This is a genomic window from Microvirga arabica (assembly GCF_016811235.1).
GTDB classification, from domain to species: domain Bacteria; phylum Pseudomonadota; class Alphaproteobacteria; order Rhizobiales; family Beijerinckiaceae; genus Microvirga; species Microvirga arabica.
The window spans coordinates 1-55,918 of the sequence record NZ_JAFBID010000025.1; the positions used below are offsets into that span (position 1 = coordinate 1).

Here is a 55,918-nt window from a genome sequence, read left to right on the forward strand (position 1 = left end):
GGCCGCGGGTCGCGAAGAACACGACCACGGCCGCGCCGGCCATGATGGCGGCCGTCGCCCGCAGCACCGCCTTCTGCGACCAGTCGGGCGGGAACAGGCCTGTGAGCGCCTGCGGGAAGACCGGAATCGGCAGGTTGAGCAGATCGCCGAACAGGATCATGCAGAATGGAGTCAGACTGAGCGCCAGGACCACGAGATCGCGCAGGCGCGCCTCGGGCGTGGCATAGCCGCCAATGATGATGGCGAGCGGGCCGGCGAACAGCAGACCGAGACCTGGGGTCGAGAGAGCTCCGAACGAGAAGGGGCGGATGGTCAGCGCGAAGGCCACGATTCCGCCGATCACGAAAACCGGCCCGCGCAGGTTCCAGCGCTCCAGGACATCGCCCTTCTTGGTGAAGGCGGACACCAGGAGGGCCAGTCCGGACAGGCCGACCGCGACGGCAAGCCAGCGGGGCAGCATGGCCGGGCCCATGGAATTGAGGCTGCCCTGGTCGAGATCCCTGGTCAGCCACAAAGCCAAGGCTGCCAGGGCCACCAGAACCAAGCCGCCCGCCATGTTCTGGGGCGCGCGGACCGGCCCGCTGGGCCTTGCAGGCCCCGAGCCTTCGTGAAGAGTGGACATGAACGACCTCCCGCCGGACGCCCGAGCGCCCAATGTTCTTTCCAGTCGATATGGCCTGAGGCACCAACCCGGATCAAGCTTCTGTTTCCCCTGAAGCAGGCCTTCTCAACAATAGGTCTTGGGAACTAGGGGACAGACGGGGAACCGCCTATCATCCTTAGGATAAGGCGCTGCCTTGCATGAGAGGTGACTTGATCCCTGGGCCTGGGTTGTCTAGATGGACCCCGTAGCCAGGCCGGGCCCCTCTGGTCGCTCCTCTCCGGAGCGGCGATGTCGGACTGGATGAAAACCAGGACGGCCTGGGTTCGTTCAAACAGACGGTTTTGCCTGCATTTCGGCTCCTGCCTCGAAAATTTCCGTGGCAGGGCGATGCCAGATGCGTCTCTTTGAACGTTTCGCATGCGCTGCCCGCAAACCGACATATGAGGCACTGCATGTTTGATCTCTCGCAGTATTTTGGACCCGAGGTCGTCGCCTTCCTGATGGTGGTCGGCATCGATCTGGCGCTCGCCGGCGACAATGCCATCGTCATCGGCCTGGCCGCCGCCGGTCTCCCCAAGGAGCAACGCAACAAGGCGATCCTGCTTGGCGTTCTGGCCGCTACAGGCATGCGCATCGTGTTCGCGCTGCTGACCACGCAGCTCCTCCAGATCGTCGGCCTCCTGCTCGCCGGCGGCATTCTCCTGCTGTGGGTGTGCTGGAAGATGTGGCGCGAACTGCGCACAGGCCACGAGCAAGAGCAGCATGCGGCCGAGGAAGCTCTGGAGGGCCGGGACATCGACCAGGACGGCACCATTGCCGGAGGCGTGCCCCGCAAGACCTTCGCCCAGGCTGCCTGGCAGATCATCATCGCGGACGTTTCCATGTCGCTCGACAACGTGCTCGCCGTGGCGGGCGCTGCGCGCGAGCATCCCTACATCCTGGCCTTCGGTCTCCTGCTGTCGATCGCCCTCATGGGCATTGCGGCCTCCTACATCGCCCGCCTGCTCCAGCGCCATCGCTGGATCGCCTATCTGGGCCTGGCGATCATTCTCTATGTGGCGATCAAGATGATCTACGAGGGTTATGTCGAGGTGGCACCGTTCATCAACGGCGCCGTCGGCTAGGCCGGATCATCGATCCGAATATCTCCAATTGACGGCGGGGATGCGGGAGGGCACAGAGCATGACGCTCATGTCCCCCGCTCCCCGCCCTCACTTTTCTTATTCGGGCCTGCGCCAAGGCGCGCGCGCCGCCCTTCCGGCCTTCCCAGGCTTCATCATGTTCGCCCTGGCCTTCGGGACGGCAGCGGCCCAGAAGGGATTGTCGCTCGGTGAAACCTTAGGCCTCTCCGCCTTCGTCTATGCCGGCGCCTCGCAGATGGTGGGGCTAGAGATCTGGCAGCAGGTCTGGACGCCTACGACGATCCTCACGATCATGACCGTCACAGCTGTTGTGAACGCGCGCATGATCATGCTGGGAGCAACCCTCCAGCCATGGCTCAAGCACGAGCCTCTCCCTCGCACGGCCCTCAACCTCTTTCTCCTCACGGAGGCCGGGTGGCTCATCGGCACCCGGTATCACAATGAAGGCGGACGGGATGTGGGCGTGCTGCTGGGCTGTGCGCTCATCCTCTGGCTGGTCTGGCTGGCAACAACGTTTGTGGGCTTTTTCGCGGGCGCTCTCGTGCCGGAGCCGAAGCGCTTCGGCCTCGATCTCGTGATGCCGATCTTCTTCGGCGTCATGCTCGTGCCCCTGTGGAAAGGCGCCAAGCCCGCCCTGCCCTGGCTCGTGGCAGGCCTCGTCTCGCTCATTGTCCATGCACTGGTGCCGGGCTATCTGTTCATCATCGCCGGGGCTCTCGCAGGCGTCGTCGCCGGGATGCTGATCGAATGAACGGGTTCGGCAGCTTCATCGCGAGCCCGTGGGGTTCGGTTCTCGCCATTGCGGGCATGACGCTGGTGACGTTCTTGTGCCGCATCGCGGGCGTGGTGGTCATGAGCCGCGTGCGCATCACGCCGCGCATCGAGCGGGGCCTGCGCGCTCTGCCCGGCTCGATCATCCTGGCGACGATCCTGCCCACGGTGATCGACAGCGGCTTTCCCGCCATGATCGCGCTCGCCGTCGCCATTGTGGCCATGGCGGTGACGAGGATCGACATCGTCGGCCTCGTGGCCGGTCTAGGCACCCTCGCCATCATTCGGGCTTTTGGGTGAATTCTGCTTGAGCCGCAGGCGGATGCGGTACATCAAACCATCGCGGATGTTGCGGTAGGCATCGAGCACCTGATCGCGGGAGCCCTGCGTGATCGTCGGGTCCGGTGTCGGCCAATACTCCACGTCCGCCGCGATAGTGCGCGTGAGTTCGAGCGCCGCGTGATGCGCCTCCGGCGAAAGCGAGATGATGAGGTCGAAGTTGAGCCCCTCCCACTCCTCCAGCTCGTCGAGGGTGCGCGGCTTGTGCTTGGAGGCATCGATGCCGATCTCGGACAGGATCGACGATACAAAGCCGTCGGGCTCGCCTTTGCGCACGCCGGCGGACTGCACGTAGACAGACTTGCCGAAGTAATGGCGCGCGATCGCCTCCGCCATGGGCGAGCGCACCGCATTCATCGCGCAGACGAACAGAACCGAGTGGATCCGTTTCGGGCGAGGCTCGTCCAGGCGCTCGTCCAAGCGTCAGCCCTTCCAGTGAAGCGCGAAGATGAGCGTGAAGATGCGCCGCGCCGTGCCGAAATCGAGAATGAGTTTGCCCTCTAACCGCTTCATCAGCAGCTCGGCCGCTTCGTTGTGCAGACCGCGCCGCCCCATATCGATGGCCTCGATCTGCGCCGGCGAGGCGGACCGGATCGCTTGGTAATAGCTGTCGCAGATCATCTCGTAATCGCGAATGGCCTTGCGGAAGGGCGTCAGCGACAGGTGATGCGAGATAAGATGCGTGCCGTCCTGCGTGGTCACCTCGAAACAAAGCTTCTTGTCGATCAGCGAGATACGTAGGGCATAAGGCCCGCCGTCGTAATTCGGCAGCGCGAAGGTATTATCTTCGAGGATGTCGTAGATGGCGATGGCCCGTTCATGTTCCTGATCGGGGTTGCCACGGCCGATGGAGGCCTCGTCGAGGGTGACGGCGACCAGCCGGGTCCGCTCCTTCGCATCGCTCGCCATCCCGCCTCCGTTCGATTTTTAGAGGTTGAGGCGGATCGCGACCGACCGCGCATGCCCCTCCAGACCCTCCGAACGCCCGAGAGCAATCGCCGCCGGGCCAAGCGCCCGCAGAGCGTTCGCATCGCATTTCAGGATCGAGGTTCGCTTCATGAAGTCAAGCACGCCGAGACCCGAGGAGAACCGGGCTGAGCGCGCCGTAGGCAGAACGTGGTTGGGGCCGCCCACGTAATCACCGATGGCCTCCGGCGTATGGCTGCCGAGGAAAATCGAGCCAGCATTGCGGACTTTGGCCGCAAGCTCTTCCGCGTTTTCCGTCTCGATTTCAAGATGCTCGGGGGCGAGCCGGTCCACCAGGGGAATGGCGTTCTCCAGCCGGTCGATCAGGATGATCGCCCCGTAATCCCGCCAGCTCGCGCCCGCAATCTGCGCCTTTGGCAAGGTTTTCAGCTGCCGCTCGACCGCCTTTTCCACCGCATCGGCCAGCTCTGGGCTATCGGTGATGAGGATCGATTGCGCGGCCGTATCGTGCTCGGCCTGGGCCAGAAGATCGGCCGCGATCCAGTCCGGGTTGCCATCGGCGTCGGCCAGGATGAGCACTTCGGACGGACCCGCGATCATGTCGATGCCGACCTGGCCGAAGACGCGGCGCTTGGCGGCGGCCACATAGGCATTGCCCGGGCCGACGATCTTGGCGACGGGCTTGACGCTCTCGGTACCATAGGCGAGCGCCGCCACAGCCTGGGCGCCGCCGATGCGGAACACTTCGTCCACGCCGGCAAGACGCGCCGCCGCCAGCACGAGCGGGTTCGTCTCGCCGCGTGGAGTCGGCACCACCATGGCAATACGCGGAACTCCTGCCACCTTCGCCGGCACGGCGTTCATCAGAACGGAGGACGGATAGCTGGCAAGGCCGCCGGGAACATAGAGACCGACGGATTCAATGGCCGTCCAGCGCCAGCCCAGGGTCACTCCAACGGAATCCGTGGTCCTGAAGTCCTTCGGGCGCTGCTCCCGGTGGTAGATTTCGATGCGTTCCTTGGCGAGCGCCAGGGCCTCCAAGGCTTCTTTGGAACACTGGGCCTCGGCCGCGGCGATCTCGGCATCGGACACCCGCAGGGTCTCGGGCTGAAGCGCCAGTCCGTCGAACCGGTAGGTAAAATCGATCAGCGCCTCATCGCCGCGCACCACCACATCTTCGATAATGGCACGCACCGCCTGGTCCACATCCTCCGAGACCTCGCGCTTGGCGGAGAGCAGGGCAGCAAAAGCCTGCGGGAAAGAAGGATCCCGCGCATCGAGCCGCTGCGCCATTTTAAGGGCGCTCCGCCGTTTGCAGCTGGTCCTCGTGGGAGGGGCGGCTTTCCGCAGCCCAGACCGGGCCGGTGTCTTTCATCTGCATTTCGATGCACTCCAGGTCCACCTGGATGGCTCCGCCTTCGGCAAAGATCAAGGTGGCAGTGCCCGAGGGGGCATCCTTCTCCTCGAACGCAATGGCGAGAAGGTTAAGAACGGCGTCCGTGTTGCTCCGGTCGATGCCTCGGACGCGCACGCCCGTGACATTCTCGAAATGCATGCATGTCAGCCGCCGCTGGGGTGTTGCCGCTTCCCAATCGTAGCGCCGGACCTGGATGGCGAAGCGCCGCTCCTTGGGCAGATAGGCGATGTCCCCGACCTGCAGCAGCGAATCCTGCAGGTGAGCGGAGATGACGGAAAGGTCTTCAGGGTCGAACGCGACGAGTCTCAGGAGGTCCATGGGGCCCACCAACCTGTTGTTGAACTTTGATCTTTAGGTAGAGAGCCCCCTGCCCCGGCGCAACCTTTCGCCCAGGTTCGCCTTCCGGACCGCCCAAAGAAAAAGGCCGGCGATGATGCCGGCCCTTTGATCTTCAGCCCCTGACGCGCTCGATCAGGGCGCCGCATCGGGCGAGCTTGGCTTCGAGCGACTCGAAGCCGCGATCCAGGTGATAGACCCGGTTGATCGTGGTCTCGCCATCCGCCACGAGGCCGGCGATCACCAGGGACACGGAGGCGCGAAGATCCGTCGCCATGACCGGAGCCCCCTTGAGGCCTGGAACACCGTCCACATAGGCGCTGTCGCCGTCGAGGCGGATCTGGGCGCCGAGGCGGGCCAGCTCCTGCACGTGCATGAAGCGGTTCTCGAAGATCGTCTCGCGGATGCGCGACGTGCCGTTCGCCCGGGTCATGAGGGCCATGAACTGGGCCTGGAGATCCGTGGGGAAACCCGGAAACGGATCGGTGGTCACATCGACCGGCTGGAGGCCGTTGCCGTTGCGGCGGATGCGGATGCCCCCATGGGTCGGAGTCACCTCGGCCCCAGCCTGGCCCAGCACGTCGAGGGCGGCCTGGAGGTAGTCAGGCCGGGTGTTGTCGAGCACCAGATCGCCCCCGGTCATGGCCACCGCCATGGCATAGGTGCCGGTCTCGATGCGGTCCGGCATCACATCATGAGAGGCGCCGTGCAGGCTGGTCACGCCTTCGATCACAATCTCGGAGCTGCCGGCGCCCTGAATCTTGGCCCCCATCTTGATCAGGCATTCGGCGAGATCCACCACCTCCGGCTCGCGGGCGGCGTTGCGGATCACCGTAGTGCCTTGGGCCAGGGTTGCCGCCATCAGGGCCACGTGGGTACCGCCCACCGTCACCTTCGGGAAATCGATCTCGGCGCCGCGGAGCCCCTTGGGAGCCGTCGCCACCACATAGCCGGCCTCGATTTCGATCACGGCACCCAGCTTGGCGAGCGCCATGATGAGCAGGTCCACCGGACGTGTGCCGATGGCGCAGCCGCCGGGCATGGAGACCTTGGCATGGCCGAAGCGGGCCACCAGGGGAGCGATGACCCAGAAGCTCGCCCGCATGGTCGAGACCAGCTCGTAGGGAGCCGTGGTGTCGATGACGTTCTTGGCCGTGAGACGGATGGTCTGGCCCGTCTCGGACGACTGACCGGGCCGGCGGCCGGCAATCGAGTGATCGACGCCGAAATTGCTCATGATCCGCAGCAGGGAGGAGATGTCGGCAAGCCGCGGCACGTTGCCGAGCTCGAGCGTATCCGCCGTGAGCAGGCTCGCGATCATGAGGGGCAAGGCCGCATTCTTGGCGCCTGAGATCGGAATCAGGCCGTTGAGGGGCGCGCCGCCCCGGATGCGAATGCGATCCATCAATATCCCCTTGTAAAATGGTCAGTCAGCCATGCGCTATGCGCGCCTTGAGCGTCCTAAGCTAGTCGGACGGCTTGTCGCGCTCTGCCGAAACGCTCAAGCTGCCGCTTTCGTTTCCAGACGCCTTGACGGCTTGCCGCCCCCGCGCCTGCGCCTTGCGCCGCTTGAGATTTTCCTTCAGAGCCGCCTTGAGCCGGTCGGCTTTGTCTTGCGATTTCACGTCAGTCATGGTTCACGCGACCCATCGTCGCCTTTACCAAATAGAGGCTTCGCACGCGGCCCTCAACCGCAATATCAGACTTCGGAACTTTGACCCGGATCAATGTGATCTGGCATAATGGGTTCAGTATCCCCGGGCATTGCGTTGCCCACCCGGTGAGATGATGGATTATCAAAACTTCTTCACGTCAGCCCTCGATCGTCTCCAGGCGGAGCGCCGCTACCGCGTCTTTGCCGATATCGAGCGCCTGGCCGGACGTTATCCCCAGGCGATCTGGCACTCCCCGGACGGTCCGCGCCCCATCACGGTCTGGTGCTCCAACGATTATCTCGGCATGGGCCAGAACCGGGACGTGACCCGCGCCATGGTGGAGACGGCCTGGCGCCTCGGCACCGGGGCCGGGGGCACGCGCAACATCTCGGGTAACAGCCACCCCATCGTCGAGCTCGAGGCCGAGCTGGCTGACCTGCACGGCAAGGAAGCAGCCCTGGTCTTCACCTCGGGCTATGTCTCCAACCAGACCGGCATCTCGACCCTCGCCCGGCTGATCCCGAACTGCCTGATCCTGTCGGATGCGCTCAACCACAACTCCATGATCGAGGGCGTGCGCCAGTCCGGCTGCGACAAGGCGATCTTCCGCCACAACGATCTCGAACACCTGGAGGAGTTGCTCCAGGCCGCCGGCGACAGGCCCAAGCTGATCGTGTTCGAGAGCGTCTATTCCATGGACGGCGACGTGGCGCCAATCCATGCCATCTGCGATCTGGCTGAGCGCTATGGCGCCATGACCTATATCGACGAGGTCCATGCGGTGGGCATGTACGGCCCGCGCGGCGGCGGCATCGCCGAGCGCGAGGGCGCCATGCACCGCATCGATGTGATCGAGGGCACCATGGCCAAGGCCTTCGGCGTCATGGGCGGCTATCTCACCGGCACCAGGGCTGTGATGGACGCCATCCGCAGCTTTGCCCCGGGCTTCATCTTCAGTACGGCCCTGCCCCCGGCGGTGGCCGCCGCCGCCATGGCGTCGATCCGTCATCTCAAGGCTTCCTCCACCGAGCGCCAGCAGCAGCAGCGCCAGGCTGCCCGCACCAAGGCAGTCCTCAGCGGCGCCGGCCTGCCCGTCCTCGACACGCCGACCCATATCGTGCCGGTGATGGTGGGCGATGCGGAGGCCTGCAAGGCAGCCTCCGACCGGCTCTTGGAGAAGCACGGCATCTATATCCAGCCGATCAACTACCCCACCGTGCCCCGCGGCACCGAGCGCCTGCGCATCACCCCTGGGCCTTTCCACTCCAACGCCCATATTGACGCCCTCGCCACCGCCTTGGTGGAGGTCTGGACCGCGCTCAGGCTCCCCCTGGAGCCGAAAGTCCAGGCGGCCGAATAAAGATCATTTTCAAGCTTGCATGGAGGGCAGCCCTGTGGCAGTAAGCGGCCCTCCCCGTTGGCGCGCTGCCGTAGCTCAGTGGTAGAGCACTCCCTTGGTAAGGGAGAGGTCGAGAGTTCGATCCTCTCTGGCAGCACCAGCCAAACAGGCTTTGACTTCAATGTCTTAGCCGCTCAGCCGCAATCACCAGAAGTCCTTTCAAACCGCTGTTGTCACCCTCTGGTCACAACAAAGGTCATGATTGATGGCTACGATCCGCAAGCGCGGCACAAAATGGCAGGTTCAAGTCAGGCGCAAAGGCAGCCCTCCCCTGAGCCGTTCCTTCCTCCACAAAGCAGACGCCCAAGCCTGGGCACGGCACGTTGAATTGCAGGCTGACCGAGGTGACCTTATCCCGAAGGCAACCGTGCTAAGCCAACTCACGGTGGGTGATCTTATCCGCCGCTATCTTGATGAGGTCGTGCCCCGGAAACGCAGCGCGAAGAACGAAGCAGCCGTCCTTAGGGCCTTTCTCCGGCATCCTGTCACCCAAGTAGCATTATCCAAACTCACATCGGCACAACTCGCTGCATATCGTGACGAGCGGCTTACGGTGGTGAAGGGAGCAACCGTTAGGCGGGAGTTCGTGATCCTCCGGCATTGCTTTGAGACTGCTAAGGGAGAGTGGAGCGTCCCGCTAAGGACTAATCCGCTCAAAGCCGTCAGGCTTCCCTCTGACTCGAATGCACGGGATCGGCGCTTACAGCAAAACGATGGTGAGGGACTTATGAAAGCCATGAGCACACCCTCGGCTTGGTATCTTCGCCCTCTTATTGCCCTCGCCATCGAAACCGGGATGCGCCGAGGCGAACTTCTCTCAATCCGCTGGAAGGACGTAGACCTGACTGCTCCTACCATTCGCATCCTAAAGACCAAGAACGGGCATCCAAGGACAATCCCACTCACACCCAAGGCTATCGAAGTCTTGTCCTCGTTGGAGCGGAAGGGTGATCGGGTCTTCCCGGTCACACCCAATGCTGTGCGGCTAGCTTGGGAGAGGCTAAGGCGCAGGGCTGGCTTGGAAGACCTGAGACTACATGACCTACGCCACGAAGCCGTATCCCGTTTCTTTGAGTATGGCCTCACCGTTCCTGAGGTGGCTCTGATCAGTGGACACCGGGATCCACGGATGTTGAGCCGATACACTCACCTCAGGCCTGAGAAGGTAGCTGAGAAATTGGCTAAGGCGACCCTGAGCTAACCACAAGAAAAGAGCCTGATGGCGGATTTCCGTCAGGCTCATAAGTTTAGCAGAAAGGGAGGACCAAAAACCTCGCTAAGCTAACGGCCTAGCTAGCCCTGAGTTCCCTCTGCTAGCTGTCCTGGCAAACGGTAACTGATTCAGCGACAGATTTCCTTACGCACCTGAACCCTCTCGCCCCAGCGGTTCACCCGCTCGTTGATGATAATCTTGCAGCCTCCCTGATGGCGCCAATGCGGTCTAGCATAGACAGGCTGGTGCCATTCATGCCGGTCCACAACCGGAATACTCCGATACTCGCCATGGCGGTGCTTTCTCTCACGCCACTCAGGAACAGGGCGACCATAGTAGCGATCCGGATCACGATGTTCATACCTGTGTTCCGTCCGGCTGTATTGGCGACGCTCAAACAAGTCGCCATCGTAGTCTGCGACCCGGTGAGGCAGACGATCATTGGTGCGGATCGTGATGCTCACCTCTGACGCCTGAGCGGCACCTCCTAGTGCAAGAGCGGCCAATGTTCCGAGAACTACCTTTTTCCAACCGATGCTCATAAGAACCCTCCTCACAGGGATGAACTCGTCCTGAGCCACCCCATTGTCCAAGAGGATGCACTAGGTCCCTTGAAGCAGAGCCAAACAGCTTCGACAGCGATTGTTCATGATCGGTGGAGGGATGATACGCCTGACGCAGCAGTTATCAGCGGCCATCATGGTTTAAGAGAGTTGAGCTGAGATACTCACCTGAGGCCAGAGAAGGTGGCTAAGGCGACAGCTGACTAAACAAAAGAAAAGAGCCTGATGGAGTGACCGTCAGGCTCATAGTTTATCAGAAAGGGACCAATGAAGTTCGTAAGGTCAACAGCCAAGCCTTCTGGCAGTTCTCTCTTCGGTTCACAGGTCGGCCAGATACTTTGCTACAACCAGCAGCAGCACAATGAGCGCCAAGGCTCCAATAGCAGGAAGACCCTCGGCATGTGCGTCGAGCAACTTCCAGATACGCAGGGACAGGCGAGGCAACCTCATTTCTTGTTCTCCCTCATCATGTCCTCGAACCTATCACGGAATGAGAACAAATAGGGAACATTCTAGTCAGCCTGTGGATGGCTGTGGATTGCTTTCTTCCAGCTTAGGATTAAGGCTCGACTGCTGGTGCTGGTGTGCAATCGCACAGACCCAGCCAAGGCATGTGTCAGACTGTGGCTATTCCTCCTGAGACTCTCCAGCCCCATCAGTTGAGTGATCCTGGTGGGGCCTTTTTCTCTTGATGATTGAACCTTTCAGACGGACCAGCCTTCGCTTCCTCTTTCTCCTGAATGGTACAGTCAGGAGCAGTTCTCCCGCCTCATCCACAATCTCGACCACATAGCGGTTCTGCTGCTCGGAAGTCAGTTCATCCCAATATGGAACAACCTTCATAAAGACGTTTGCCACCCTCTGAGCGATACCCTGCGCGGCATCAACATCGGGAAGATCTAAGGTTTCAGGATACCTGACCCGCTTGCGCTGGTTATAGAGGAAGAGATTGTAACGTGGCATGACGGCAGGAATATTAGCCAACATGACTTCACCAGCAACTTGCTAAAATGGGTTATCGTAAAACATACTCACAGGTCAGTTGGCGCGGGTAGAGAACACCTGCCCTGCCTGTGAACGCTCTCTCTCATAAGCCAAGGCTAGACTCATGGCCGCCCACCGTCCCTCTGTTTCCCTGACCTTGACTAGCGATTGCTCATAGGATGCAAGCGCAGCCTCTTCTTCATCAAAAAGGTTGTTGAGGGGACCGAAAGATTGCTTTTGATAAGCAAGATCTAGAGCCTGATCCAGAGTCTCACGGATCGTTGTGAGAGCATGAGCGGCCCCACGACACCGAAGCCGCGTCTCTTCAAGCTCGCGATAAGCCTAATGAAGAGCATTGAGGCAGATCAGATAGGTCACGTCCCCATGTTGGTTCCCCTCCTTTTGGAGGAAACAACCGTATAGGCTCCCGGAGCAATAGCCTTCACATAGATCAATCAAGACTATCCAGCCTGCCGCTATTTCGGGGGAGGCGGGATTATCAGCGGCGGGGCTGGGGGAAGTGAACCGCAGAGGTAAGCTGGCTCTCCCCTATGTTGCGCTCCGGTTGACCAGAACAGCCTTTGATGAGGTACTGCGGCTCACCGTTGCCCATCGAAGGCAGAAGGCGTGTCACCTCATGGATACCGCTCGGATGATTGCAGGAACCAGCGGCAAACTAACTCTTGTCAGGTTTTGCATCAACGCCAGCCCCAACCCGCACAAGATCGCCAACTCTGAACCGATGCTCCGCCATTAGGGAACCAACCAACATAAGTTAATCCAAGTTCCACAGCACCGAGGGGAGCTGCTGCGAGATTAGCCCTGCGGGGCCTTGGCAATCTCCGGCTGGTTGACCACTCGCTCTTGTCCTAGAGCCTGACTCCTGATCCGGTACTTCGGTACACCATCAGTGTCAGGAGGGAGCAGGCGAACGACTTCGTACACACCGTCCTGTCCTGTTCGGTCGGAGAACTTTCCTGTAGCGCGTACAAGTTGACCGACTTGGAAGGCATGAGGCATTAGCAGCTCCTGTTTGGGTCAGGGAGACAAGAGGCATGGAGTTAGAGCAGTCCTCTAAAAAGGCACCGCTATGACTCACCTAACGGAGGCTTTGATAAGCGGCCCTATCCACTGGTTCTCAGACTGACCTACAGGCGACGTACCTCGCTCAGGCGCAGTGGTCTACACGATTTGGAACCGGGATGGCTCCTTCATCTATGTCGGTATGTCAGGCCGGAGTTTCATAGGCGGTGCTGAGGGCAACGGGAGGGCCGGACCTTGGAGTAGGCTCAATAACCACGCAAGCGGCAGACGGAGCGGTGATCAGTTCTGCGTCTATGTCGCTGATCGACTCGTCCTCCCCACCCTCCACAATCGTATTGCTGAAATAGCTGATGGCAGTCTGTCTCTGGATAAGGCTACTCGCGACTACATCAGAGCAAACCTAGGGTTCAGATGGGTCGCTATGGAAAACGGGAGGGCTGCATTTGAGCTTGAACGTAGGCTGCAAAGGGGTGAGGCTGGGTGTGGGAAGCCGCTGTTGAACCCGCTCTAAGATCACAAATGCTCGTAAGTTCACCCACCTGCGCGATAAGGAACTGAACCTATCCACCGTCCCGGAACAGCCAGAACAGTTCGTCCATCCTCGTCAACAACCTCAACGTGGAACTCACATTCGGCCTGAGGCAGATAACCTCCCGGCGATCTAAGCCTGATGAGCATTCGCCCCATCATTAACGCAACGCTGTGGGCCGCCTCTAGGCTCGGAACATTCAAGCCCCGTGGATAATTCAGACGGCGAAAGTTGGTCCAGACGTAAACGTCATAGGTTGGCATAGCTACAATAGGGTAGCCAAAGAAGCCCCCCTTGTAAGGCGCTACTAGGGGTTAGGGCGACGGCACCAGCGAAGGAGCGCAATCCCTTTCCCCTTATCCAAGGCGGCTCGGCAGGATGTTAGATCGGACCTCTTGGATCGTCGTGCCAGTAGTCCCTCAACTCCTTTTCGCGCTTGCGGTCAGGCCAAACCAGATCGTCACCGTCGTACCCATAGAACTCTGGTGCGTCCCGGACCTGCTCCTCGGTAATCTGAGTACGGTAGCCTTCAAGTGCCTTGTCGTAGGAGAGCTTGTCCCAAGGGATTGTGCGGTGGTGAACCCCGATGCCGAGGAAGCCGCCAAACGTCACGTCAACATAGAGGACACGACCGCTGACCTTCTCGATGAGCAAGCGCTTGATGGTCCCAATCCGTCTGCCCTGCTGATTGAACACCGCTGTGCCTTCCACCCGATCACTCTCGATCACCGGATGAAATGTGGGTGTGTTGTCGCTTGCCTCCCATACAAGGAAGCCATTCTCTAATATCCCGGCGGCAACGAAGGCGCGACCAACGCCAAAGGTCCACCGCTCGGTTGGGCCAACCTCTTTTACAAATGTCCAAGGTCCACTCTCGGATGGAAGTTTTTCGCCTGTAGCACCGTCAGTGAAGGCCAAGAGGTTAGGGTTCGGATCAGACTGGAAGACGTAGCAGGTTCTCATAAGTGCCTCTTAAGTTGATAAGATGCACAGCCATTGTCTCAGCCATTCGTGACCAAATTAAATATAGCGCAATAGGAAGCTTTCACCTTGCGATGGGATGTTGCCCTAGGTCAAAGCCAAAAATTACCTAAGCTCTTAAAGAAATATCTTACTATACTACCATACTAGTACACGAACTAATCCAGCATTACTTCTCTTATCCTTACTTTCAGAACTCATATAACAAGGCCGCAGCTAAGCCTAATGCTAACCCAGTCACTGACCAAGTGAGACTAAGGCTCAGCCCAAGGCTGATCTGATGGGCTTTCGACTCGTCTTGGCTAAGCTGATAATGGACCCTGATACTAACGTTCCAAGGATCATGGTGTGGGTAGATCGGCCTAGCGCTGAGCCTAGACCATTTTGACCCCCATTCGAGTGACACGATCTTGCTCAACTTTGGTCGACCGGACTGCTCATGTGACCTTTGGACAATGGCTCATACTCTTTCCTGATCGAAGCGAGCTAAACCCGACACTGAGTTGATAGGTCTAATCCTGAGGCTCAATCATTTCGACTACCACTAGCAATACAATGTGCTGACCCTCCTTGAACCAGAATGCTCAACCAGAGGTCATGACATACCTTTGGCTACGGCATTTGTCTTCAAGACTTAGGGCAAGAGGCTAACCCGTTGGTCAAACCATCCCATTATGAATACCAAAAAGGTAATAAGGAGAATTCTCACGTACTGTTAGGCTGATAAATCAGGTACGGGGTGTGTGAAGTTATCAGGTCAAAGATGAGGTTAGGCCTAATCCTAGCCTAACCCTCTTCTCCAATAGGTTCCTTATTCAGAGCCTCTACCCACCTGCACAACCCCTCATCCACAACAGGATGTGGGAGACCTGCATCTTTAGCAATCACCCTAAACCATAATCCCTAACCAACAGATTGGTCACTCATAATGGTCGGTCTTTAGTAAGCGTGTGTTTAACGGTTAGCTCACCCTCATCACAAAGGTTCCATGCGCTTATGTCTTAATATCTGAATACATTACCCATGACCGTAACTGGTCAAAATACATCACATTTGTCCTCAGCCCGTCAGGTTCGCCCTCGGCGGGTTTCTTTTTATCAAGAGCATCGTCAATGCATTACACAACTGAGGTTTTGGACCGTTCTACGGGAGACCTGAAAGAAGTAAGCTTAGGGAACTGGATTACCGTCACTGAGCTTGGCGAGCGATATGGCGTAGGAAACAAGAAGGTACGTTCAATCCTGCATCACATGGGGCTGCTCCAAAGCGAAGGGAAACACGGACGCTATCGCCTAACGGCCAACGCTGTTGAGCAGGGGCTTGGCATACGTCATGACAAACCGAAAAAGTCCAAATACCCGTTTGATGTGATTGGCCCTGAGGGTCAGAGACTTATCGCTCTCGCTTGGGATGAGGCTGTCACTGACCTTGAACGTGAGCGACTGAATGATCCACAAGCTCGCTCGGCTGACGCGGCATTGCAGGAGTTTCAAGCTCTTTTGCCCTCACCTATGACGACTCAGGAAGAGGTCTGCTGGCTAACGAGCCGGTTCCCGGACCTGACGTACCAGCAGATTGCTGACTTGCTGGGCGTCCAGCGTCCTCTCGTCAGTCGCTACGCCAACCTTCAAAAGAAGCAAATTGCCTTTCGTGCGAGCCAGAAGGTGTCTGTCTGAAAGCCGCATTTACGCTTTCCCAATGCAAACTGGCAAATCAACCCACGAGCCATTTGCCTCATCGAAAATCATAAAAGCAAAGAGATTGAAATGACTATGCAGAACGATGGACAAGCCATTGTCTTCACCGATGGCGCTTGCCTCGGAAACCCCGGGCCAGGAGGCTACGCGGCTGTTGTCACCATTGCAGGACAAGAGCAAATCATTGTCGGGCGTGATCCCTCGACCACGAACAACAAGATGGAAATGACCGCAGCGATCAAAGCCCTTGAAGCCGTCCCTCACTCGACCTCGATCATCATCCACAGCGATAGCCAATACGTCATAAAAGGCGCGACCTAATGGCTTCGCGGCTGGAAGGCTAAGGGCTGGCGTAAGGCTGATGGTAAGCCTGTGCTGAACCAAGACCTCTGGCTAGAAATGGACAGGTTGATCCAAGGCCGGAAGATCACTTGGCAATGGGTCAAGGGTCATGCAGGACATGAGCAGAATGAGCGAGTTGACGGACTTGCTAATACTGAGGCTCAGATGGCAGCTATGGCGATTGGGTTCGCCGGAAGAGCAAGGTAACGGCTTGCCCACTATTTAACGAACCCCTCTCAGAAGCTAATCACGGCAACTGAGAGGGTTTGCTGATACATGTGTTTGTCCGGGTATTTTATTGGATCGTCTGGCGAGTGGCCTTCTCAGCTTCAACCAGCACGTCCAGCGCCCTCCATGGCTTGGGCATAAACCTCACATCCCTCAACGCTTTCTCATGCTCGTCTTCAAGGGGAGCACCAGAGGTAAGGACTGTCCTCACCCAAGGCCATTTCAGTCTGACCGTCCGCGCAAGGTCCACACCGTCCATAAGGCACGGAAGTTTCACATCAGAGAACAGGAAGGCAACCTCACCGGCGTGGTGATGCAGATAGTGCAAAGCCTCCTCGCCGCTCGAAGCCTCAACAATATCAAGATCAGTTTCTTCCAACAGCGCGGCGGCTAGTGACCTAAGCTCTACATCATCCTCAACAATGAGTGCTTTCTGGCTCGGCTTGTACTGTTGTCCCATGCGTCAGGCTTCCCCTGTTTGAGTAAGAGCTTTTGCGTTGCTCTTCGTACGAGTTGAGCAGATCGTAGAACCGCTGAGGCACAGGCAGTTTGAGAAGCTCGCAGTATGTTTCACGAACATAGCGATCCACTGCGGGAGCCAGAGCAGAGAATGTATTGCTACGCGACAATTCAATGATGTTCAGGTTCATAGGAATGAGAACCCTCAGTATGGCCTCTGCGGCGTGCTACAATGAAACGGGTGATTAACTTATGACAGTGATCACCGAACCGTGAATCATCGACAAGGTTCCAGCGTGGCAATAAAACAATTGGCAGAACATAGTCGTATTGCTCAGGAGCAGAAGCTTCATCAACTTAGCTATTGAGCGAACTCACCGCCTAATCAGCAGGGGCTTTCAGCCATGGATATAGCGGTATCTTTGATGATGATCTTTGTTGCCGTGATAGGACTATGTCTATTTCCGCTTTGGCTTAGAAGAAAACTTACCCAGACTCGGAGGACCATTTCCGCTGGTCTAAATAGAGGTACAGCCGAGCAAACGGCTATTACCGCCCCAAATCGCTTCATCCCAATGCCAGACTATCTCAGGACCAAGGACGAAATGGTCGCTTGGCTAGTTTATGAACTGCCAAAGCTAACCTCAGGGCAGCATGAGAGCGGGAAGTAGGATAGTTGCCAAGTAGACAAGCAGGGCAACGATCGGGGTAAGGATAACAACGGCGAGGATCAGCAGAAGCGTGACGTTGAGCAGTCTCATGGCAAGGCTCCCGCACGGCGATATGTGCAGCGTACCGAGAACCTTGACCTTAAAGCGGCACAACCTTGGCTAAACAAAAGAGGCCCCGAAAAGTGGGACCTCAGTTTACTAAAGGGAGTGACCGATGCGATCAGTCGGGATCAGTGTCAGCCTTCAACTCACATCGGTCAATTCACGTATCCTTACCGATCGTGAAAGGAACGCTCGTCTACGTACGGCAAGACATGGGTCTTTGCAATTTTGCTGCAAAAATCTCTGAGCCTATCGTGAGACCTTTGTTCAGGGCTGTTCCCCCCCAGTGGGGGTAGGGTTCGGTTTGTACAATCGGTCACACTGAAAGCAAGCGGGAGGCTAATCCTAGCTTTGACGCGAGGCCATCAAAGGGGTTGCTCAGGCCAGACCATCAGCTATATACACATCCCATAACAGCTTGGTTTAGAAGGCTTTCTGGTCCCATTGCTACGGGGCAGAACCCGGCTCCGCTTGGAAGACGCTGCCGTAGCTCAGTGGTAGAGCACTCCCTTGGTAAGGGAGAGGTCGAGAGTTCGATCCTCTCTGGCAGCACCAGCCACCGCCACGTGGCTCAAGAGTTCGAAACTGCGACCTTGGGATTCTTCCTTTTCCCCCACAGATGAACGCCTTTCCTGCTTGACGATGCGCCTGCGCGTCCTGACCAAAGGTGCAGTCGTCTTTCTCCGCAAAGCCTTGCAATAATCCTACATCGGGAGAGGCTTTCGCCATTGAGACGAAGCCCTCCTGAAAGATGACCGGAGGAGAACCTCCGGCTTTGACAAGGGGCAAGAAACATGAAGGACCCGGCCATCGCGCCCGAGGTTGCGGATCCATATGCGACTCTCGAGAAAATCCTCAAAGTCATCGGCAGGTCGTGGTTGAGCGAAGAATGGCGGCTTGAGGACATTCGCATCCTGGCCCAGGAGGCGCTCCTGAATAAGGGCAGCCTGGACGATACAGAGCGCGCCAAGGCGATCATTCAATCTCGGCTTCGCATGAAGATGAGCCCGGAAGCGCCGTTTTCCTCAAAGCGCGGCGAGGGCCTTCCGACCTGAGCAGACGGATGGGTCAAGCCGAATGACGAGAGATGCCCTATCCGAAGCGTCACCTCATGAGCCTGCTCCATTCATCTGAAGCTGTGCTGTAGAGTGGCTTTGTTGCAGCGCCTTTCAGGCTGCAAAGGTCAGCCGTGCGGCACATTGTCTAAAAAGGGCAAAACCGGAACCAATCTGCTTTTAGTCCTGGCGCTAATCTTTTAATAACTTACCCAACGTTATCTATTTAGGCGAGACAAACAAACATAACAGTCTCGCCATGGGGCAGATTTCAATGGCACACGTGAATTTACTGTAGCGCTTCGCATTGCACATCGTGGCGCAGCAATCGCATGCTCTTTGCGAAGCTTAAAAGATGCTTCCCAGAGCAACTCGGCTTGCATCCTGCGCCAGTTCACGCGCGAGACATCGCATCTCACAATCTATTCTTAGAGCCTGTTGAAAATGCCTGCCGTCGAGACCTACAGTTCCACTGGGAATTCTTACATTGACGCTCTCCTCGGCAATACCGAGTGGGTGCCGAGCGACCTGACATACAGCTTTCCCGCTGCTCCTGGTGCATATGGCGCGTTCTATGGAGACGGCGAGACAGCTAAGGGCTTCGGCTCCTTCAACGACACGCAGCAGGCGATCACGCGGTCGGCCTTGAAGCTGTTCTCATCCGTCAGCACCCTGACGTTCCAGGAAGTTGCTGGAGCGAGCGCATCGTCGGCCGACCTGCGCTTTGCGCAGTCGGACGTGCCGGGAACCGCATGGGCCTATTTCCCAACGACGGATGCGACAGGCGGCGATGTCTGGGTCAACAATTCCAGCCGGAACTACGCAAGCCCTGCCAAGGGCAACTACGCCTATCTCACCATCGTGCATGAGATCGGTCATGCCCTTGGGCTTGAGCATTCCCACGAGGGCAATATGCCATGGGATCGCGACAGCATGGAATACACGGTCATGAGCTATCGCTCATATTCCGGGGCCTCGACCAGCACGGGTTACATGAACGAGACCTGGGGCTATGCGCAGTCGCTGATGATGTACGACATCGCCGCTCTCCAGCATATCTACGGCGCGAACTACCAGACGAACGGCGGCAGCACGACATATTCATGGAGCCCGACCACGGGCGAGATGTTCGTCAACGGCGTGGGCCAGGGCGCGCCCGGCGGCAACCAGATCTTCCTCACGGTTTGGGATGGTGGCGGCACGGACACGTACAGCTTCACCAACTATACGACACCCCTGACAATCGATCTTCAGCCCGGTGCGTGGACCATCACCGCACAGGAACAACGAGCCAAGCCCCACTGGGTCGGATCCAAGCTCGCCGCCGGCAACATCGCCAATGCGCTCCTGCATCAGGGCGACACGCGCGCCCTGATCGAGAACGCTTATGGCGGTTCCGCGAATGACATCATCAAGGGCAATGTTGGCGGAAATACCCTGCGCGGCAACGCCGGCGACGACAAGCTTTACGGCTTGAGCGGCAACGACGTGCTGATCGGCGGCAGCGGAAAGGACATGCTGAGCGGCGGAACTGGAACGGACACGGCCAGCTACAGCACCGCGAAAGCCAGCGTGGTGGCTGACCTCGTGACGAAGGCCAACAATCGCGGCGATGCTGCCGGTGACTCATATTCCAGCATCGAGTGGCTTACAGGCAGCCCCTACAGCGATACCCTGCGCGGCAATGGCTCGGCCAACAGGATCAATGGCGGCTCCGGCAGCGATATGCTCTACGGACGAGGCGGAAACGACGTGCTGATCGGCGGCGCGGGCAACGACAAGCTCTATGGGGAGAGCGGGAAGGATCTGCTGACCGGCGGAAGCGGAGCGGATACTTTCGTATTCTCCTCTTCGTCCCACTCGCGAATGTCGTCTGCGGACACCATCACGGATTTCCGGCGCGGCTCCGACCACATCGATCTGCGCGGCATCGATGCCAACACGAAGGTTGCAGGCAATCAGGCATTCACCTTTATCGGGAAGAACGCTTTTCACGGAAAAGCCGGGGAACTGCGTTTTGCCGATGGTGTGGTAGCCGGTGATGTGAACGGAGACAAGATTGCTGACTTCGGCATCAAGGTCACCGGTCTTTCGGCGCTGTCCAAGGGCGACCTCTATCTTTGATGCAAAGTATCAAAATCAATTGCGGGGCTCAGCCTATTGGCTGAGCCCACATGCACAAAAACTCTTTATTAACCATCTGGACAAGCCCCAAGCTTAGGCATTATTCCCACTGAAACAAGTTTCGGTCCTTGGGGAAGCACGATGGATCGTCCGGGAAGACGCCACCCTGCCAATGACGCGTTGGCCCATCTGATGAACCTGATCGGCCTCGCCTTCAGCATCAGCTGTCTTTGGATCGTCGCCTCAGCGGCCAAGATGTAAGACAGCCCTGCTTCCGCTGTTTCAGCGGGATCGGAATTCCCTAGCCGCGTCAGCAGCCTGATAGCCCCAATACGTGATCTGAGCTGCGGCACGCCCGACGATGCCGCCATTCCAGGCAAGACCGAAAGGCGAGAAGAGGCGATAGCGGTCGCTCTCGCCCGTTATCCCTTCCGCAATCACCGTACCGCCGATGGCCGTGGTGTTCATGCCATGACCGCCGAAGGCCGTGCAGTACCACACACCGGGCTTGAGCTGTCCGATCTGCGGCATCAGATGCCGGGCATAAGACATGAGTCCCGACCAGGCGATCTCCGTCTTCAAGCTGGCGAGCTGCGGGTAGGTTGTCACCATCTCACGCCGCAGCAGGGCCGCGATGTCCCGTGGATCCGCCGTGCGTGTGGTGATCCGCCCGCCCCAGAGAATGCGGTTGCCGTCATCGACGAGGCGGTAGTAATCTCCGGCCCGACGGTCGTCGAGGATCGCGGCGCGCGTGCGGATCGCGCTTTGCACCAGCTCAGGGGCATTCTCCGTGAGCATGACATAAGTGGCAATCGGCAGGAAGGCGCGCCTCAGGGCCGGCGAGATGGTGCCCGTATAGCCCCCTGTGGTGAACACCACATGCTGCGCTGAAATCTCAGCGTCCTTTGTTCGAACGATCTTTCGGGCACCATCCAGAGTGACGGTGGTGGCTGCGGAGTTCTCGTGGACCGCAGCCCTCAGGCGCACTGCCTCGCGGGCGAGCGCGCGGCCGTAGTTCAGCGGATGAAAATGGAATGCGCCCTTATCCAGGATCGCCTCATGGTATTTCGGGGAGACGAAGAGGCTTCTCACCTCGTCCCGTCCCAAGTAGCGCAGGTTCAATCCGAACGCGCGCTGCTGGCTCTCGCAGGCGGCCTGCAGGGCGCCGCGCGAGTTGTAGCGCAGCGCCTTTGCGATGCCGGGAACAAGCTTGGCATCCGCGATGCCGAGCTCGTCGATGGTGCGGCGAACGATCTCGACGCCTTCCATCGACAGGTGAAAGAGCTCTCTCGCCTGATCCTTGCCGACCCGCCGCTCGATCGATGACAGCCCCGTGGCATAGCCCGCCGAGACGAAACCGCCGTTGCGCCCTGAGGCGCCCCATGCCACGCGCTGCTCTTCGAGCAGCACCACCTTGCGCCCGCCGCGGGCGAGCTTCAGCGCCGCAGTCAGTCCGGCAAGCCCGCCGCCCACGATGCAGACATCCGCTTCGATCCGACCGGTCGCAGCCGGATAGGCTTCAGACGTGGAGACGGTCCGGCTGTAATAGGTGTCGATGTAGGCGGACGACATGCGGGAAGGACTAGAGCGTCATGTCGGTGGCTGCGATGAAGATCCGCACGAGCGTCTCGCAGCCCTCGCGGTCCTCGTCGTCGAAGCGGTTGGGGTTGGGGCTGTCGAGATCGAGCACGCCCAGCACCCGACCATCTTCGATCAGCGGCACGACCAGTTCCGACCGGGACGCGCTGTCGCAGGCGATGTGCCCGGGAAAGGCGTGAACATCCGGCACCAGGATGGATTCCCGGCGTTCCACCGCCGTGCCGCAGACCCCGCGCCCAACCGCGATGCGCACGCAGGCCGTCTTGCCCTGGAAGGGGCCGAGCACGAGCTCGCCTCCACGCATGAAGTAGAACCCGGCCCAGTTGAGATCCGGCAGGAACTGATAGATCAGCGCCGACATGTTGGCCGCGTTGGCGATCATGTCCCGTTCGCCTTCCAGGAGGCCAGTGAGCTGCTGGGCAAGCGAGGCATAGAAGTCCCGCTTGTTGTCGGAGATGGGAATATCTTTGACTTCGAACATGCGGTTTTCCTTAGAAGCCTGAGAAAGGCTTGTCCAGACGTGCCTATTCGGCCGCCATGTCGGGCCGGTGCACCTTGGCGAAATCCAGCCCCTGATAGTCGCAGAGGCGGCGGTAGAGGCCGCCCTTGCGGTAGAGGCTGTGGTGATCCCCCTCCTCCACGATCCGCCCCTTGTCGAACACGAGGATGCGGTCAAGCGCACGCACCGTCGAGAGGCGATGGGCGATCACGATGGAGGTGCGCCCCACCATGAGCCGCTCCATGGCCTGCTGGATCAGCACCTCCGACTCCGAGTCGAGGGCGGAGGTGGCCTCGTCCAGGATCAGGATCGGCGCATCGGCGAGAAACGCGCGGGCAATCGCCACCCGCTGGCGCTCGCCGCCCGAGAGCTTCACCCCGCGCTCGCCCACCAGCGTGGAATAGCCCTTCGGCAGGCTCATGATGAAGTCGTGCGCGTTGGCGAGCCGCGCCGCACGCTCGATCTCCGCCATGCGGGCTCCAGGCCGCCCATAGGCGATGTTTTCGGCCAGCGTGCGATGGAACAGGATCGGCTCCTGCTGCACAATGGCGATCTGTGAACGCAGCGACGCCTGCTGAGCCTCGGCGATGTTCTGCCCGTCGATGCGAATCTCGCCGCCCGTCACGTCGTAGAGGCGCTGGATCAGCTTGACGAGGGTCGTCTTGCCCGAGCCTGAGGGACCCACAAGGCCTACACGCTCGCCTGCATGCATTGTCAACGACAGATCGCGATAGAGCGGTGTGTCATGTCCCGCATAATGGAATGTAACGTGGTCGAACGTGACCTCACCGCGCCCGATCCGGATCGGCCTCGCACCGTCACGATCCGGCACGCCGACGCGCTCCCGGTGAATGTCGATCAGCTCCTCCATGTCGTTCACGGAGCGGCGCAGGTTGTTGATGTGCATGCCCACATCGCGCAGGTAGCCGTGGATCACGAAATAGGTGGTGAGCACGTAGGCGAGATCGCCCGGCGTGGCGCGGTTATCCCACCACAGCCAGATCGCCGTGCCGATGATCGCCGCACGGATACCGAGCAGTGCAATGAACTGCACCGTGCCGCTGTTGGTGCCGCGCTGCCAGAGGCGGCTTGTGCGCTTCTGCCACTTGTTCAGCACCCAGGTGAGGCGCGCATCCTCGCGCGTCTCCGCGCCGAAGGCCTTGACCACCGGATTGCAGCTCAGGGCATCAGCCAGCGTGCCGCCGACACGCGTGTCCCAGGCATTCGCCAGCCGTGCCGCCGGCGCGACATAGTGGGTCGATAGCAGAGCCGTCATGACAATGTAGCCCACCGCGCTCACGCCGATGACGAGCCCCATCACGGGCCAACGCAAGCCGAGCACGATCATCGATCCCGCCAGCACCGTGAGCGACGGCAGGAGCGCCAGCAGAAGCGTATCGTGCATCAGGTCCAGCGCCCACATGCCGCGCGTGATCTTGCGTACAGTGGAGCCGGCGAAGGAATTGGCGTGCCAGTCGGTCGAGAAGCGCTGCACGCGCGCAAAGGCATCCTGCGCCACCCGGCCCATGACGCGCAGCGTGAGTTCCACGATGCCGTAGAACGCGAGATGGCGCATGACGATCATGATCAGGCCGAGCCCCGTCATGAACGCGAACGCCATGAGGGCTGCATGCAAGGCAGCCTCGCGGTTGTCACCGCCTGCCGCGATGGCATCGACGAGCCTGCCGGCAAAGACCGGCATGAACACGTCGGCAAGCGTGGAGACCATCATAGTGACGACGATCAGCGCCACGTAGCGCGGCTCATGGCGCCAGTGCCGGAACGTGAATCGTAAGACGTCGCGGGTCGCATCCCCGCCCTTCTTCTGCTGGTTCATAGCAACGAACAGGTGACGCTCGGGGCGCACACCTCTCCCGGAATTTTTTAAGGAATGACAACAGGAACGCCAGCTTACCGCGTTCGATGTCGCTCGATCATCATGGGTAGGGAAATCTTGGTAAGGTTTGCCGGGCCTTGGAGCCCCGCCTGGTGCCGCCTAGGATGTTGGGCGGGACGCGGGAAGAACGTTCAGCAAGCACACAAAAGCCATGCAGTCCTCCCTCTCTGGAATTAAAACCTGGGTGCAAAGTAGTGCAGTTCGTTCAACTTGGCAACCGCAGTTTTGTTTCATCGTTGTCCGATCGATTTACACGACTTCGAGCGGTTGATGAGACCCATCCGGCAGTTCGACCCGGATGGCATCTCCGGGCCGGACCTCGCCACCCTCAAGCACAATCGCCATGATCCCGGACTTGCGGACGACATTGCCCTGCTCGTCCTTGCCCAGCACCGCCTTCATGAGTCCCTTCTGAAACCGGTCGATCTGGACGCAAGGATTGCGCAGGCCCGTGACTTCGATGACGGCACTCTCGCCAAGCATCAGGCGCGCACCGGCCGGCAGGCTCAAGAGATCTATCCCGCGCGTGGTGACGTTCTCGCCCATCTCCCCCGCCTCAACGGCAAAGCCTTTGCTCGCGAGTTCGTCGAAAAGCTCCGCGTGGATGAGGTGGACTTGGCGCAGGTTCGGCTGAGTGGGATCCTTGGCCACGCGCGAGCGGTGCTTGACCGTGGTGCCCAGATGGGCGTCTCCCTCGATGCCAAGGCCGGCCAGCAGGTGGATGGAATTCTGATTGGGCTTGCTGAAGCTGTGACGGGAGCTGCCGCTCACGGCGGTGACGATTGCGTTCATGAATGCCCACTCCCCTGCGCTTCTCTGCCTTGTAGCGTCAGAGAACCGTGAGATCCACCGTCTCGAAGCCGCGCTCGGCGAGGCGCTGCGCCAGAACAGTACGATGACAGTTGGCAGGATCGCGCTCGAAGCACAGGAGACAGATCGGTTGAGCGTCGGCCAGCGCCTCCAGCTCACGGAAAGCCTCTTGCGCCGACTCGGTCGCGAGAACCTCATCGCAGTAGATCCGCCGCATCAGGTCGCCATCGCCGGCGCGCGCCGCTTGGCGGCCCTCCTTCGGCGTGCCGAGCTTGATGAAGTGTTCATAGCCGATGCCCTGGTCGGCTAAGGCATCGCGCAGGGCGGATTTCGAGAACCCGCGCTTGCGGGAGAGCGCGACGGCGCGCACGTCGGCAAGGGTCGCGACGCCGGCATCCTTCAAGGTGGTGAGGAAGCGGTCCACGTCCGCTCCCTCGTATCCAATCGTGAAAACCTGCGGCCTTGCCATGCCGCGCAGTTACATGGACGGTGTCGGCCGCTGCGGCGCCTGCGGCTGGGTATAAGGCCGCATGGCTTCAGGCGTGCGGAAGTCCCGCGGCACCTCAAAATCCTTCGCTGCGCCGTGGCTCTGCTCGATCCCGCGGGGATAGCCGGTGCGGTCCGAGTAATCCTGCATGGGCGGCAGCGGATGCGGGCTCTCGCGGCTGAGCGTCTGGGCGCAGTAGACGTCGAGAGCCGTCACGCCGGCTACCGCCGCCATGGCAATGCCGACATTGCCCTTCTTCGGGTTCCGACCTTCGAGCGCCGTTGCGAGCGTCGCCAGATCGAGCCCGTCGCCTGCTACACGGCCCCAGATCCACGGCGTCGGATCCTTAGAGGCCAGGATGCCGATGCCGGTTGCGATCTCGCGCACGCCATAGCCGGCGATCAGGCCCTCCTGCCCCTTCATGCCGAGCGCCCGTGCCAGGGCGCGCGGTGCCACGACTTCGGCGATGCCGAGAGCAATGGAGAAGATCCCGAGGCCGCGCGCCAGGGTGTCGGTGGCCGTATCGGCATGGCCACGACGGCGTGTTCTTTCGGTTTCGTAGCGCATGATCTCACCTATCAGGGTTTGAGAACGACCTTGATGCAGCCGTCCTGCTTGTCGCGGAAGATCTTGTACATGTCGGGGCCCTCATCGAGCCCCACCGTGTGGGTGATGACGAAGGACGGATCGATCTGCCCTTCCTCGATGCGGCGCAGGAGATCGTCGGTCCAGCGGTTCACATGCGTCTGACCGGTGCGGATGGTAAGGCCCTTGTTCATGATCGCGCCGAACGGAATCTTGTCGAGAAGGCCGCCATAGACACCAGGCACCGAGAGCGTGCCTGCGGGGCGGCAGACATAGGCCATCTCACGCAAAACGTGCGGACGATCCGTCTCCATCATGGTCGCCTGCTTCACGCGATCGTACATGGCATCGACTGTGCCCGCCGCATGCGCCTCCATGCCGACGGAGTCGATGCACTTCTCAGGCCCCTTGCCGTTGGTGAGTTCGTTGAGACGCTCGATCACGCTCTCTTCGTCGAAGTTGATCGTGATGGCGCCGCCTGCCCTTGCCATGTCGAGGCGCTCGGGAACCCGGTCGATAGCGATGACCTGCTTCGCGCCGAGCAGGATGGCACTTCGGATCGCCATCTGACCGACAGGGCCTGCACCCCAGATCGCCACCGTATCGGTCGGCTCGATGTCGCACTGGACAGCAGCCTGCCAGCCGGTGGGGAAGATGTCGCTGAGGAAGAGCAGTTGCTCGTCGGACAGCGTGCTGGGGACCTTGATGTGTGTGGCATCGGCGAAGGGAACGCGCAGGTATTCCGCCTGCCCGCCCGGATAGCCGCCGGTGAGATGCGTGTAGCCGAAGAGACCCGCGGTGGTGTGTCCGAAGGCCTTGGCGGCGATGTGGCCGTTGCGGTTCGTCCGCTCACAGACCGAGAAGTTGCCGCGTTTGCACTGGTCGCACTCCCCGCAGATGATGGTGAACGGGATCACCACGCGGTCGCCGACCTTCAGCTTGCCCTTGGCCTCCGGGCCGACCTCGACCACCTCGCCCATGGACTCGTGGCCCATGATGTCGCCGGACTTCATACCAGGCATGAAATGATCGTAGAGATGGAGATCCGAGCCGCAGATGGCGCAGCTCGTCACCTTGATGATCGCGTCGCGCGGATGCTCGATCTGAGGATCGGGAACCGAATCGCAGCGGATATCGGTGGTGCCATGCCAAACAAGCGCCTTCATCGACGTCTCCCTCACTGTCTGGAAAATGGCCAAGCTTCACCGCCCGACCGCCTTCGTCACAGGAAAGACTTCTTGATGGGGCTTTACGTTCCCTCTCGCGCCGTAAAAACTGCTGCCTACCCCGTCCGGGCGACGGGATTGACATGCTCGGGCAGGCTGCGGATCAGGTCGGCGAGCGCAGGCTCCAGCACCTGATGGGCAGCATCCTCCACGGCGAACCACTGCGCCTGACGCTGGCCCTTCTCGCGCCAGGACTTGAGCTGCTTGGACACCTCGAGCGGATAGACATTCACCTGGCATAGGTCGAAATGCGCGGCCCGGCGCTTCCAGTAATCATAGGAGCCGAGAGGCTTGTTCTTGATCTCGCCCTTGACGCCTGCCTCTTCCTCCGCCTCCTGGGCCGCCGCCTTGTGAGGCTTCTTGCCCTTCATGGGCCAGCCCTTGGGGATCAGCCAGCGCTTGGTCTCGCGTGACGTAACGAGAAGCACCTCGATCCTTCCGTCTCGGATCCGAAAGGGCAGTGCAGCAACCTGGCTGAGTTTGTCTTTGGAGGTTTGTGGCATTCGACGAGAGTAGGGTTCCTATCGGGTAAAATTGTAACGTAGATGATTTGAGCCGGCTAAGAAAGGACTTAGGCGAAACAATATGAGGACATTGTTGCCTTTGGCCTCATACGATTCTCCATCCTCTCGAAGCTTGATGACGGGTTCATAACAACAATGGCCCCGCTTTTGATCCAGAAGGACACGCTGCCCCGATGACGACCAACGGTCTGGACATGAGATTTGCCGCCGCCTGCGCCATTGCCAGGGAGGCGGGCGTGCTGGCGCGCAAGCGCTTTCTGGAGCGTCCGCGCTCGCAGCGGCCCGACTTCAAGGGGCCTCAGGACTTTCTCACCGCTACGGATGCCGAGGTGGAGGAACTGATCCGCACACGCCTGAGCACCCTGTTCCCCGCGGATTCCTTCTTCGGCGAGGAAGGCGGCGGCTCGTTCGAGCGCGACGTGTGGGTGGTGGACCCCATCGACGGCACGGCGAATTTCGCCCGCGGCATCCCGCATTTCGCCATCTCCATTGCGTTCGTGCGCGACAACCGCGTCGAGATCGGCGTGATCTATGACGTGATGCATGCTGAACTCTACACCGCCCAGCGCGGGCGCGGCGCCATCCTTAACGGCGAGCCGATCCGGGTGAGCGGCCTGGCCGACATGAACCAGGCAACGGTAGAGGCCGGCTGGTCGCCGCGCCTGCCGCCCGAGCCCTACATCGCTGCCGTCGACAAGCTCAAGACGTCAGGCGCCAACGTGCGCCGCGCCGGTTCGGGAACCCTCGGCCTGGCCTACGTGGCTGACGGGCGCATCGATGCCTATTGCGAACTCCACATCAATTCCTGGGATGCCCTGGCCGGCCTGCTGATCATCGAGGAAGCCGGCGGCTGGACCAACGATTTCCTGGCCAAGGACGGCCTGCGCAAAGGCAATCCTGTCCTTGCCTGCACGCCGGAACTGGCGACTGCTCTGATGGCCGCTACGGGGATCTCCAAAGAGCCTTGATCCAGGCATGTTATTCTAAAGATTCACGATTGAACGGCCGGCAAGGCTCTTGACCCGCCGTCGCAATGGAGGGAGCTTAGCCGGCCAAACAAAACGATAAGAACATCAGCACGGGAGGATGAATATGGAACCGAAGAAGACTTTCGCGGCGGCAACCATGCTGGCAGGCACCATGACGGCCCTGTCCTTCATGTCCGCCGGAGCAGCCCAGGCACAAGGAGCGCTGGTCATGTACTGCGCCGTGCAGGAAGAGTGGTGCCGCGCCATGACCACTGCGTTCGAGCGCGAGACGGGCATCAAGGTCTCCATGACCCGCAAGAGCTCCGGCGAGATCTATGCGCAGCTCAAGGCCGAGTCCCAGAATCCCCGCGCCGACATCTGGTGGGGCGGCACCGGCGACCCTCATATGCAGGCCGCCGAGGAAGGCCTGACGGAAGAATACAAATCGCCGAAGATGAGCGAGTTGCAGGATTGGGCCGTGCGCCAGTGGGAACAGTCCAAGCAGCGCACGGTCGGCATCTATTCGGGCGCGCTCGGCTTCGGCTACAACACCGATCAGGCCAAGGCGAACAATATCGGCGAGCCGAAATGCTGGGCCGACCTGCTCAAGGCTGAGCTGAAGGACGAGGTGCAGGTCGCCGATCCGAATTCCTCCGGCACGGCCTATACGCTTCTCGCCACCATCATCCAGATCATGGGTGAGGACAAAGGCTTCGAGTACCTCAAAGCCCTGCACAAGAACGTCAATCAGTATACCAAGTCGGGCGCAGCCCCGGCCAAGGCGACAGCCCTGGGTGAGACCACCGTTGGCATCACGTTCCTGCACGACATGGTGACGATGGTCGTCGACAAGGCGCCGGTGAAGGTCGTGGCCCCCTGCGAGGGCACGGGCTATGAGATCGGCTCCATGTCGCTCATCAAGGGTGCCAAGAACATGGACAGTGCCAAGAAGTTCTACGACTGGGCGCTGACCGCCGACGCGCAGAAGCTCGGCGCCGACGCCAAGTCTTATCAGGTGCCGTCGAACAAGAACACGCCGATCCCCCCGCAGGCTCCGAAGCTCACCGACATCAAGCTGATCAACTTCGACTTCGCGAAGTATGGATCGTCCGAAGAGCGCAGACGCCTCCTGTCCAAGTGGGACAACGAGGTGAAGAACCTGCCGAAATAGTCCGGCCTGCAATGCCTTCGGCGAGACGGCTCACGCCTCGCCGAAGGCAATTTTAGCGCGATCGATTGGAAGGTTGGTCCTCAGACCGGCCGTGAGGCAGGAATACGAAGATGTCACGGGCAACCCTTGGCTGGATCGTTCTGAGCTGGGTCGGATTTGCCCTCCTGCCCTGGTATGGTTTCGAGCGCTCCGCCTCCCCCACTATCGCCGATTATTTCGTCAGCGGATCGGCTTTGGTCCACGGCATGCGGGGCGCCTGGTGGCTCCTGCCGATCCTCGTGCCGCTCGGCATGGCGCTGGTTCCTGTCCTCCGGCCATCGCACGGACAGAAGGGCAACTGGCTCGTCGCATCGGGACTTCTCGGTCTCGCCCTCATCGTCCTTCAGGGCTTTGCCATCGGCCTCAACGGCTGGACGCTCGACATCCTGAGAGGCCTGTTCGGCGAGCCTGGCCCGAGCCAGGCCGGCATGGGCTATGGCGCAGCCCTCACTTCGGCGGCCCTTCTGATCGTCCTCTGCCACGGCTTAGCCGCGCGTGGCTGGTGCCGCGGCGATGCCTTCATCACCTCGTCCATCGGCGCCGTCGTCGCGCTCATTATCGTCTTCGTCTTCTTCCCGGTCTCGACGATCCTGGCGAGCGCATTCGCTGACAACAGCGGTAACTTCGCGCCGTCCGAGTTCATCGCCAAATTCATGGACAGGTCGATCTGGGGCCTCGACTGCCTGACGAGCAACTTGCGCTGCGGTGTGGCCTGGAACACCCTGTTTCTCGGACTGCTCGTCGCCTTCGGCACCACGGCCCTCGGCCTTGCCTTCGCGCTCATCGCGACGCGCACCGAGTTCCGCTACAAGAAGCTGCTGCGCGTCATGAGCGTGCTGCCCATCATCACGCCGCCCTTCGTGATCGGTCTCGCGTTGATCCTGCTCTTCGGCCGCTCGGGTGCCCTGTCGAACCTTCTCTGGGAATGGTTCGGCGTGCCGCGGTCGCGCTGGATCTATGGCCTTCCCGGCGTGTTCATCGCGCAGCTCCTGGCCTTCACGCCGATCGCCTTCCTCGTGTTCATCGGCGTGGTGCAGGGCATCAGCCCGACGCTGGAGGAAGCCTCCCAGACCCTGCGCGCCAAAAGCTGGACGACCTTCTGGACCGTGACGCTGCCGCTCATGCGCCCGGGCCTTGCCAATGCATTCCTGCTCGGCTTCGTGGAAAGCCTCGCGGATTTCGGCAATCCCCTGGTGCTCGCCGGCAATTACGAGGTCCTCTCCACCAAGATCTTCTTCGCGGTCGTGGGTGCGCAGCAGGATCAGGGCCGGGCGGCGGTGCTCTCCATCATCCTACTCGCCTTCACGCTCGGCGCCTTCTGGATGCAGCATACATGGCTCGGCAAGAAGGTCTACACCACAGTGACCGGCAAGGGCGATGCAGGCATTCCGCTGCCGCTGCCGCAGCGGGTGGCGCTCGCCTCCTATTTCACAGCGATCCCGTGGGCGGTCTTCACGCTTGCCGTTTATGCGATCATCGTCGTCGGCGCCTTCGTACGATCCATGGGCCGCGACTACACGCCGACCTTCGAGCATTTCCTCACCGCCTTCCGCGTCGAGCGCACGGAATGGGGCCTTCACTTCTCGGGCTCGGCCTGGGACTCGTTCTTTGCCACCGTGAAGGTGGCGGCTCTCTCGGCACCGCTCACCGCCGCCATCGGCCTGCTCACGGCCTATCTCCTCACGCGCCAGCGCTTCGCCGGCCAGCGCTCCTTCGAGTTCGGCACGCTGTTGAGCTTCGCCATTCCCGGCACCGTGGTGGGCGTGTCCTACATCCTCGCGTTCAACGTGCCGCCCATCGAGATCACCGGAACGGGCTTTATCCTCGTGATGTGCTTCGTGTTCCGCAACATGCCCGTGGGCGTGCGCTCCGGCATCGCCACCTTAAGCCAGATCGACAAGAGCCTCGACGAGGCCTCCCTCACCCTGGGCGCCCGCTCGTCGACCACCATGCGCCGCGTGGTGCTGCCGCTGCTGCGGCCGGCCATCGTCGCCTCGCTGGTCTATTCTTTCGTGCGCGCCATGACGGCGGTCAGCGCCGTGATCTTCCTCGTCACCGCCGAGTACAACATGGCCACGACCTATATCGTCGGCCGCGTCGAGGCGGGCGAGTTCGGTCTTGCGATTGCCTATTCCACCGCGCTCATCCTCGTCATGCTGCTCGCCATCGTGGCGATCCAGCTCATGGTCGGCGAGCGGCGCCTCGGGCGCCGCAGCGCGAGCGCCGCCCCCTCCCCCGTTGCCGTGCAGGCGGTTCCATGAACAAGATGTCCTCCGTCCATTCCCTCTCCCGCCCCGGTGCATCCAAGAAGCAGGCGGCGTCCGTGGAATTCCGCAACGTGACGAAGCGCTATGGCAACGTCACGGCCGTGGACAACGTCTCCTTCACCATCGCACCAGGCCAGCTTGTCACCCTGCTCGGCCCCTCCGGCTGCGGCAAGACCACGACCCTGCGCATGATTGCCGGGCTCGAGATGGCGAGCGAGGGCCAGATCCTGATCGGCGACCGCGACGTGACGAACCTGTCCGCTGCCGACAGGGACGTGAGCATGGTGTTCCAGTCCTACGCGCTCTTTCCCCACATGTCGGTGCTGGAGAACGTGGCGTATGGCCCAACCGTGCAGGGCGTCCCGAAGAAGGACGCCTATGCGATGGCCATGGAGAAGCTCGATATCATCGGCTTGAAAGGTCTCGAGAAGCGCGCCCCCTCTGAGCTTTCCGGAGGGCAGCAGCAGCGCGTGGCGGTCGCCCGCGCCCTCGTGCTGGAGCCGCAGGTCCTGCTCTTCGACGAACCTCTCTCTAACCTCGATGCCAAGCTGCGACGACGCGTGCGTGAGGACATCCGCGAGTTGCAGCAGAACCTCAATCTCACCGTGGCCTACGTGACGCACGACCAGGAGGAGGCGCTTGCGGTCTCCGACCATATCATCGTCATGTCGAATGCCCGTATCGCCCAGACCGGCACGCCGCACGAGCTCTACGAGGAGCCGGCAAACCTGTTCGTCGCCGACTTCATTGGTGACGCCAACATCATCACCGGAGATGTTGCAAGCATCGCCGGCCCGACGGCGCAGGTGAAGATCGGCGGCCTCAATCTTCAGCTCCCTCATCGCGGCGCCAGTCAGGGCCCTGTCAAGCTGGCCGCCCGGCCCGATGCCATTTTTCTCGATGAGGCGGTGCAGGCCGGTGGCTTGGTTGGCACGGTGCGCAAGACGTCCTACCTCGGCACGCAGGTGGAATACGACGTGGAGAGCCCGATCGGAAACCTGTTCGTAGTTCAATACGGACGGAAAGACGCAATCGCGCCCGGCACTCCGGTGTCGATCTCCTTCGCAACCCAGCGAGGCGTCGCCATCATTCCGGATGCCTGAAGACGCCGAAACGCACCTTCATCGGAAATATGAGAGTAGGGTTGCAACTCCAGCGGGGTGCATTCTAAGACGCGAGGGTTTATCTCCTTCGTCGTTAGCCAAGACATTCTAGAGACGACGTGATGCTCAAAGCCTTGATCTTCGACATGGACGGCACCCTGGTGCATAGCGACCCGGCCCACCTGGAGGCCTTTGCCCAGACCCTGGGACCTCAAGGCGTCGTGATCAGCGAGGACCTGTATCGCACCTCGATCATCGGCCACACGAACGAGTCGATCTTTGCCGCACTCCTGCCCCATCTGCCGGTCGAGGAGCATGAGGTCTATGCGGACCGTAAGGAAGCCGCCTTCCGGCGTCTCGCGCTCGAGCTCAAGCCGTTGGAGGGCCTGCTCGAACTGTTCGATTGGGCCGAGGCCCGCGGCATCAGGCTTGCCCTGGTCACCAATGCCCCCCTGCTGAACGCGACCCATATCCTCGACATTCTAGGCATTACCAACCGGTTCGAGGTGAAGATCACCATCGATCAGGTCGAGCGCGGCAAGCCCGATCCTCTGCCCTACGTCACAGCCATTGAGCGGCTCGGCATCCGTGCGGAAGAGGCCATCGCCTTCGAGGACTCGCCCTCGGGAATGAGGGCGGCCAAGGGAGCCGGGCTGTTCTCCTTCGGCGTCCTCACCGGCCTCAGCGCCACGGAGCTCACCAAGGTCGGTGCCGACAGGACCATCGAGACCTTCCTCGACAGCGCGCTCTGGGAGGTTCTGGAGCGCAGGATCGCAGCTTAACCCTCAAGCTGCATCGGATTGCTCGTCCATTCCATCACCTGCCGCATCGAAGCGTCGCCGGGCAGTGAGAATCTCATCCCGGTTCTGGATCGCCCAATCGCCTAAAGCCCGCACAGTCTTGAGCAGGGAGCAACCCAGCCCTGTGAGCTGGTAATCCACCCGGGGCGGAATGGTCGGATAGACTGTGCGCGTGACGAGCCCGTCGCGCTCCAATCCGCGCAGGGTCAGGGTCAGCATCCGCTGGGAGATCCCGGTCACGGCTCGGCGTAACTCGTTGAATCTCTTAGGCCCTTCGCCCATCTGGACCACCACTTGGACGCTCCACTTGTCGCCGACCCGTGACAGGATCTCCGTCACGGTGCGGCAATCGGTGGGCACATGGATGTGACTGGGTGACATGAAAGTGCCTCCTTGCGAAAGGCTGCGGAAGTTACTTAATGAGCCTCGGTAACAAAAGGGAACTTAAGTGTTCCTGCCTCCGAATGCAAATGAAGGACGTCCTATGAAGCCCAAGCTTCACATCATCATCGCCAGCACCCGCCCCGGTCGCGTCGGCCCGAGCATCGCCCAATGGTTCAGCGAATACACCGCCGAGCATGGCAAGTTCGAGCCGGTCCTGGTCGATCTCGCGGAGTTCAACCTGCCGCTCTTCGACGAGCCCGAGCACCCGATGAAGCAGAACTACCACCATGCCCATACCAAGGCATGGGCCGCGAGCGTGTCGGCCGCCGACGCCTTCGTGTTCGTCACGCCCGAGTACAACTACGCCCCGCCGCCGGCCCTGGTGAACGCGCTGAACTACCTGTCGCGCGAGTGGAACTACGCTCCCGCCGGCTTCGTGAGCTATGGCGGCATCTCCGGCGGCCTGCGTTCGGTCCAGGTGGCCAAGCAGATCGTCACGACCCTGAAGATGATGCCGATCCCGGAAGGCGTGCCGATGCCGATGGTGTTCCAGAACCTGGACGAGAACGGCAGGCTCAAGCCGCAAGACATCTACAGGACGTCCGCCGCGACGATGCTGGACGAACTCTTCCGCTGGACGGAATCCCTCAAGTCACTGCGGGCTGATCGCAAGACTCCTTTGAAGGCTGCAGCCTGAACGACTGAAAGCATGATGACGAAAGGGCACCGCTGGAGCATTCCAGCGGTGCCCTTCGTTTAGAGGTGTTGGAGAGACCAAATCTGCGATCCTTGAAACCAAGAACATCAAGGCTCAGGATGCAGGCAGTCTCCCGGAGCGCGACATGACACCAGACGACGTTCGCCGCCTTGCTCTTGCTCTGCCGGAAGCCAGCGAGAGCTCCCACATGAAACGTCCGGATTTTCGAGTGCGGAGCAAGATCTTTGCGACGCTCCATCCGGACGAGCAGCGCGCCGTCGTGAAGCTCACCACTGAGGATCAGCAGGTGCGGGTCGAGGCGGAGCCGCTCGTCTTCGCTGCCATACAGGGCAAATGGGGCCTTCAGGGCTGGACGAGTGTCAACTTGGCGCTCACCGACGAGGCGACGCTGCAGAGCGTCCTGCTCGCCGCCTGGCGTGTTGTGGCGCCGAAGAGCCTTGCTGCGAGGGCGGCCGGCAATGCGCCAGCCGCCTAGACCAATCGGGATCGGGCTTAGACCCGTCCGGCCAGCGCATCCTCGAAGAGCTTGCGGGCGCTCTCCTTCGTGATCGGGACCGGATTGCCGCCGGCGGTGGGATCGTTCGGCGCCATCTCGGACATCTCGTCGAAGCGGGCGCTGTCCACTTTCAGCCCCTCCAGCGTGTGCGGCACGCCGAGATCCTTGCGCAGTTGCAGCACCCAGTCGAGGAAGGCCTGGAACGAAGGCTCGAGGCCGATATAGGCGGCGAGCCGCTCGATGCGCTCCTCGATGGCATTGCGGTTATAGACCAGCACGTAGGGCATGAAGACCGCGTTGGTCAGGCCGTGATGGGTGTCGTAGAGCGCGCCGGTCGGGTGCGAGAGCGCATGGATGGCGCCGAGCCCCTTCTGGAACGCCGTGGCACCCATGGCGGCCGCCGACATCAGCTGTGCGCGGGCTTCGATGTCCTTGCCGTCCTTGTAGGCGCGGGGCAGATATTCCTTCACGAGGCGGATGCCCTCCACCGCGATGCCGTCGGCCAGCGGATGGTAGCCCGGTGCGCAATAGGCCTCGATGCAATGCGCCAGCGCGTCGAGACCCGTGCCGGCCGTGATGTGGGGCGGCATGCCCACCGTCAGTTCCGGATCGCAGATCACGATCTTCGGCATCATCAGCGGATGGAAGATCACTTTCTTGGTGTGGGTGGCCTCCTGGGTAATCACGCCGGCGCGACCCACTTCCGAACCCGTGCCGGCGGTCGTCGGCACGGCGATGATCGGCTGAATGCCGTTCGGGTCCGCCCGGGTCCACCAATCGCCGATATCCTCGAAATCCCACATGGGGCGCGTCTGGCCCGCCATGAAGGCGATGACCTTGCCGGCATCGAGCGCCGAGCCGCCGCCGAAGGCCACAACGCCGTCGTGCTTTCCGGCTTTCAGGGCTTCCAGGCCCTTGTACACGTTAGTCTCGACCGGGTTCGGCTTGATGTCCGAGAAGATCGCGGCTTTCAGGCCTGCGCTCATCAGTTGATCGAGCGCCGCCTTCGTCATCGGTTGCGTAGCGAGGAACGGGTCCGTCACGATGAGCGGAGCGTGCATGCCGACGGACTTGCAGGCTTCCGCCAGTTCCGAGATGCGGCCTGCGCCGAAGCGGATCGCAGTGGGATAGCTCCAGTTGGAACGGGGAGACATGGTCATGATGCTTTCAATCAGATCTGGCGGAGGTGGTAGGATTTGGGACGGGTGAGCGACTCGTAGGCGAGACGCGACAGGCTCGCGCCGCGGCCGGTGTCCTTCACTCCCGTCCAGGCGAGCGCGGGATCGAGATAGTCGCAGCGGTTCATGAACACGGTGCCGGTCTCGAGCTTCTCGCCGATGGCTTCCGCCGCATCGACGTCCGAGGTCCAGATCGCGGCCGAGAGACCGTAGGGCGAGTCGTTCATGAGGCGGATCGCCTCCTCGTCGCCCGTCACCTTCATGATGCCCACTGTAGGGCCGAAGCTCTCCTCGCGCATGACGCTCATGGAGTGGTCGACATTCGTGAGCACCTGCGGTGCGAGATAGGCGGTGTCGCCAGTATCAGCGGCAAAGTGCTTCGTGTCGATATGCGCCTTCGCGCCCTTCGCCACGGCTTCCGCATTCTGCCCGCGCACGAGATCGGCAAAGCGCCGGTGCGCCATGGGCCCAAGCGTCGTCGCCTCGTCGAGCGGGTTGCCGAGCACGTACTTGTTCACGAGATCGACCGCACCCTCGACGAAGCGGTCGTAGTGCTTCTCGTGCACATAGATGCGCTCGATGCCGCAGCAGCATTGCCCTGAGTTGAAGAACGCGCCGTCCACGAGGTTCTCGATGGCATGATCGAGATTAGCATCCTCGCGCACATAGGCCGGGTCCTTGCCGCCGAGCTCGAGGCCGAGCGAGGTGAAGGAGCCCGCGGCTGCGCGTTCGATGGAGCGGCCGCCGGAGACGGAGCCGGTGAAGTTGCAGTGATCAACCAGGCCGCCGCTCAGGATGCGGCTCGTCTGGTCGTGGCTGAGATGAAGGTTCTGGAACAGGCCTTTCGGCATGCCGGCGCGGTCCATCGCTATCTGGAAGCGCTCGCCTGCCAGCACGGTCTGCGAAGCGTGCTTCAACAGCACCGCGTTGCCGGCCATGAGCGCCGGCACGATGGTGTTGATGGCTGTGAGATAGGGATAGTTCCACGGTGCGATCACGAGCACGAGGCCCACGGGCTCGCGCTTGATCATGCGGCGGAAGCCCGCCTTCTCGTCATCGGCCGGCATCGGCTGCAGGCTCTTCTCGGCAATCGAGATCATGTAGCGCGCCCGCTCCTCGACGCCGCGGAACTCGCCGCCATAGCGCACAGGCCGACCCATCTGCTGGGCAATCTCGGGCACCACCTCCTGATTCATGGCGAGCAGGGCATCGAGGAAGGCGGAAACCCTGCTCGCGCGCTCCGCGATGCTGGTGTTGCGCCACGCTTTTTGTGCCTCTCGTGCGGAGGTGATCGCCGCGTCGATGGCAGCCTCGGACATGATGGGGCGGCGGACGAGCTCGCGTCCGTCGATAGGGGAAATGCAGACGATATCGGTATCGGCCATGGTGTGATGCCTGAAAGACCATGAACCCGGAAGGCCATGGTCCTCTCCTGTGCTTGAGTCTCGAAAAGGCTTTTAGATGATCTCGAAGTACCGCGCGAGTTGCCAATCGGTGATAGCCTTGCGCGCCTCGCGCTCCTCCCATTCGCGGGTTGCAGCGTAATGCTCCACGAAGGTGTCGCCGAAGAGCTGGCGCGCGGGCTGCGACCCTTTCAGCCGCTCGGCTGCCTCGCTTAAGGAACGCGGCAGGGCCCGCTCCTTCGGGTGCTCGACCGCGTAGGCATTGCCCTGGATCGGCTCGCCCGGATCGATCCGGTTCTCGATGCCCCAAAGGCCGGAGCCGATAGCGGCCGCGAGCGCGATATACGGGTTGATGTCGGCAGCCGCGACTCGGTACTCCACCCGCTGGGATTTTTCGGAGCCCGGGATGACGCGCAGTGCCGTGGTGCGGTTCTCCACGCCCCACGCAGAGTCGGTGGGAGCCCAGAAGCCGGGAATCAGCCGTGTGTAGCTGTTCACCGTGCAGGCCACCATGGCGAGGATTTCGGGCATCAGCTTCTGCTGACCGCCCACGAACCAGCGCATGGCCTCCGACATGTTATGCTTGGCCTGAGGGTCGTAGAAGGCGCCCTTGCCGGTTTTGAGATCACGCAGGGACGTGTGCAGGTGGCCGGACTGGCCGGGCCAGTCGCGCGACCACTTGGCCATGAAGGTGGCCATCCAGCCGCGGCGCTGGGCGAGAATCTTGGTATAGGTCTTGAACAGGGCCGCCTTGTCGGCTGCGCTCAACGCGTCGTCAACGCGGATCGCAGCCTCCAGCACACCGGGTCCTGTCTCCGTATGCAGGCCCTCGATCTCGAAATCCATCTTCTTTCCGAGGTCGAGAAGCTCATGGTAGAAATCCGCATGCACGCCAGAGCGCAGCACCGAGTAGCCGAAGAAGCCCGGCGTGATGTTCTTGAGATCGCGGTAGCTCTTTTCGCGCACGGAATGCGGCGTTTCCTCGAACAGGAAGAACTCGAACTCGGCCGCGGCCGAGACCGCAAAGCCCATATCCTCCGCCTTCTTCAGCACCCGCCGGAGCACGCCGCGCGGGCAGGCTGCCTCCGCATAGCCCTCGAACTCGGCTAGGAAGAACGGAAGGTCGTTCTCAAAGGGAATGAGCCGCATGGATTCCGGGATCACCCGCGCCGTCGCATCGGGATACGCGGTGTGCCAGCCGGTCAGAGTGGTATTGTCGTAGAGCTGGTCATTGGAGTCCCAGCCCAGCACCACGTCGCAGAAGCCGAAGCCCTTCTCGAGGGCGGACTCGAACTTGTCGCGGGCCATGTACTTGCCGCGCATGATGCCGTCCACGTCCGTTAGCCCGATCTTCACGAAGGGCAGATCGCGGCTGCGCACGTATTCCAGCGCGTCAGTGGCATTCTTGATCTTGGGAGCGTCCATACGAAAAACCTTGACCATAAAAGGAGAAAGGGAGCGCGCAGCGGGCGCGCTCCCGAAGGGTTAGTAGGACTTGTACTCGCTCTGGCCTTTGGTGAGCGCGAACTCCTCCTCCGGCGAGAGGATGAGCTTGTGCCGACCGACGAGCAGGAAGTAGGCCATCATCACCGCATAATAGACCGCGACGCCGATGACGGCGGTGCGGAACACGGAGTCGGTGAGCTGGAAGTAGAGCGTCACGGCTGCGATCACCATGCAGATCACCGCGCCCGCGATGCCGAACGGGCTCCTGTAGGGGCGGTGCAGGTTCGGGAACTTCCGCTTGAGCACCACATAGGACATGCCCTGCATGAAGTAGGCCAGCATCGCGCCCGCCACTGCCATGTTGAGCAGCGTGCCGCCGATGACCGTCGCACCCGCCTCGGCGCCTGCCGAGAACCAGATGATCAGCATCACCAGGAGGCCCAGCACCGCGCCCGCGATCAGCGCCACATGCGGCGTCTTGCGTTCGCCATGCGTGACCGACAGGAAACTCGGGAAGTAGCCTGCCCGCGACAGGGAGTAGATCTGCCGCCCGAAGGCGAAGATGATGGTGTGGAACGAGGCAATGAGGCCGATCACGGCGATGGCCGCCAGGATCTTCGCGATATCCGTGCCGAACAGGGTGCGGAACCCGTCGAGCAGGGGCTCGCCCGACTTGCCTAGGCCCACCGCACCCGGCGCGATGCCCGTGTTCAGGAAGAGCACGAGGAAGGCGGAAGCGATCAGCGTCAAGATGCCCGCGATGATGCCTTTGGGCATGTCGCGCTGCGGATCGTGCGACTCTTCGGCCGCCAGCGGCAGCTGCTCGATGGCAAGGAACAGCCAGACCGCGAAGGGCAACGAGGCCAGGATGCTGCTGACACCCAAGGGCAGGAAGGGGCCATTGCCGCTGGGAAGCTCTGCGCCGTCGGGCCCGATGTTCAACGCCCAGCGCGAGAAGTCGAACTGGCCGGAGAACAGCACCGAGACATAGAAGAAGGCCAGCACCGCAAGGGCCGCCAGCGTAACTCCTACCGTGACCCTGAACGACAGCTCGACACCGATGATGTTGAGGCCGACGAACAGCGCGTAGCACAGCACCCAATACACGGGCTGGAACGCCGGCGCCGTCTCGAAGATCGCCGACAGATACGAGCTGATGAAGAACACGATCACCGCCGGGGTGAGCACGAACTCGATGTTCTCCGCGATGCCCGTGATGTAGCCCGCCCACGGCCCCATGGACGTGCGGGCGAAGGAATAGGCGCCGCCCGTATGCGGCAGGGCCGGCGACATCTCGGCGAGCGAGAAGGTCAGGCCCAGATACATGATCGCGATGATGATCGTGGCGAAGAACATCGCCCCGAAGCCGTTGGCGAGGCCGAGGTTCCAGCCCGAATAATGACCCGAGATCACAGCGCCGACGCCCAGCGCCCAGAGCGACCAGACGCGTGCGTGGCGCTTGAGGCGCCGGGCTTCGAAGTAGTCTTGATCCACCGTGGTGTAGGTGACACCGGCGGCGTTCTGCACCCCGGCTGGCGGGGCATGAACCCCGGGATTCCCTTGTCCGACTGACATCGACTCATTCCTCCAAGAATAGTCTGCCTTTCGGGTCATGGCACGTCCTGCGCCATCCCCGTTGTTCAGAGCGTCCGTGCCCCCTCCCTCAAAAGCGGCGCCAGACGGCTGGCCCACGACGCCTGTCCGTCTTGTGTGCGGATCAGGTCGTTGCGGATTTCGATCATCAGCGGAGGGAGACCACGCTTCTCGGCGTGGCGCTCCAGGGTGTGGAACACCCGGTCCGCTGGCGAATAGGGTTCGTTCATTCCGACGGTCAGCGCCGGATCCTGCTTCAGGCCGGCCTCCACATAGCGGGCATAGCGCTCGTCGCGATTGAAGATGAGGCCGATCTGCCAGGGGCGCGGCACGTCCCGGTACACGGGCGTGAAGGAATGGATCGACACGACGGCGCCAAGCTGCCCGGCCGCATGGCGTGCATCGGCAAACACATCGACCGCATTGTGGAACGCGTCATAGACCTCGCACACGCGGATGGCCCGCTCCTCCGCGTCGAGGTCGAGGTTGCCCGGGATCGTGGTGCGCTCGCTCAGGGTCCAGATCGAATCCGGCGCGGACGGTTCGCGGTTGAGATCGAGCACGAGGCGCGAGACCGTGGCGTGGATCAGCGGCGCATCGAGCAGACGGGAGAGCTCTTTCGCGACACCAAGTGCGCCGGGGTCCCAGGCGATGTGGCTTTCGAGTTCTTCAGGCCCGAGCCCTAGGGTGCCGTAACGGGCCGGCAGGTGGTTGGAGGCATGCTCGCAGATGAGCAGGATGGGCGAGCGCCCCTGTGGGTTCTCGATAGCGGCAACCGGCTGCCCTGCCGTTGCGGCAGAGACTTGATCGGCTGGCACCCGGCTCGCCTGCGTCATGCGGTTCTCCGTCAATCTGCCTGACGGCAGAATTGTCCCCGGTTGAACGCTTGATACGTTTCTTATGGAATTCTCAGGTTCTGAAATTTCTGATACAGGTTTTAGGAAGCGTCAAGGAGGGGCTGTGAATCAATCCAGTATGCGCCGCAACCCACCCCCTCCCCGCACGGAGCCGCCGAGCCTCGCCGAGCGCATCCGGCTCGAGATGGAATCCTTCACGCCCAGCGAAAAGCGGGCCGCCCATCTTCTCCTGAGCCATTATCCCTTCGCCGGCCTCGATACCGTTGCGGAATTCGCCTCCCGGGCCGGCATCTCCGCCCCATCGGTTCTGCGCTTTGTCACCCGGCTGGGCTTCAGCGGCTTTCCGGATTTTCAGAAGCACCTGCGGGAGGAGCTCGAGGCCCAGCTCCTTTCGCCCCTTGCCAAGGCCAGCCCCTCCGACAAGGGGCAAGGCGCGCCGGCTCTTGCGTCCTTCGCGGAGGCCGTGATCGGCAACCTGAGGGCGACGGTGGAGAACATTGCGCCGGCCGAGTTCGACGCGGTGGTGGCGCTTCTCTCCGATCCGCGCCGGCACATCCATTTCACGGGCGGGCGCTTCACAGGCGCGCTTGCACGCTATGCCGAGAGCCATTTTCGCATCGTGCGCAGTCATGTGGACTTCATCGAAGGGCAGCCGGCCCTCTGGCGCGACCGGATGATCGAGATCGGCAGGAAGGACGTGATCGTCGCCTTCGACATCCGCCGCTATCAGGAGGATGTGACGGCATTGTGCGAAACGGCCGCGAGGCAGGGAGCGACGGTGGTCCTGCTCACCGATCCATGGCTTTCCCCCATCGCCCGCGTGGCGCGGCACGTGCTGCCCGCCCACATCGTCGCGCCGTCCAATTGGGATTCCTCGGCAGGTCTTCTCCTGCTGACCGAAGCTCTGGTCGCTGCCGTCACAAAGCGCCTGTGGGAGACGGCGAAGCCCCGCATGGAAACGGTGGAGCGGCTGCGGAACGAGCAATCGTAAGCTCTACTCCGCAGCCGCCGCCCTGTCCCGCTGCAGCCAGCCGATCAGGAACGGCAGCACGAGGCCGATGCCGAGAAATCGCACGAGGTGGTGGATGCCCACATAAAGCGGATCGAGCCCCAGGATGAGGGCGAGAACGGTCATCGCCTCCAGCCCGCCCGGCGCGAAGGCGACCAGACCGTTGGCGAAGCTGACCCCCGCCAGCCACGCAGCAACGCCTGCAAAGAGCGCCGCCACCACCATGCCGACCGTGAAGGAGCCGAGCGCCGCAATGAAGGCGCGCTTGAGGGTCGAGCGCTGGATGTTGCGGAACCGCTCGGCGATGAAGAGCCCGATCAGCACGAGGCCGCCGGTTGCAATGACGGGAGGGATCACGCCGGTGATCCATCCGGTCCCGTGGCTCACCGAACTCATTACTGTCGCGCCGAGCAGGATCGGGGCGGCCACCTTCAACTGCTTGAACACGGCTCCCAAGAGCAATCCGCCGAGGAGGATGAAAGCCATGCCGCCCGGGCTCTCGATGGGCAAGCCTTCACCGATCAGCGCGCCGGTGTTGCCGCCGTCGCCCGTGAGCACGACGAGGCTCGGCAGCAGCGCGATCAGCACGAAGAGACGAAAGTTCTGCACGATGGCGATGGAGGCGACCTCAGCCTTGCGCTCGGCGGCGACGGCAAGAACGGTGGACAGCGCGCCCGGCACGGAGGCCAGCACCGCATCAGCCCTGCGCCAGCCCGACATGCGCACGAGCCACGCCGTCGAGGCCGTCGAGATCGCCACCACGCCGATCACCAGGAGAATGAGGCTGCCGGGATAGCGGCCCATGGCGCCGATGGCTTCGGGCGTCACCGCCGCGCCCATGGCGGCCCCCGAGATCAGCATGGCGGCATCGGCGAGAGCACGCGGCAGGGAGACTGCCCATCCGGTGAGTCCCCATAGGGTGGCCGCGATCGCAGCACCGGACAGCCATGCCGCCGGAACGCCGAGCCAGTGGAACACGAGCCCGCCGAGGGCGGCGATCAGGATCTGGACGAGATGGGCAAGCACGGGAGGCATCACGGTGTTGCTCAATGAACGCCCTTTCCCCGCCGGTCAAATGCCGATGGCGCGCAGAGGCCATGCGGTGGGCGACTACGCGGCGCAGAAAGAGGCTAGGCTAGGCCACGAGCCGCGGCAGAGCCTCGCTGATGCGGCGCACCGCCTCTTCCACATCCTCGGGCTTGCGCAGGTAGCACAGGCGAAGATAGCCCTCGCCCGCCTCGCCGAAAGCGGAGCCCGGGGCCAGGCCTACATTGGCCTCGTCGATGAGGCGGAAGGCGATGTCCTTGGAGTTCTTGGCGCCCTTGATCTTCAGGAACGCATAGAAGGCGCCGCTCGGCGGCGGCAGTTCCACGAGGCCGGTGTCGCTCAGCCGCCCGACGATCTCCCGGCCCTGACGGGCCCGGACGATCTGATCGGCCAGGAAGCTCTCGCCCTGCTCGATGGCCGCCACGCCCGCGCGCTGAACGAAGACCGGCGTTCCCGAGGTCTGATACTGCACGAGATTTTCGATCACCTGTCCCAAAGCCGGCGGAGCCTCCAGCCAGCCGAGGCGCCAGCCGGTCATGGCCCAGTTCTTGGAGAAGGTCTGGACGAAGATGATCTTGTCCTCCGGCTCCATCACATCCCGGAAGGACGGCGTGCGCCCGTCGATGGTGAGCGCCGGATCGTGGATGAAGCGGCTGTAGATCTCGTCCGCCACGATCCAAAGCCCGTGACGGCGGGCGAGATCGAGGGCGGCGCGAAGATCGTCATGGCTTGCCACCCAGCCCGTCGGGTTCGACGGCGAGTTGATGACGAGCACGCGAGTGCGGGGCGTAATCGCCTGTTCGAGCCGCTCAAAATCGAGATGCCAGCCTTTTTCATCGATGGCCATCGGCACGGGCACGGGGCGCGCTCCGGCAATCGTGATCGCGCCGGCGAAGTTCGGCCAAGCCGGCGTGGGGATCAGCACTTCGTCGCCATTGCCGGCCAGCATGCGAAAGGCAAGCTGCATGGCCGGCATGCCGCCGGAGGTTACGAAGAAGCGCTCGGGATCGAAAGCCTTGCGGTAGACCTGCTCGTGATAGCGGGCGATGGCCTGGCGCAGTTCGGGAATGCCGCGCTGGTAGGTGTAGAAGGTCTCGCCCTTGGCGAGCGACTGAGCCGCCGCCTCGCAGATGAAGGACGGCGTCGGCAGATCGCCCTCGCCCACCCAGAGCGGAATGATGCCGGGCTTCAGCCGGCCGTAGCTGAACACGTCGACGATGCCGCTGGTCGGCGCCTGCTCCGCTTCGGGGCGCAGGTTGAGAACGGACGGAATCGACACGGACGCATTCATGGGAGAGTTCCTTGGGAAGCCGGCGAACAGGGATGGCCCGTTCGGCCCCTCAAGGCAAGCCTCGAATGCGTCGCATAACAAAAGACGAAGGATTCGATCGAAACCGGTGATGGATCAGAGGCTGCGTCCCGCCTTCATCAGGTCGCGAATTTCAGTCAGGAGCTTCACGTCGGCCGGAATTTCCGTGGGCTTGTCGGCGGTGCCGGTCTTGGCGTCCTCCGTGCGGCGCAGGCGGTTCATGCCCTTGACCAGCAGAAACAGGATCCAGGCGATGATAATGAAGTTGATGGCAGCGGTGATGAAGCTGCCCCAGGCGAGCACGGCGCCCTGGTTCTTGGCCTCCGCCAGGGCCGGTGCCGTCACGGCCTCGGACAGGGGCGTGAAGTAGTTCGTGAAATCGAGGCCCCCAGTGATTGCCCCGATGACCGGCATGAAGATGTCGCCGACGAGCGAATCCACGATCTTGCTGAAAGCCGCCCCGATGATGATGCCGATGGCGAGATCGACCACATTGCCGCGAAGCGCAAACTGCTTGAACTCGTTCCACATGGCCGGACCTCCTGCTGCTTGTCTGCCAAGCTTAAGCTGTCCGGCCAGAAGAGTTCGTCAAGCGGTGCGGCTGGCGAGCAGGTTCTGCAGGTCGAGCCGCCGCGTCACCATCTGGAGCTCGCCCTCAGGCGTTCTCGGCCACTGGTCCTGCGGGCGATCCACGTAGAGCTCGATGCCGTTGCCGTCGGGATCGTTCAGGTAGAGCGCCTCGCTCACCCCGTGATCGCTCGCCCCCTGCAACGGAATGCCGGCTTCGGCCAGACGGTAGAGCGCATCGGCCAAAGCCGCCCGCGTGGGATAGAGGATCGCCACATGGTAGAGCCCGGTGGTGCCGGGAGGCGGCGGGGACCCGCCCTGGCTCTCCCAGGTATTGAGGCCGATGTGGTGGTGATAGCCCCCGGCCGATACGAAGGCCGCCTGGCTGCCGTAGCGCTGCATCAGCTCAAAGCCGAGCACGCCGCAGTAGAAGGCAAGCGAGCGCTCGAGATCGGCCACCTTGAGATGGACGTGGCCAATCCTGACGCCGGGATCGATGGGCCGAGGGTTCATCATCACGGTCTCCTTCAAGCGGAACGCGTGGCCAACGAAGGAGCAGTCTTCGCCGATCCGGCGCGCACCGCAAGAGCGCCGTCACCCAGAAGAGCCTGAGCCGCGAGGGCCGCGATCCAGAAAGCGAGGAATTCCCAGCCGCCGTTCGGGTTGCTGAAGAAGAAGCCGGCCTTGCCGTGAACGAACACGATAGCGCCAAGGAGGATCGGGATCAGGGCCAGGGACACCCAGCGGGTGAACAGACCGAGGATCAGGGCAATGCCACCAAGCGCTTCCGCCGCGATGGTCAGGTAAGCGAGAGCCGGCGGCAGGCCGAGGCTGCCGAAGAACTGGGCGGCGCCAGCAGGGGTGAACACGAAAACCTTGAGACCGGCATGGGCCAGAAACAGGACGCCGAGGGTGATGCGCAGGACCAGGGCGGCATAGGGGGCAGTGCGGGTGTCGATCATCGGAATGTCTCCAGAGAGGAGCCTTCATATGATCTCAAACTAATGGTAGGATAATATCCTACATTGAATATCAGTTCACACCCGCGGAGTGAGGCTGTTCATGCTCGACCGTGTCACCAGCATGCAGGTCTTCGTTCGTGTCGCAGCCCTCGGCAGCTTCTCGGCGGCGGCACGGGCCCTCAATCTCTCTCAGACCATGGTGACAAAGCATGTGGCTGCCCTTGAGGACAGGCTCGGGGTCAAGCTGCTGCATCGCTCCACCCGCAAGCTGGTGCTGACCGAGGGTGGACGGAACTATCTCACGGCTTGCGAGCGCATCCTGGCCGAAATCGAGGAGGCGGAGGCCTCCGCCAGCCTCGATCGGATTGAACCGAGGGGAACGTTGCGGCTCAACGTTCCCCTCACCTTCGGCTTTCGTCACATCGCCCCGGCCCTCCCTGAATTCACCCGTATCCATCCGGCCGTCTCCTTCGATCTGGGTCTCGCCGACCGCTTCGTGGATCTGATCGAGGAAGGGTGGGACCTGGCAATCCGGATCGGGCGGCTGAAGGATTCGAGCCTTGTCGCACGGCGCATTGCCCCCTGCCGCACTGTGGTCTGCGCCGCTCCCTCCTACCTGAAGGAGCATGGAACGCCGGAAAAGCTCGACGATCTCGCCCGGCACAATTGCCTCGGCTACACTCTGCCTAGCGCCATCGGGGCGAACCGCTGGACCTTCGGCCAGGATGGCGAAATCACCGTGCCGGTGCAGGGCAATCTGCGGGCCAATAACGGCGATGCTCTGCTGGCTGCGGCCGTTGCCGGCCAGGGGCTGATCTATCAGCCCACCTTCATCGTCGGAGATTGCCTGCGCGACGGCCGGCTCGTGCGCGTGCTCGACACCTACCCAACTTACCAGCCGGGCATCCATGCCGTCCTCCCCTCGGGCCGACAGGCCCCGGCGAAGGTTCGTGCCTTTACCGCTTTTCTTGCAGAGCGCTTTGGGCCAGAGCCCGATTGGGACCGGGGCCTTTGACCGGCGCGGTGGCCTTCGTACCCATTACCGGCTAAAGCTAAGTGACGTCTGTTTTCGAGGGTTCACGCCTATGGTCGCCACCTGGGCCGTCGTGTTGTCGGCACTGGTCTATCTCTGCTTCCTGTTCACGGTGGCCTATTGGGGCGACAACTGGGGACGACGCTTCGTTCAGGGGCCGGCCCGCTCGACCATCGCGGCCCTCGCGCTCGCGGTCTACTGCACGTCCTGGACCTTCTTCGGATCGGTCGGGCTCGCCAGCCATTCGGGCTTCGACTTTCTCGCCATCTATATCGGGCCGATCCTGGTGATCGGCTTAGGGTTTCCGCTCGTCGCCCGGGTGGTGCGCGTGGCGAAGACCCAGAACATCTCGTCCATCGCCGATTTCGTCGCTGCCCGCTACGGCAAGAGCGAAAGGGTGGCGGCCCTCGTCAGCCTCATCGCCCTCATCGGCTCTGTGCCCTACATCGCCCTGCAGCTCAAAGCCGTCTCATCGTCGCTCGACGTATTCCTCACGGCGGCAAACGGCTCATCCCTGACCCAACTGCCGGTCCTCGGCGATCTGGCTCTCGTGGTCGCTCTCGTTCTGGCGGGCTTCGCCGTCGCCTTCGGCACGCGCCACACGGATGCGACTGCACACCAGAACGGCCTCCTCCTTGCCATCTCCATCGAATCCCTGGTGAAGCTGATCGCCTTCCTGATCGTCGGCGGCTACATCACCTTCGTGATGTTCGGCGGCTACGACGACATCGTTCAGCGCCTCAACGCGCAGGGCACCACCTCCGCCCTGATGGAGCGGACATCGGGCTTCGGCAGCTACATTACGCTCATCCTGCTCTCGACCTGCGCCACCCTTCTGCTGCCGCGCCAGTTCCATGTCACCGTGGTCGAGAACCACGACATCGCGGACCTGAAGCGCGCGGCCTGGCTGTTTCCGCTCTATCTGGTTCTCATCAACCTCTTCGTCGTGCCCATCGCCCTGGCCGGTATGGCGGCCTTCCCCGAGGGAACCATCGACCGGGACATGACGGTGCTGGCGCTGCCGCTGATGGACAACGCCGGCACGCTGGCGGTGATCGCCTTCCTCGGCGGATTCTCGGCGGCCACCGCCATGGTGATCGTCGACTCCGTCGCCGTGGCGGTGATGATCTCGAACCATCTGGTCATGCCCATCGTGCTGCGGCGGCGCGCCTTTGCGGGCATCGACCCCGGCAGCTTCGTGATCGGCGTCAGGCGCATCTCCATCGTTCTCGTCATCCTGCTGGGCTACGCCTATTACCGCGCCTCAGGGGAAGCGGCGCTCGCGGCCATCGGGCTCCTCTCCTTTGCGGCCATCGCCCAGGTTGCGCCCGCATTCCTTGGCGGCCTCATCTGGTCGCGCGGCACGGCGCTTGGCGCCAGCGTCGGCCTCGTGGTCGGCTTCATCACCTGGGCCTACACGCTCCTCCTGCCGAGCCTCGTCTGGGACCGCGTGTTCTGGTCGGATGTGGTCGTCACAGGCCCGTTCGGCATCACGGCCTTGAAGCCCACATCCCTGTTCGGGGTCGACCTGCCCCAGCTCACCCATGGCGTCGTCTGGAGCCTGACACTCAACATCCTCTGCTACATCGCCTTCTCCCTGTGGCGGCCCGTAACGGCCATGGAGCAGATCCAGGCCAATGTCTTCCTCGGCGAGGCGGCGGCCTCGGCCGCGCCGAGCTTCCGCCTGTTCCGCGCCAGCGTGAGCGTCGGCGAGTTGCGCGCCACCGTTGCCCGCTATCTCGGCGAGGAGCGCACGGCCCGGTCGTTCGAGGGGTTCGCCCATAGCCGCGGACAAAATCTGGATACGCGCGCCGAGGCGGACATCCATCTCCTGCGTTATGCGGAGCACCTTCTGGCCTCGGCCATCGGCACCGCCTCGTCCCGGCTCGCGCTGTCGCTTCTGCTGCGCCGCCGCACCGTCTCCACGGAAGCCGCCCTCAAGCTGCTGGACGATGCCTCGGCGGCCATCCAGCACAGCCGCGACCTTCTCCAGCACGCACTCAACTATGCCAAGCAGGGCATCACGGTGATCGACAGCGACCTGCGGCTGCTCGCATGGAACCAGGCCTTCCTCGACCTCTACGACATGCCGCCCAACTTCGTGCAGGTGGGAATCGGCATGGAGCAGATCGTGCGCTACAACGCCTCGCGCGGTTCTTACGGTCCGGGCAGGATCGAGGATCTCGTGGCGGCGCGCCTCCACTCCTTCCGCCACGATGTGGAGCCGGTGCGCCTCAGGCTCTATCCTTCCGGCAAGGTCATCGAGATCCGCTCGAACCTTCTGCCCGATGGCGGCCACGTGACCACCTACACGGATGTGACCGAAACTGTTCTCGCCGAAGAGGCGAGCCGTCGCGCCAACGAAACCTTGGAGCAGCGGGTGCGTGAGCGGACCGAGGAACTCACGCGCCTCAACGAGGCGCTGCGGAACGCCAAGGCGGAAGCCGATGAGGCCAACATCTCCAAGACACGCTTCCTCGCAGCCGCCTCGCACGACATCCTGCAGCCGCTCAACGCGGCCCGCCTTTATGCCACCTCGCTCGTGGAGCGCGATCGCGAAGCGGGCGACGTGACGCTGGCGGAAAACATCGACGCGTCGTTGGATGCCGTCGAGGAGATCCTCACGGCCATTCTCGACATCTCGCGCCTCGATACGGGCGCCATGAAACCACAATGGTCGAGCTTCCGTGTCGACGAGATGTTCCGCCAGCTGCAGCGCGAGTTCGAGCCGGTGGCCAGGGCCAAGAACCTGAAGCTCGCCTTCGTCCCCTCTTCCCTGACGGTGCGATCCGACCGACGCCTCATGCGCCGTCTACTGCAGAACCTGATCTCCAACGCGATCAAATACACGCCTTCGGGACGCGTGCTCGTCGGCGCGCGCCGGCGCGCCGGACATCTCGTTCTCGAGGTCTGGGATACCGGTCTCGGCATTCCGTCCTCCAAGCAGCGCGTTGTCTTCCGCGAGTTCCAGCGTTTAGACCAGGGCATGAAGGTGGCGCGCGGCCTGGGGCTGGGCCTCTCCATCGTCGAGCGCATCGGTCGCGTGCTCAAGCACCCGATCACGCTGAACTCCGAGGTCGGGCGCGGTTCCGTGTTCCGGGTCGAAGTGCCTGTGGTCGCCGCTCTTCCGGCGACGGCCGCGGCGCCCGAGCCGCCGAAGGCTCCGGCAACCGTGCTGTCGGGCCTGCGCGTGCTGGTCATCGACAACGAGCCCGCCATTCTAGAAGGCATGCGTCTTCTGCTCACGGGATGGGGCTGCGAGGTGTGGACCGCGTCGGACCTCGAAACGGCCCATCAGGCCCTGCGCACGCACAAGGGGCTGCCGGAGGTCATTATCGCCGACTACCACCTCGACGACACGGACGGTCTCGAACTGATCAAGGCCCTGCGGTGGAAAACGCAGGTCGACACGCCCGCCGTGCTCGTGACGGCCGACCGCACGCCCGCCGTCCGCGAAGCCGCCGCCGCCATGAACATCCATGTTCTCAACAAGCCGCTGAAGCCTGCGGCCTTCCGGGCGCTGCTGACCCAATGGCGGGCCACCCGGGTGGCGGCGGAATAAAGACAGTTTCCTTCGTCATCCCCGGACTTGTTCCGGGGATGACGGGCGTATTAAACGAGCCTCAGGGCCTCATCGACGGCTGCCACGGCGTGGATCGTCGTGGTGTCGAACAGCGGCACGGCGCTGTCCTCATCCTTCACCAGAAGCATGATCTCGGTGCAGCCGAGAATGACACATTGAGCGCCGCGCGCGATCAGGCGTGCGATAACCGCGCGATAGGCCTCGCGGGACTCCGTCCTGACCTGCCCGAGCACGAGCTCCTTGTAGATGATCTCATGCACGACCCGGCGGTCATCCTCGTCCGGCACGATCACGTTAAGGCCGTGGCGCTGCTGCAAGCGGCCTTTGTAGAATTCCTGCTCCATGGTGAAGGCCGTGCCGAGCAGGCCGACCCGCTCGAAGCCCGAAGCCTTGATCTTCTCGGCCGTGGGATCGGCGATGTGAAGCAGCGGAATGCCAACGGCCGATGAGACTGCGTCTGCCAAGCGGTGCATGGTGTTGGTGCAGATGACGAGGAAGTCGGCGCCACCGCGCTCCAGCCGGATGGCTGCCTCCTTCATCACCTCTGCAAGCTTGTCCCATTCACCGTCGTGCTGAAGCCGCTTGATTTCCTCGAAGTCGAACGACCACATCAGGCATTGCGCCGAGTGCACGCCCCCGAGCCGCCGGTTCGTCTCCTGATTGACAATGCGGTAATACTCGGCCGAGCTTTCCCAACTCATGCCGCCGATGAGCCCAATGGTCTTCATGATGAGCCTTTAGGGATTTGGCGTATAAGGTGCACGACCGCTCGCCAGCGCATCGTCGAGCAGGTCGAGCCGGTCCTGGCCCCAGAACACTTCGCCGTCGAGCACATAGGCCGGTGAGCCGAACACATCGCCTGCCACCGCGTTCTCGAGGTTGAGCGCATAGATCGCCTCGGTGGTGCTGCCGGTGGCCACATCTATCAGCGTGGACGAGTCGAAACCCGCCTGCTCGGCCAGTTCCGCGAGCACGAGCGGGTCGGCGAGATTGCGCTCCTCCTCCCACACGGCCGCGTAGGCACGGCGCAGGAAGGCGTCCGGGCTCTTGCCGGTGGCATTGATGGCGATCACAAACCGGTCGGCGAGGTTCACGTCGAAGGGCCAGTGTTTCGGGTTGATGTTGAAGGAGAGGCCCCGCTTGTCGCGCCAGCGCTGGAGTTCGAGGATCCTGTAGCGCTGGCGGGCCGGGTGGCGCTGGGCGAGCGGCAGACCGCCGGTTTCCGCGAAGACCCGGCCCAGGAACACCGGCTTGTAATTGACCTCGGCGCCATGCTTCTGGACGATCTCCATAAAAGGCGCATGGCCGATATAGGCCCAGGGGCTCACGAGGGAGAAGTAATAGTCGATGATGCGGGGCATGGATCCGATTCGGGGTTAGCAGGCCTTAAGCGGCGTTGCTCTAGCTTGGACCATCAAGCCGCGCTCTTCAATGTCTCTTCCGCCGTGAGGAAGGCCTCGACCTCGGGGGCGGCGACCGGCGCCTCCGCCTGCACGCCGATCTCGCCGAGAAGGCGCTCCATGGGAACGAAGCGGCGCTCCTTGCGGTCGTAGAGCCCCGCCCGCACGAGGGCGATGGCGTTGAGGACGGGGCTGCCGTCCTTGCTCCAGGAAGCGAGCCGGTGCTCCATGACCACATGGCTGTCCGACCATGTCAGGATGCGCGTCTCGATGGTAAAGGCGCGGAAGGGCTTCAGCTCCCGTCGGAACCGGATCTGCCCCGCGGCCACCACGGGCACCCAACCGTGCTTGAGGATGGGCCGCCACAGGCCGGAGCGGATCATCAGGTCCGTGCGACCAAGATCCATGAGCGTCCAGTAGCGCCCGTTGTTCATGTGCAGCGATGTGTCGAGATCGTGCGGCCACACGCGGAAGGTCAGGCGCGACACGTCCCTTACCGGGTTGAGCTTCGGCCGGAAAAAGGACACGATGATAAGGTGGAGGACGCGCAGCCACAGGTTCATGTCGTGCCGATCCCGGTCTGGCGTTGCAGGAGGAGAAGATCGAGGGAGGGTGCCTCACGGCCGAAGCCAGTCAACAGGCAATGAACCTGCCCGCGATGGTGGGTCTGGTGGTTGAAGAAATGCATCAGGGCCGGCGCCAGAGGCTGCTCGATATCGGTTGGATTCGTGATCGTCCGATAGCGGAAGCGACCCGTGAGATCGGCTTCGGAGAGACCTTCGACATAGGCGACGATCCGCGCATCTTCCTCCTGCCGCGCCGCGCGCAGTTCGGCAAAGTCCTCGAACAGGATGGCATCAAGCCGGTTCGGCGCCTCTCCCTCGCCGGTGAAGCGCTTCATCCAGATTCTGTCGGCGACGAGAATGTGGTTCAGGGTGCCGTGAACTGACTTGAAGAACGCCCCGCGATCGGCTCGGTAATCCGCATCGGACAGCTGCGCGGCCGCATCGTAGAGGCGCGCGTTACACCAGGCGTTGTAGCCGGCCATCATGGCGAAGTGCGGTTTCATGAAAGGCTCCTCCTTTTGCCCCCTCCCCTCTGCGGGAGAGGGTAACCTGAAGCAGATCGGGAGAGGGGACGTAAGACGTCAAGCACTTCCCCTCTCCCGGCTCACTTCGTTCGCCACCCTCCCCCGCAAAGGGAAGAGGGTTTGAGCAGGTCACGCCGCCTTCTTCGCCGCAGCACGACCGTAGAAACTCTCACCGGAAGCTGCCATGTCGACAAGGCTCTTCGGCGGTGCGAAGCGGTCGCCGTGCTTGGCCTGGAGCGTCCGGCACAATTCCACGAAGGCCTTCGCGCCCATGAAGTCGATATAGGAGAGCGCGCCGCCCGTGTAAGGCGCGAAGCCGAAGCCGAGGATCGAGCCCACATCGGCCTCGCGCGGATCGGTGACCACGCCCTCCTCGACGGTGCGCGCCGCTTCCAGGGCCTGCGTGACGAGCAGGCGCTGCTTCAACTCGTCCATGTCGATGAGCTCGGCGGCCGCCGGGTTCACCTGGAGGTCCTTCAGTCCCGGCCAGAGGCGCTTCTGACCGCCTTCCGGATAATCGTAGAACCCTTTCCGGTTCTTACGGCCGAGACGCCCTTCCCGCTCCACCAGCGTGGTGAGCAGTTGCTCCTGCTCCGGGATGATGGCGGCATCGCCGAGCTGCGCCTTGGTAGCGCGCAGGATCTTGAGGCCGAGATCGACTCCCACCTCGTCATTGAGCGAGAGAGGTCCGACCGGCATGCCTGCCTGCTTGCCGGCCTGCTCGATCATCGTGGCCGGCACGCCCTGAGTCAGCATGAGGTGACCTTCGAGGATGTAGGCGAGCACGCAGCGGTTGGCGAAGAAGCCGCGCGAGTCGTTGACCACGATCGGCGTCTTCTTGATCAGGCGCACGTAGTCGAGCGCGGTGGCGAGTGCCTTGTCGCCCGTCTCCTTGCCCATGATGATCTCGACGAGCATCATCTTCTCGACCGGCGAGAAGAAGTGGATGCCGATGAATTGGCCAGCATTCTTCGACTGTTGCGCGAGGCCAGAGATTGGCAGGGTCGAGGTGTTGGAGGCGAAGATGCAATCGGGGCGGATCGCTGCCTCGACTTGTCGGATCACCTCAGCCTTCACCTTGGGATCCTCGAACACCGCCTCGATGACGAGGTCGCAATCCTTGAGATCGTTGTAGTCCGCCGATGTCGTGATGCGGGCGAGCAGCGCGTCGCGGTCCGCCGTCTTGGCGCGGCCCTTCATGACCTGATCGCTCATGAGCTTGTGCGAATGCGCCTTGCCCTTCTCGGCCGCTTCCACGTCGCGGTCGATGAGCACGACCTCAAGC

Annotated in this window: 55 protein-coding genes, 2 tRNA genes and 1 pseudogene (1 of these 58 cut by a window edge); 21 read left to right on the forward strand and 37 right to left on the reverse strand. The window is 62.0% G+C overall.

The features are described from left to right. Window positions 1–622, reverse strand: a 622-nt coding sequence (locus tag JQC81_RS14355; protein ID WP_203272490.1) for a tripartite tricarboxylate transporter TctB family protein, incomplete at its 3' end; no start/stop codon positions are given. A gap of 434 nt (window positions 623–1,056) precedes the next feature. Here JQC81_RS14355 and JQC81_RS14360 point away from each other — a divergent pair. The 3 genes from JQC81_RS14360 to JQC81_RS14370 are packed head-to-tail and all read left to right on the forward strand — an operon-like array spanning window position 1,057 to window position 2,818. Beyond that, on the forward strand, window positions 1,057–1,728 hold the full coding sequence (locus tag JQC81_RS14360; RefSeq protein WP_203272491.1) for a TerC family protein: 672 nt from the start codon (window positions 1,057–1,059) through the stop codon (window positions 1,726–1,728). Window positions 1,729–1,787: 59 nt separating this feature from the next. Further along, entirely contained in the window at window positions 1,788–2,498 is a 711-nt protein-coding gene (locus JQC81_RS14365) for an AzlC family ABC transporter permease (RefSeq protein ID WP_246520420.1), read from the forward strand. Beyond that, window positions 2,495–2,818 (forward strand): branched-chain amino acid transport AzlD family protein, encoded by a 324-nt coding sequence (locus tag JQC81_RS14370; RefSeq protein ID WP_203272492.1) that lies wholly within the window; start codon window positions 2,495–2,497, stop codon window positions 2,816–2,818. The genes JQC81_RS14365 and JQC81_RS14370 overlap by 4 nt, the downstream gene beginning before the upstream one ends. Here the strand turns inward: JQC81_RS14370 and JQC81_RS14375 are convergent. From JQC81_RS14375 to JQC81_RS14400, 6 genes are all read right to left on the reverse strand, one after another. Then, window positions 2,783–3,277, reverse strand: coding sequence for an arsenate-mycothiol transferase ArsC (locus tag JQC81_RS14375; protein ID WP_281400279.1), 495 nt, complete (start codon window positions 3,275–3,277; stop codon window positions 2,783–2,785). The two genes, JQC81_RS14370 and JQC81_RS14375, sit on opposite strands and share 36 nt — an antisense overlap. A gap of 3 nt (window positions 3,278–3,280) precedes the next feature. Beyond that, entirely contained in the window at window positions 3,281–3,766 is a 486-nt protein-coding gene (locus tag JQC81_RS14380) for a UPF0262 family protein (protein WP_203272493.1), read from the reverse strand. Between the two features lie 18 nt (window positions 3,767–3,784). After that, on the reverse strand, window positions 3,785–5,077 hold the full coding sequence (gene hisD, locus JQC81_RS14385; RefSeq protein ID WP_203272494.1) for a histidinol dehydrogenase: 1,293 nt from the start codon (window positions 5,075–5,077) through the stop codon (window positions 3,785–3,787). Between the two features lies 1 nt (window position 5,078). Next, window positions 5,079–5,519: a DUF2948 family protein gene (locus JQC81_RS14390; protein WP_203272495.1), complete on the reverse strand. Its 441-nt coding sequence runs from the start codon at window positions 5,517–5,519 to the stop codon at window positions 5,079–5,081. Window positions 5,520–5,652: 133 nt separating this feature from the next. Continuing rightward, on the reverse strand, window positions 5,653–6,942 hold the full coding sequence (murA, locus tag JQC81_RS14395; protein ID WP_203272496.1) for a UDP-N-acetylglucosamine 1-carboxyvinyltransferase: 1,290 nt from the start codon (window positions 6,940–6,942) through the stop codon (window positions 5,653–5,655). 61 nt (window positions 6,943–7,003) lie between these two features. Then, window positions 7,004–7,171, reverse strand: coding sequence for a hypothetical protein (locus tag JQC81_RS14400; RefSeq protein ID WP_203272497.1), 168 nt, complete (start codon window positions 7,169–7,171; stop codon window positions 7,004–7,006). A gap of 154 nt (window positions 7,172–7,325) precedes the next feature. On the opposite strand from JQC81_RS14400, the gene hemA reads away from it, so the two are divergent. From hemA to JQC81_RS14415, 3 genes are all read left to right on the forward strand, one after another. After that, window positions 7,326–8,552 carry a 5-aminolevulinate synthase gene (gene hemA / locus JQC81_RS14405; protein WP_203272498.1) on the forward strand — a complete coding sequence of 409 codons (1,227 nt, stop codon included), beginning with the start codon at window positions 7,326–7,328 and terminating at the stop codon, window positions 8,550–8,552. 64 nt (window positions 8,553–8,616) lie between these two features. Then, window positions 8,617–8,691, forward strand: a tRNA-Thr gene (locus tag JQC81_RS14410). A 267-nt stretch (window positions 8,692–8,958) separates the two neighbouring features. After that, window positions 8,959–9,792: a tyrosine-type recombinase/integrase gene (locus JQC81_RS14415; protein ID WP_312887517.1), complete on the forward strand. Its 834-nt coding sequence runs from the start codon at window positions 8,959–8,961 to the stop codon at window positions 9,790–9,792. A 140-nt stretch (window positions 9,793–9,932) separates the two neighbouring features. Here JQC81_RS14415 and JQC81_RS14420 read toward each other — a convergent pair whose 3' ends face one another. The 5 genes from JQC81_RS14420 to JQC81_RS14430 form a co-directional block, all read right to left on the reverse strand. Next, on the reverse strand, window positions 9,933–10,346 hold the full coding sequence (locus tag JQC81_RS14420) for a hypothetical protein (protein WP_203272500.1): 414 nt from the start codon (window positions 10,344–10,346) through the stop codon (window positions 9,933–9,935). A 339-nt stretch (window positions 10,347–10,685) separates the two neighbouring features. Next, window positions 10,686–10,817 carry a hypothetical protein gene (locus tag JQC81_RS33860; RefSeq protein WP_280114247.1) on the reverse strand — a complete coding sequence of 44 codons (132 nt, stop codon included), beginning with the start codon at window positions 10,815–10,817 and terminating at the stop codon, window positions 10,686–10,688. 177 nt (window positions 10,818–10,994) lie between these two features. Next, window positions 10,995–11,354, reverse strand: a complete 360-nt coding sequence (locus JQC81_RS14425) for a DUF6894 family protein (RefSeq protein WP_203272501.1) — start codon at window positions 11,352–11,354, stop codon at window positions 10,995–10,997. Between the two features lie 1,572 nt (window positions 11,355–12,926). Continuing rightward, complete coding sequence (locus tag JQC81_RS34335; protein ID WP_376772406.1) at window positions 12,927–13,187, reverse strand: DUF6894 family protein; 261 nt, start codon at window positions 13,185–13,187, stop codon at window positions 12,927–12,929. 118 nt (window positions 13,188–13,305) lie between these two features. Then, window positions 13,306–13,887 (reverse strand): PRC-barrel domain-containing protein, encoded by a 582-nt coding sequence (locus JQC81_RS14430; protein WP_203272502.1) that lies wholly within the window; start codon window positions 13,885–13,887, stop codon window positions 13,306–13,308. Window positions 13,888–15,017: 1,130 nt separating this feature from the next. Between JQC81_RS14430 and JQC81_RS14435 the strand changes: the two genes are divergently transcribed. Both JQC81_RS14435 and rnhA read left to right on the forward strand, forming a co-directional pair. After that, window positions 15,018–15,581, forward strand: a complete 564-nt coding sequence (locus JQC81_RS14435; protein WP_203272503.1) for a hypothetical protein — start codon at window positions 15,018–15,020, stop codon at window positions 15,579–15,581. Between the two features lie 96 nt (window positions 15,582–15,677). Beyond that, window positions 15,678–16,151, forward strand: a pseudogene (gene rnhA / locus JQC81_RS14440) (ribonuclease HI). A gap of 88 nt (window positions 16,152–16,239) precedes the next feature. On the opposite strand, the gene JQC81_RS14445 reads toward rnhA, so the two are convergent. Continuing rightward, the gene (locus JQC81_RS14445) at window positions 16,240–16,632 is read right to left on the reverse strand and encodes a response regulator (RefSeq protein WP_203272504.1); all 393 of its coding nucleotides are present in this window, start codon (window positions 16,630–16,632) and stop codon (window positions 16,240–16,242) included. A 1,252-nt stretch (window positions 16,633–17,884) separates the two neighbouring features. Here JQC81_RS14445 and JQC81_RS14450 point away from each other — a divergent pair. The 3 genes from JQC81_RS14450 (at window position 17,885) to JQC81_RS14460 (ending at window position 20,583) form a co-directional block, all read left to right on the forward strand. Next, window positions 17,885–17,959, forward strand: a tRNA-Thr gene (locus tag JQC81_RS14450). 239 nt (window positions 17,960–18,198) lie between these two features. Continuing rightward, window positions 18,199–18,459: a hypothetical protein gene (locus JQC81_RS14455; RefSeq protein ID WP_203272505.1), complete on the forward strand. Its 261-nt coding sequence runs from the start codon at window positions 18,199–18,201 to the stop codon at window positions 18,457–18,459. A 444-nt stretch (window positions 18,460–18,903) separates the two neighbouring features. Beyond that, window positions 18,904–20,583, forward strand: a complete 1,680-nt coding sequence (locus tag JQC81_RS14460) for a M10 family metallopeptidase C-terminal domain-containing protein (protein WP_203272506.1) — start codon at window positions 18,904–18,906, stop codon at window positions 20,581–20,583. Between the two features lie 282 nt (window positions 20,584–20,865). Here JQC81_RS14460 and JQC81_RS14465 read toward each other — a convergent pair whose 3' ends face one another. From JQC81_RS14465 to JQC81_RS14500, 8 genes are all read right to left on the reverse strand, one after another. Then, window positions 20,866–22,155, reverse strand: a complete 1,290-nt coding sequence (locus JQC81_RS14465; protein ID WP_203272507.1) for an NAD(P)/FAD-dependent oxidoreductase — start codon at window positions 22,153–22,155, stop codon at window positions 20,866–20,868. A 10-nt stretch (window positions 22,156–22,165) separates the two neighbouring features. Continuing rightward, window positions 22,166–22,663, reverse strand: a complete 498-nt coding sequence (gene msrC / locus JQC81_RS14470; protein WP_203272508.1) for a free L-methionine (R)-S-oxide reductase MsrC — start codon at window positions 22,661–22,663, stop codon at window positions 22,166–22,168. A 43-nt stretch (window positions 22,664–22,706) separates the two neighbouring features. Beyond that, on the reverse strand, window positions 22,707–24,518 hold the full coding sequence (locus JQC81_RS14475; protein WP_203272544.1) for an ABC transporter ATP-binding protein: 1,812 nt from the start codon (window positions 24,516–24,518) through the stop codon (window positions 22,707–22,709). Between the two features lie 309 nt (window positions 24,519–24,827). Beyond that, the gene (locus tag JQC81_RS14480) at window positions 24,828–25,370 is read right to left on the reverse strand and encodes an MOSC domain-containing protein (RefSeq protein WP_203272509.1); all 543 of its coding nucleotides are present in this window, start codon (window positions 25,368–25,370) and stop codon (window positions 24,828–24,830) included. 37 nt (window positions 25,371–25,407) lie between these two features. Then, window positions 25,408–25,857 carry a DUF488 domain-containing protein gene (locus JQC81_RS14485; protein WP_203272510.1) on the reverse strand — a complete coding sequence of 150 codons (450 nt, stop codon included), beginning with the start codon at window positions 25,855–25,857 and terminating at the stop codon, window positions 25,408–25,410. A gap of 9 nt (window positions 25,858–25,866) precedes the next feature. Further along, a complete protein-coding gene (locus JQC81_RS14490; protein WP_203272511.1) occupies window positions 25,867–26,442 on the reverse strand; it encodes a cyclase dehydrase in 576 nt (191 codons plus the stop codon). A gap of 11 nt (window positions 26,443–26,453) precedes the next feature. Beyond that, entirely contained in the window at window positions 26,454–27,626 is a 1,173-nt protein-coding gene (locus tag JQC81_RS14495) for a zinc-dependent alcohol dehydrogenase (protein ID WP_036357256.1), read from the reverse strand. 116 nt (window positions 27,627–27,742) lie between these two features. Next, window positions 27,743–28,189, reverse strand: coding sequence for an NUDIX hydrolase (locus JQC81_RS14500; protein ID WP_203272512.1), 447 nt, complete (start codon window positions 28,187–28,189; stop codon window positions 27,743–27,745). A 194-nt stretch (window positions 28,190–28,383) separates the two neighbouring features. Between JQC81_RS14500 and JQC81_RS14505 the strand changes: the two genes are divergently transcribed. From JQC81_RS14505 to JQC81_RS14525, 5 genes are all read left to right on the forward strand, one after another. After that, a complete protein-coding gene (locus tag JQC81_RS14505; RefSeq protein WP_203272513.1) occupies window positions 28,384–29,178 on the forward strand; it encodes an inositol monophosphatase family protein in 795 nt (264 codons plus the stop codon). Window positions 29,179–29,302: 124 nt separating this feature from the next. Beyond that, the gene (locus JQC81_RS14510; protein ID WP_246520421.1) at window positions 29,303–30,349 is read left to right on the forward strand and encodes an ABC transporter substrate-binding protein; all 1,047 of its coding nucleotides are present in this window, start codon (window positions 29,303–29,305) and stop codon (window positions 30,347–30,349) included. Window positions 30,350–30,459: 110 nt separating this feature from the next. After that, window positions 30,460–32,649, forward strand: coding sequence for an ABC transporter permease (locus tag JQC81_RS14515; protein ID WP_203272514.1), 2,190 nt, complete (start codon window positions 30,460–30,462; stop codon window positions 32,647–32,649). Window positions 32,650–32,654: 5 nt separating this feature from the next. Then, on the forward strand, window positions 32,655–33,758 hold the full coding sequence (locus tag JQC81_RS14520) for an ABC transporter ATP-binding protein (protein WP_203272546.1): 1,104 nt from the start codon (window positions 32,655–32,657) through the stop codon (window positions 33,756–33,758). A gap of 122 nt (window positions 33,759–33,880) precedes the next feature. Further along, on the forward strand, window positions 33,881–34,540 hold the full coding sequence (locus JQC81_RS14525; RefSeq protein WP_203272515.1) for an HAD family hydrolase: 660 nt from the start codon (window positions 33,881–33,883) through the stop codon (window positions 34,538–34,540). Between the two features lie 3 nt (window positions 34,541–34,543). On the opposite strand, the gene JQC81_RS14530 is transcribed toward JQC81_RS14525, so the two are convergent. Continuing rightward, entirely contained in the window at window positions 34,544–34,939 is a 396-nt protein-coding gene (locus JQC81_RS14530) for a winged helix-turn-helix transcriptional regulator (RefSeq protein WP_203272516.1), read from the reverse strand. Window positions 34,940–35,042: 103 nt separating this feature from the next. Here JQC81_RS14530 and JQC81_RS14535 point away from each other — a divergent pair, with 103 nt between their 5' ends. Then, the gene (locus tag JQC81_RS14535) at window positions 35,043–35,639 is read left to right on the forward strand and encodes an NADPH-dependent FMN reductase (RefSeq protein ID WP_203272517.1); all 597 of its coding nucleotides are present in this window, start codon (window positions 35,043–35,045) and stop codon (window positions 35,637–35,639) included. A 145-nt stretch (window positions 35,640–35,784) separates the two neighbouring features. After that, window positions 35,785–36,135, forward strand: a complete 351-nt coding sequence (locus JQC81_RS14540) for an MmcQ/YjbR family DNA-binding protein (protein ID WP_203272518.1) — start codon at window positions 35,785–35,787, stop codon at window positions 36,133–36,135. A 17-nt stretch (window positions 36,136–36,152) separates the two neighbouring features. On the opposite strand, the gene JQC81_RS14545 is transcribed toward JQC81_RS14540, so the two are convergent. The 5 genes from JQC81_RS14545 to JQC81_RS14565 all read right to left on the reverse strand — a co-directional run bounded on the left by JQC81_RS14545 (window position 36,153) and on the right by JQC81_RS14565 (window position 42,612). Then, window positions 36,153–37,316, reverse strand: a complete 1,164-nt coding sequence (locus JQC81_RS14545; RefSeq protein WP_203272519.1) for an iron-containing alcohol dehydrogenase — start codon at window positions 37,314–37,316, stop codon at window positions 36,153–36,155. An 11-nt stretch (window positions 37,317–37,327) separates the two neighbouring features. Next, window positions 37,328–38,719, reverse strand: coding sequence for an aldehyde dehydrogenase family protein (locus JQC81_RS14550; protein WP_203272520.1), 1,392 nt, complete (start codon window positions 38,717–38,719; stop codon window positions 37,328–37,330). Between the two features lie 72 nt (window positions 38,720–38,791). Next, window positions 38,792–40,162: a glutamine synthetase family protein gene (locus JQC81_RS14555; protein WP_203272521.1), complete on the reverse strand. Its 1,371-nt coding sequence runs from the start codon at window positions 40,160–40,162 to the stop codon at window positions 38,792–38,794. 60 nt (window positions 40,163–40,222) lie between these two features. Beyond that, entirely contained in the window at window positions 40,223–41,758 is a 1,536-nt protein-coding gene (locus JQC81_RS14560) for an amino acid permease (protein ID WP_203272522.1), read from the reverse strand. A 65-nt stretch (window positions 41,759–41,823) separates the two neighbouring features. Then, entirely contained in the window at window positions 41,824–42,612 is a 789-nt protein-coding gene (locus tag JQC81_RS14565; RefSeq protein WP_203272523.1) for an N-formylglutamate amidohydrolase, read from the reverse strand. A 124-nt stretch (window positions 42,613–42,736) separates the two neighbouring features. Between JQC81_RS14565 and JQC81_RS14570 the strand changes: the two genes are divergently transcribed. Beyond that, window positions 42,737–43,624 (forward strand): MurR/RpiR family transcriptional regulator, encoded by an 888-nt coding sequence (locus JQC81_RS14570; RefSeq protein WP_312887518.1) that lies wholly within the window; start codon window positions 42,737–42,739, stop codon window positions 43,622–43,624. A 3-nt stretch (window positions 43,625–43,627) separates the two neighbouring features. Here JQC81_RS14570 and JQC81_RS14575 read toward each other — a convergent pair whose 3' ends face one another. The 5 genes from JQC81_RS14575 to JQC81_RS14595 all read right to left on the reverse strand — a co-directional run bounded on the left by JQC81_RS14575 (window position 43,628) and on the right by JQC81_RS14595 (window position 47,527). Beyond that, window positions 43,628–44,677 carry an AbrB family protein gene (locus tag JQC81_RS14575; RefSeq protein WP_203272548.1) on the reverse strand — a complete coding sequence of 350 codons (1,050 nt, stop codon included), beginning with the start codon at window positions 44,675–44,677 and terminating at the stop codon, window positions 43,628–43,630. A gap of 100 nt (window positions 44,678–44,777) precedes the next feature. After that, window positions 44,778–45,980: a pyridoxal phosphate-dependent aminotransferase gene (locus tag JQC81_RS14580; RefSeq protein WP_203272524.1), complete on the reverse strand. Its 1,203-nt coding sequence runs from the start codon at window positions 45,978–45,980 to the stop codon at window positions 44,778–44,780. Between the two features lie 114 nt (window positions 45,981–46,094). Then, window positions 46,095–46,529: a large conductance mechanosensitive channel protein MscL gene (mscL, locus tag JQC81_RS14585; protein WP_203272525.1), complete on the reverse strand. Its 435-nt coding sequence runs from the start codon at window positions 46,527–46,529 to the stop codon at window positions 46,095–46,097. Between the two features lie 57 nt (window positions 46,530–46,586). Next, the gene (locus tag JQC81_RS14590; protein ID WP_203272526.1) at window positions 46,587–47,081 is read right to left on the reverse strand and encodes a VOC family protein; all 495 of its coding nucleotides are present in this window, start codon (window positions 47,079–47,081) and stop codon (window positions 46,587–46,589) included. An 11-nt stretch (window positions 47,082–47,092) separates the two neighbouring features. Next, window positions 47,093–47,527: a DoxX family protein gene (locus JQC81_RS14595; RefSeq protein WP_203272527.1), complete on the reverse strand. Its 435-nt coding sequence runs from the start codon at window positions 47,525–47,527 to the stop codon at window positions 47,093–47,095. A gap of 100 nt (window positions 47,528–47,627) precedes the next feature. Here JQC81_RS14595 and JQC81_RS14600 point away from each other — a divergent pair, with 100 nt between their 5' ends. Further along, window positions 47,628–48,542, forward strand: a complete 915-nt coding sequence (locus tag JQC81_RS14600; protein WP_203272528.1) for a LysR family transcriptional regulator — start codon at window positions 47,628–47,630, stop codon at window positions 48,540–48,542. Between the two features lie 70 nt (window positions 48,543–48,612). After that, complete coding sequence (locus tag JQC81_RS14605) at window positions 48,613–52,122, forward strand: PAS domain-containing hybrid sensor histidine kinase/response regulator (RefSeq protein ID WP_203272529.1); 3,510 nt, start codon at window positions 48,613–48,615, stop codon at window positions 52,120–52,122. Between the two features lie 50 nt (window positions 52,123–52,172). On the opposite strand, the gene JQC81_RS14610 is transcribed toward JQC81_RS14605, so the two are convergent. The 5 genes from JQC81_RS14610 to JQC81_RS14630 form a co-directional block, all read right to left on the reverse strand. Next, window positions 52,173–52,871, reverse strand: a complete 699-nt coding sequence (locus JQC81_RS14610) for an aspartate/glutamate racemase family protein (RefSeq protein WP_203272530.1) — start codon at window positions 52,869–52,871, stop codon at window positions 52,173–52,175. 9 nt (window positions 52,872–52,880) lie between these two features. Continuing rightward, window positions 52,881–53,504, reverse strand: coding sequence for a 2-hydroxychromene-2-carboxylate isomerase (locus JQC81_RS14615; protein WP_203272531.1), 624 nt, complete (start codon window positions 53,502–53,504; stop codon window positions 52,881–52,883). Window positions 53,505–53,557: 53 nt separating this feature from the next. Next, complete coding sequence (locus tag JQC81_RS14620) at window positions 53,558–54,106, reverse strand: acyl-CoA thioesterase (RefSeq protein ID WP_203272532.1); 549 nt, start codon at window positions 54,104–54,106, stop codon at window positions 53,558–53,560. After that, window positions 54,103–54,612, reverse strand: a complete 510-nt coding sequence (locus tag JQC81_RS14625; RefSeq protein ID WP_203272533.1) for a DinB family protein — start codon at window positions 54,610–54,612, stop codon at window positions 54,103–54,105. The genes JQC81_RS14620 and JQC81_RS14625 overlap by 4 nt, the downstream gene beginning before the upstream one ends. A gap of 150 nt (window positions 54,613–54,762) precedes the next feature. Then, window positions 54,763–55,918, reverse strand: the 3' portion of a protein-coding gene (locus JQC81_RS14630; protein ID WP_203272534.1) for an FAD-dependent oxidoreductase. Its footprint extends 1,052 nt past the window's final position; the window shows 1,156 of its 2,208 coding nt (coding positions 1,053–2,208); its start codon lies beyond the right edge, outside the window; its stop codon occupies window positions 54,763–54,765.

Bases quoted from the DNA above. Each gene is read 5' to 3' on its own strand.
- msrC (WP_203272508.1), bottom strand. From the start codon at position 22,663: ATGTTCGAAGTCAAAGATATTCCCATCTCCGACAACAAGCGGGACTTC.
- JQC81_RS33860 (WP_280114247.1), bottom strand. From the start codon at position 10,817: ATGAGGTTGCCTCGCCTGTCCCTGCGTATCTGGAAGTTGCTCGACGCA.
- JQC81_RS14590 (WP_203272526.1), bottom strand. From the start codon at position 47,081: ATGATGAACCCTCGGCCCATCGATCCCGGCGTCAGGATTGGCCACGTC.
- hisD (WP_203272494.1), bottom strand. From the start codon at position 5,077: ATGGCGCAGCGGCTCGATGCGCGGGATCCTTCTTTCCCGCAGGCTTTT.
- JQC81_RS14390 (WP_203272495.1), bottom strand. From the start codon at position 5,519: ATGGACCTCCTGAGACTCGTCGCGTTCGACCCTGAAGACCTTTCCGTC.
- JQC81_RS34335 (WP_376772406.1), bottom strand. From the start codon at position 13,187: ATGCCAACCTATGACGTTTACGTCTGGACCAACTTTCGCCGTCTGAAT.
- JQC81_RS14555 (WP_203272521.1), bottom strand. From the start codon at position 40,162: ATGGACGCTCCCAAGATCAAGAATGCCACTGACGCGCTGGAATACGTG.
- JQC81_RS14360 (WP_203272491.1), top strand. From the start codon at position 1,057: ATGTTTGATCTCTCGCAGTATTTTGGACCCGAGGTCGTCGCCTTCCTG.
- JQC81_RS14465 (WP_203272507.1), bottom strand. From the start codon at position 22,155: ATGTCGTCCGCCTACATCGACACCTATTACAGCCGGACCGTCTCCACG.
- JQC81_RS14485 (WP_203272510.1), bottom strand. From the start codon at position 25,857: ATGGCAAGGCCGCAGGTTTTCACGATTGGATACGAGGGAGCGGACGTG.
- JQC81_RS14365 (WP_246520420.1), top strand. From the start codon at position 1,788: ATGACGCTCATGTCCCCCGCTCCCCGCCCTCACTTTTCTTATTCGGGC.
- JQC81_RS14620 (WP_203272532.1), bottom strand. From the start codon at position 54,106: ATGAACCTGTGGCTGCGCGTCCTCCACCTTATCATCGTGTCCTTTTTC.
- JQC81_RS14490 (WP_203272511.1), bottom strand. From the start codon at position 26,442: ATGCGCTACGAAACCGAAAGAACACGCCGTCGTGGCCATGCCGATACG.
- JQC81_RS14545 (WP_203272519.1), bottom strand. From the start codon at position 37,316: ATGACCATGTCTCCCCGTTCCAACTGGAGCTATCCCACTGCGATCCGC.
- JQC81_RS14400 (WP_203272497.1), bottom strand. From the start codon at position 7,171: ATGACTGACGTGAAATCGCAAGACAAAGCCGACCGGCTCAAGGCGGCT.
- JQC81_RS14475 (WP_203272544.1), bottom strand. From the start codon at position 24,518: ATGAACCAGCAGAAGAAGGGCGGGGATGCGACCCGCGACGTCTTACGA.
- JQC81_RS14525 (WP_203272515.1), top strand. From the start codon at position 33,881: ATGCTCAAAGCCTTGATCTTCGACATGGACGGCACCCTGGTGCATAGC.
- JQC81_RS14460 (WP_203272506.1), top strand. From the start codon at position 18,904: ATGCCTGCCGTCGAGACCTACAGTTCCACTGGGAATTCTTACATTGAC.
- JQC81_RS14535 (WP_203272517.1), top strand. From the start codon at position 35,043: ATGAAGCCCAAGCTTCACATCATCATCGCCAGCACCCGCCCCGGTCGC.
- JQC81_RS14595 (WP_203272527.1), bottom strand. From the start codon at position 47,527: ATGATCGACACCCGCACTGCCCCCTATGCCGCCCTGGTCCTGCGCATC.
- JQC81_RS14565 (WP_203272523.1), bottom strand. From the start codon at position 42,612: ATGACGCAGGCGAGCCGGGTGCCAGCCGATCAAGTCTCTGCCGCAACG.
- JQC81_RS14510 (WP_246520421.1), top strand. From the start codon at position 29,303: ATGGAACCGAAGAAGACTTTCGCGGCGGCAACCATGCTGGCAGGCACC.
- JQC81_RS14370 (WP_203272492.1), top strand. From the start codon at position 2,495: ATGAACGGGTTCGGCAGCTTCATCGCGAGCCCGTGGGGTTCGGTTCTC.
- JQC81_RS14500 (WP_203272512.1), bottom strand. From the start codon at position 28,189: ATGCCACAAACCTCCAAAGACAAACTCAGCCAGGTTGCTGCACTGCCC.
- JQC81_RS14520 (WP_203272546.1), top strand. From the start codon at position 32,655: ATGTCCTCCGTCCATTCCCTCTCCCGCCCCGGTGCATCCAAGAAGCAG.
- hemA (WP_203272498.1), top strand. From the start codon at position 7,326: ATGGATTATCAAAACTTCTTCACGTCAGCCCTCGATCGTCTCCAGGCG.
- JQC81_RS14505 (WP_203272513.1), top strand. From the start codon at position 28,384: ATGACGACCAACGGTCTGGACATGAGATTTGCCGCCGCCTGCGCCATT.
- murA (WP_203272496.1), bottom strand. From the start codon at position 6,942: ATGGATCGCATTCGCATCCGGGGCGGCGCGCCCCTCAACGGCCTGATT.
- mscL (WP_203272525.1), bottom strand. From the start codon at position 46,529: ATGTGGAACGAGTTCAAGCAGTTTGCGCTTCGCGGCAATGTGGTCGAT.
- JQC81_RS14575 (WP_203272548.1), bottom strand. From the start codon at position 44,677: ATGCCTCCCGTGCTTGCCCATCTCGTCCAGATCCTGATCGCCGCCCTC.
- JQC81_RS14480 (WP_203272509.1), bottom strand. From the start codon at position 25,370: ATGAACGCAATCGTCACCGCCGTGAGCGGCAGCTCCCGTCACAGCTTC.
- JQC81_RS14425 (WP_203272501.1), bottom strand. From the start codon at position 11,354: ATGTTGGCTAATATTCCTGCCGTCATGCCACGTTACAATCTCTTCCTC.
- JQC81_RS14530 (WP_203272516.1), bottom strand. From the start codon at position 34,939: ATGTCACCCAGTCACATCCATGTGCCCACCGATTGCCGCACCGTGACG.
- JQC81_RS14430 (WP_203272502.1), bottom strand. From the start codon at position 13,887: ATGAGAACCTGCTACGTCTTCCAGTCTGATCCGAACCCTAACCTCTTG.
- JQC81_RS14495 (WP_036357256.1), bottom strand. From the start codon at position 27,626: ATGAAGGCGCTTGTTTGGCATGGCACCACCGATATCCGCTGCGATTCG.
- JQC81_RS14580 (WP_203272524.1), bottom strand. From the start codon at position 45,980: ATGAATGCGTCCGTGTCGATTCCGTCCGTTCTCAACCTGCGCCCCGAA.
- JQC81_RS14515 (WP_203272514.1), top strand. From the start codon at position 30,460: ATGTCACGGGCAACCCTTGGCTGGATCGTTCTGAGCTGGGTCGGATTT.
- JQC81_RS14600 (WP_203272528.1), top strand. From the start codon at position 47,628: ATGCTCGACCGTGTCACCAGCATGCAGGTCTTCGTTCGTGTCGCAGCC.
- JQC81_RS14445 (WP_203272504.1), bottom strand. From the start codon at position 16,632: ATGGGACAACAGTACAAGCCGAGCCAGAAAGCACTCATTGTTGAGGAT.
- JQC81_RS14435 (WP_203272503.1), top strand. From the start codon at position 15,018: ATGCATTACACAACTGAGGTTTTGGACCGTTCTACGGGAGACCTGAAA.
- JQC81_RS14615 (WP_203272531.1), bottom strand. From the start codon at position 53,504: ATGCCCCGCATCATCGACTATTACTTCTCCCTCGTGAGCCCCTGGGCC.
- JQC81_RS14560 (WP_203272522.1), bottom strand. From the start codon at position 41,758: ATGTCAGTCGGACAAGGGAATCCCGGGGTTCATGCCCCGCCAGCCGGG.
- JQC81_RS14540 (WP_203272518.1), top strand. From the start codon at position 35,785: ATGACACCAGACGACGTTCGCCGCCTTGCTCTTGCTCTGCCGGAAGCC.
- JQC81_RS14610 (WP_203272530.1), bottom strand. From the start codon at position 52,871: ATGAAGACCATTGGGCTCATCGGCGGCATGAGTTGGGAAAGCTCGGCC.
- JQC81_RS14550 (WP_203272520.1), bottom strand. From the start codon at position 38,719: ATGGCCGATACCGATATCGTCTGCATTTCCCCTATCGACGGACGCGAG.
- JQC81_RS14605 (WP_203272529.1), top strand. From the start codon at position 48,613: ATGGTCGCCACCTGGGCCGTCGTGTTGTCGGCACTGGTCTATCTCTGC.
- JQC81_RS14380 (WP_203272493.1), bottom strand. From the start codon at position 3,766: ATGGCGAGCGATGCGAAGGAGCGGACCCGGCTGGTCGCCGTCACCCTC.
- JQC81_RS14625 (WP_203272533.1), bottom strand. From the start codon at position 54,612: ATGAAACCGCACTTCGCCATGATGGCCGGCTACAACGCCTGGTGTAAC.
- JQC81_RS14420 (WP_203272500.1), bottom strand. From the start codon at position 10,346: ATGAGCATCGGTTGGAAAAAGGTAGTTCTCGGAACATTGGCCGCTCTT.
- JQC81_RS14455 (WP_203272505.1), top strand. From the start codon at position 18,199: ATGAAGGACCCGGCCATCGCGCCCGAGGTTGCGGATCCATATGCGACT.